51 protein-coding genes and 1 tRNA gene (1 of these 52 running past the window's edge) are annotated in these 57671 nt (G+C 64.3%); 29 read left to right on the forward strand and 23 right to left on the reverse strand.

Annotated features, from left to right (window positions below):
- From OUZ30_RS17605 to OUZ30_RS17620, 4 genes are all read left to right on the forward strand, one after another.
- Positions 1-505, forward strand: partial view of an alkaline phosphatase family protein gene (locus OUZ30_RS17605; RefSeq protein WP_266183742.1) — the 3' portion only. It extends 812 nt beyond the left edge of the window; the window shows 505 of its 1317 coding nt (coding positions 813-1317); its start codon lies off the left edge, out of view; its stop codon occupies positions 503-505.
- A 152-nt stretch (positions 506-657) separates the two neighbouring features.
- Positions 658-1386, forward strand: coding sequence for a lysoplasmalogenase (locus OUZ30_RS17610; protein ID WP_266183743.1), 729 nt, complete (start codon positions 658-660; stop codon positions 1384-1386).
- Between the two features lie 2 nt (positions 1387-1388).
- On the forward strand, positions 1389-2651 hold the full coding sequence (locus tag OUZ30_RS17615) for a sterol desaturase family protein (protein WP_283256138.1): 1263 nt from the start codon (positions 1389-1391) through the stop codon (positions 2649-2651).
- An 85-nt stretch (positions 2652-2736) separates the two neighbouring features.
- Entirely contained in the window at positions 2737-4176 is a 1440-nt protein-coding gene (locus OUZ30_RS17620; RefSeq protein WP_266183745.1) for an amino acid permease, read from the forward strand.
- A gap of 71 nt (positions 4177-4247) precedes the next feature.
- Here the strand turns inward: OUZ30_RS17620 and OUZ30_RS17625 are convergent, their stop codons facing one another.
- The gene (locus OUZ30_RS17625; protein ID WP_266183746.1) at positions 4248-4832 is read right to left on the reverse strand and encodes an outer membrane protein; all 585 of its coding nucleotides are present in this window, start codon (positions 4830-4832) and stop codon (positions 4248-4250) included.
- A 259-nt stretch (positions 4833-5091) separates the two neighbouring features.
- Here OUZ30_RS17625 and OUZ30_RS17630 point away from each other — a divergent pair, with 259 nt between their 5' ends.
- From OUZ30_RS17630 to OUZ30_RS17640, 3 genes are all read left to right on the forward strand, one after another.
- Positions 5092-6990, forward strand: coding sequence for a M61 family metallopeptidase (locus OUZ30_RS17630; protein WP_266183747.1), 1899 nt, complete (start codon positions 5092-5094; stop codon positions 6988-6990).
- A 248-nt stretch (positions 6991-7238) separates the two neighbouring features.
- Positions 7239-7315 (forward strand) — tRNA-Arg (locus OUZ30_RS17635).
- A gap of 349 nt (positions 7316-7664) precedes the next feature.
- On the forward strand, positions 7665-9704 hold the full coding sequence (locus OUZ30_RS17640) for an MGH1-like glycoside hydrolase domain-containing protein (RefSeq protein ID WP_266183748.1): 2040 nt from the start codon (positions 7665-7667) through the stop codon (positions 9702-9704).
- Positions 9705-9760: 56 nt separating this feature from the next.
- Here the strand turns inward: OUZ30_RS17640 and OUZ30_RS17645 are convergent, their stop codons facing one another.
- Entirely contained in the window at positions 9761-10384 is a 624-nt protein-coding gene (locus OUZ30_RS17645) for a TetR/AcrR family transcriptional regulator (RefSeq protein WP_266183749.1), read from the reverse strand.
- Between the two features lie 147 nt (positions 10385-10531).
- Here OUZ30_RS17645 and OUZ30_RS17650 point away from each other — a divergent pair, with 147 nt between their 5' ends.
- From OUZ30_RS17650 to OUZ30_RS17670, 5 genes are all read left to right on the forward strand, one after another.
- Entirely contained in the window at positions 10532-12160 is a 1629-nt protein-coding gene (locus OUZ30_RS17650; RefSeq protein WP_266183750.1) for a xylulokinase, read from the forward strand.
- Complete coding sequence (locus OUZ30_RS17655) at positions 12157-12819, forward strand: class II aldolase/adducin family protein (RefSeq protein WP_266183751.1); 663 nt, start codon at positions 12157-12159, stop codon at positions 12817-12819. Before OUZ30_RS17650 ends, OUZ30_RS17655 begins: the two co-directional genes overlap by 4 nt.
- Entirely contained in the window at positions 12816-14288 is a 1473-nt protein-coding gene (locus OUZ30_RS17660; protein ID WP_283256128.1) for an aspartate aminotransferase family protein, read from the forward strand. The genes OUZ30_RS17655 and OUZ30_RS17660 overlap by 4 nt, the downstream gene beginning before the upstream one ends.
- Complete coding sequence (locus tag OUZ30_RS17665) at positions 14285-14914, forward strand: hypothetical protein (RefSeq protein ID WP_266183752.1); 630 nt, start codon at positions 14285-14287, stop codon at positions 14912-14914. The genes OUZ30_RS17660 and OUZ30_RS17665 overlap by 4 nt, the downstream gene beginning before the upstream one ends.
- Before the next feature lie 67 nt (positions 14915-14981).
- Positions 14982-16172: an MFS transporter gene (locus tag OUZ30_RS17670; protein ID WP_266183753.1), complete on the forward strand. Its 1191-nt coding sequence runs from the start codon at positions 14982-14984 to the stop codon at positions 16170-16172.
- Between the two features lie 287 nt (positions 16173-16459).
- Here OUZ30_RS17670 and OUZ30_RS17675 read toward each other — a convergent pair whose 3' ends face one another.
- From OUZ30_RS17675 to OUZ30_RS17705, 7 genes are read right to left on the reverse strand one after another with little or no spacing between them, the layout of a single operon-like run.
- Positions 16460-17851: a sugar porter family MFS transporter gene (locus OUZ30_RS17675; RefSeq protein WP_266183754.1), complete on the reverse strand. Its 1392-nt coding sequence runs from the start codon at positions 17849-17851 to the stop codon at positions 16460-16462.
- Positions 17852-17910: 59 nt separating this feature from the next.
- Complete coding sequence (locus OUZ30_RS17680) at positions 17911-18825, reverse strand: SMP-30/gluconolactonase/LRE family protein (protein ID WP_266183755.1); 915 nt, start codon at positions 18823-18825, stop codon at positions 17911-17913.
- Positions 18822-19586 carry an SDR family NAD(P)-dependent oxidoreductase gene (locus tag OUZ30_RS17685; RefSeq protein WP_266183756.1) on the reverse strand — a complete coding sequence of 255 codons (765 nt, stop codon included), beginning with the start codon at positions 19584-19586 and terminating at the stop codon, positions 18822-18824. Before OUZ30_RS17685 ends, OUZ30_RS17680 begins: the two co-directional genes overlap by 4 nt.
- A 2-nt stretch (positions 19587-19588) precedes the next feature.
- Positions 19589-20737 carry a galactonate dehydratase gene (dgoD, locus tag OUZ30_RS17690; protein ID WP_266183757.1) on the reverse strand — a complete coding sequence of 383 codons (1149 nt, stop codon included), beginning with the start codon at positions 20735-20737 and terminating at the stop codon, positions 19589-19591.
- Complete coding sequence (locus OUZ30_RS17695; RefSeq protein WP_266183758.1) at positions 20734-21372, reverse strand: 2-dehydro-3-deoxy-6-phosphogalactonate aldolase; 639 nt, start codon at positions 21370-21372, stop codon at positions 20734-20736. The genes dgoD and OUZ30_RS17695 overlap by 4 nt, the downstream gene beginning before the upstream one ends.
- Positions 21372-22295, reverse strand: coding sequence for a 2-dehydro-3-deoxygalactonokinase (locus OUZ30_RS17700; RefSeq protein WP_266183759.1), 924 nt, complete (start codon positions 22293-22295; stop codon positions 21372-21374). The genes OUZ30_RS17695 and OUZ30_RS17700 overlap by 1 nt, the downstream gene beginning before the upstream one ends.
- 2 nt (positions 22296-22297) lie before the next feature.
- Positions 22298-23017 (reverse strand): FadR/GntR family transcriptional regulator, encoded by a 720-nt coding sequence (locus OUZ30_RS17705; RefSeq protein ID WP_266183760.1) that lies wholly within the window; start codon positions 23015-23017, stop codon positions 22298-22300.
- A gap of 28 nt (positions 23018-23045) precedes the next feature.
- On the opposite strand from OUZ30_RS17705, the gene OUZ30_RS17710 reads away from it, so the two are divergent.
- The 6 genes from OUZ30_RS17710 to OUZ30_RS17735 all read left to right on the forward strand — a co-directional run bounded on the left by OUZ30_RS17710 (position 23046) and on the right by OUZ30_RS17735 (position 33890).
- Positions 23046-23192 carry a hypothetical protein gene (locus OUZ30_RS17710; protein WP_266183761.1) on the forward strand — a complete coding sequence of 49 codons (147 nt, stop codon included), beginning with the start codon at positions 23046-23048 and terminating at the stop codon, positions 23190-23192.
- 569 nt (positions 23193-23761) lie between these two features.
- On the forward strand, positions 23762-26236 hold the full coding sequence (locus OUZ30_RS17715) for a TonB-dependent receptor (RefSeq protein ID WP_266183762.1): 2475 nt from the start codon (positions 23762-23764) through the stop codon (positions 26234-26236).
- 85 nt (positions 26237-26321) lie between these two features.
- Positions 26322-27977 (forward strand): GH35 family beta-galactosidase, encoded by a 1656-nt coding sequence (locus OUZ30_RS17720; RefSeq protein ID WP_266183763.1) that lies wholly within the window; start codon positions 26322-26324, stop codon positions 27975-27977.
- 130 nt (positions 27978-28107) lie between these two features.
- Positions 28108-29316 carry a glycoside hydrolase family 27 protein gene (locus OUZ30_RS17725; protein WP_266183764.1) on the forward strand — a complete coding sequence of 403 codons (1209 nt, stop codon included), beginning with the start codon at positions 28108-28110 and terminating at the stop codon, positions 29314-29316.
- A gap of 172 nt (positions 29317-29488) precedes the next feature.
- The gene (locus OUZ30_RS17730) at positions 29489-31342 is read left to right on the forward strand and encodes a glycoside hydrolase family 35 protein (RefSeq protein ID WP_425601538.1); all 1854 of its coding nucleotides are present in this window, start codon (positions 29489-29491) and stop codon (positions 31340-31342) included.
- Positions 31343-31430: 88 nt separating this feature from the next.
- A complete protein-coding gene (locus OUZ30_RS17735; RefSeq protein ID WP_266183766.1) occupies positions 31431-33890 on the forward strand; it encodes a GH92 family glycosyl hydrolase in 2460 nt (819 codons plus the stop codon).
- Positions 33891-33965: 75 nt separating this feature from the next.
- Here the strand turns inward: OUZ30_RS17735 and OUZ30_RS17740 are convergent, their stop codons facing one another.
- From OUZ30_RS17740 to OUZ30_RS17760, 5 genes are read right to left on the reverse strand one after another with little or no spacing between them, the layout of a single operon-like run.
- Positions 33966-34385, reverse strand: a complete 420-nt coding sequence (locus OUZ30_RS17740; RefSeq protein ID WP_266183767.1) for a potassium channel family protein — start codon at positions 34383-34385, stop codon at positions 33966-33968.
- A 60-nt stretch (positions 34386-34445) separates the two neighbouring features.
- Complete coding sequence (locus tag OUZ30_RS17745; protein ID WP_266183768.1) at positions 34446-35468, reverse strand: DUF2955 domain-containing protein; 1023 nt, start codon at positions 35466-35468, stop codon at positions 34446-34448.
- Positions 35468-36592: an HlyD family secretion protein gene (locus OUZ30_RS17750; protein ID WP_266183769.1), complete on the reverse strand. Its 1125-nt coding sequence runs from the start codon at positions 36590-36592 to the stop codon at positions 35468-35470. The genes OUZ30_RS17745 and OUZ30_RS17750 overlap by 1 nt, the downstream gene beginning before the upstream one ends.
- On the reverse strand, positions 36589-38172 hold the full coding sequence (locus OUZ30_RS17755) for a TolC family protein (RefSeq protein WP_266183770.1): 1584 nt from the start codon (positions 38170-38172) through the stop codon (positions 36589-36591). Before OUZ30_RS17755 ends, OUZ30_RS17750 begins: the two co-directional genes overlap by 4 nt.
- Before the next feature lie 18 nt (positions 38173-38190).
- Positions 38191-39318: an AI-2E family transporter gene (locus OUZ30_RS17760; protein ID WP_266183771.1), complete on the reverse strand. Its 1128-nt coding sequence runs from the start codon at positions 39316-39318 to the stop codon at positions 38191-38193.
- Positions 39319-39669: 351 nt separating this feature from the next.
- Here OUZ30_RS17760 and OUZ30_RS17765 point away from each other — a divergent pair, with 351 nt between their 5' ends.
- The 5 genes from OUZ30_RS17765 to OUZ30_RS17785 all read left to right on the forward strand — a co-directional run bounded on the left by OUZ30_RS17765 (position 39670) and on the right by OUZ30_RS17785 (position 42806).
- Positions 39670-40608, forward strand: coding sequence for a transporter (locus OUZ30_RS17765; RefSeq protein ID WP_266183772.1), 939 nt, complete (start codon positions 39670-39672; stop codon positions 40606-40608).
- Between the two features lie 62 nt (positions 40609-40670).
- Positions 40671-41096, forward strand: a complete 426-nt coding sequence (locus tag OUZ30_RS17770; protein ID WP_266183773.1) for a YeeE/YedE family protein — start codon at positions 40671-40673, stop codon at positions 41094-41096.
- A complete protein-coding gene (locus OUZ30_RS17775) occupies positions 41093-41524 on the forward strand; it encodes a DUF6691 family protein (RefSeq protein ID WP_266183774.1) in 432 nt (143 codons plus the stop codon). The genes OUZ30_RS17770 and OUZ30_RS17775 overlap by 4 nt, the downstream gene beginning before the upstream one ends.
- A gap of 10 nt (positions 41525-41534) precedes the next feature.
- On the forward strand, positions 41535-42401 hold the full coding sequence (locus OUZ30_RS17780) for an MBL fold metallo-hydrolase (protein WP_266183775.1): 867 nt from the start codon (positions 41535-41537) through the stop codon (positions 42399-42401).
- A gap of 51 nt (positions 42402-42452) precedes the next feature.
- A complete protein-coding gene (locus OUZ30_RS17785; RefSeq protein ID WP_266183776.1) occupies positions 42453-42806 on the forward strand; it encodes an ArsR/SmtB family transcription factor in 354 nt (117 codons plus the stop codon).
- A gap of 66 nt (positions 42807-42872) precedes the next feature.
- Here the strand turns inward: OUZ30_RS17785 and OUZ30_RS17790 are convergent, their stop codons facing one another.
- Entirely contained in the window at positions 42873-43079 is a 207-nt protein-coding gene (locus OUZ30_RS17790) for a CsbD family protein (RefSeq protein ID WP_266183777.1), read from the reverse strand.
- Between the two features lie 290 nt (positions 43080-43369).
- Between OUZ30_RS17790 and OUZ30_RS17795 the strand changes: the two genes are divergently transcribed.
- Positions 43370-43921, forward strand: a complete 552-nt coding sequence (locus OUZ30_RS17795) for an HdeD family acid-resistance protein (protein WP_266183778.1) — start codon at positions 43370-43372, stop codon at positions 43919-43921.
- 82 nt (positions 43922-44003) lie between these two features.
- On the opposite strand, the gene OUZ30_RS17800 is transcribed toward OUZ30_RS17795, so the two are convergent.
- Positions 44004-44597, reverse strand: coding sequence for a hypothetical protein (locus OUZ30_RS17800; RefSeq protein WP_266183779.1), 594 nt, complete (start codon positions 44595-44597; stop codon positions 44004-44006).
- Between the two features lie 123 nt (positions 44598-44720).
- On the reverse strand, positions 44721-45545 hold the full coding sequence (queF, locus tag OUZ30_RS17805; RefSeq protein WP_266183780.1) for an NADPH-dependent 7-cyano-7-deazaguanine reductase QueF: 825 nt from the start codon (positions 45543-45545) through the stop codon (positions 44721-44723).
- A 149-nt stretch (positions 45546-45694) separates the two neighbouring features.
- Here queF and OUZ30_RS17810 point away from each other — a divergent pair, with 149 nt between their 5' ends.
- The gene (locus tag OUZ30_RS17810) at positions 45695-47662 is read left to right on the forward strand and encodes a M1 family metallopeptidase (RefSeq protein WP_266183781.1); all 1968 of its coding nucleotides are present in this window, start codon (positions 45695-45697) and stop codon (positions 47660-47662) included.
- Positions 47663-47818: 156 nt separating this feature from the next.
- Positions 47819-50029 (forward strand): penicillin acylase family protein, encoded by a 2211-nt coding sequence (locus OUZ30_RS17815; RefSeq protein ID WP_266183782.1) that lies wholly within the window; start codon positions 47819-47821, stop codon positions 50027-50029.
- A 51-nt stretch (positions 50030-50080) separates the two neighbouring features.
- Here the strand turns inward: OUZ30_RS17815 and OUZ30_RS17820 are convergent, their stop codons facing one another.
- Both OUZ30_RS17820 and OUZ30_RS17825 read right to left on the reverse strand, forming a co-directional pair.
- A complete protein-coding gene (locus OUZ30_RS17820) occupies positions 50081-51652 on the reverse strand; it encodes a hypothetical protein (RefSeq protein WP_266183783.1) in 1572 nt (523 codons plus the stop codon).
- A gap of 155 nt (positions 51653-51807) precedes the next feature.
- On the reverse strand, positions 51808-53010 hold the full coding sequence (locus tag OUZ30_RS17825) for an FAD-dependent oxidoreductase (protein ID WP_266183784.1): 1203 nt from the start codon (positions 53008-53010) through the stop codon (positions 51808-51810).
- Positions 53011-53254: 244 nt separating this feature from the next.
- Here OUZ30_RS17825 and OUZ30_RS17830 point away from each other — a divergent pair, with 244 nt between their 5' ends.
- From OUZ30_RS17830 to OUZ30_RS17840, 3 genes are all read left to right on the forward strand, one after another.
- Positions 53255-53794, forward strand: a complete 540-nt coding sequence (locus tag OUZ30_RS17830; RefSeq protein WP_266183785.1) for a DUF6630 family protein — start codon at positions 53255-53257, stop codon at positions 53792-53794.
- An 85-nt stretch (positions 53795-53879) separates the two neighbouring features.
- Complete coding sequence (locus OUZ30_RS17835) at positions 53880-54263, forward strand: YidH family protein (protein ID WP_266183786.1); 384 nt, start codon at positions 53880-53882, stop codon at positions 54261-54263.
- Positions 54264-54381: 118 nt separating this feature from the next.
- Positions 54382-54912: a DUF2501 domain-containing protein gene (locus OUZ30_RS17840; RefSeq protein ID WP_266183787.1), complete on the forward strand. Its 531-nt coding sequence runs from the start codon at positions 54382-54384 to the stop codon at positions 54910-54912.
- A 97-nt stretch (positions 54913-55009) separates the two neighbouring features.
- Here OUZ30_RS17840 and OUZ30_RS17845 read toward each other — a convergent pair whose 3' ends face one another.
- The 4 genes from OUZ30_RS17845 to OUZ30_RS17860 form a co-directional block, all read right to left on the reverse strand.
- Positions 55010-55891 (reverse strand): patatin-like phospholipase family protein, encoded by an 882-nt coding sequence (locus tag OUZ30_RS17845; RefSeq protein ID WP_266183788.1) that lies wholly within the window; start codon positions 55889-55891, stop codon positions 55010-55012.
- 42 nt (positions 55892-55933) lie between these two features.
- Positions 55934-56662 (reverse strand): cytochrome c biogenesis CcdA family protein, encoded by a 729-nt coding sequence (locus tag OUZ30_RS17850; protein ID WP_266183789.1) that lies wholly within the window; start codon positions 56660-56662, stop codon positions 55934-55936.
- Positions 56662-57048 carry a thioredoxin family protein gene (locus OUZ30_RS17855; protein WP_266183790.1) on the reverse strand — a complete coding sequence of 129 codons (387 nt, stop codon included), beginning with the start codon at positions 57046-57048 and terminating at the stop codon, positions 56662-56664. Before OUZ30_RS17855 ends, OUZ30_RS17850 begins: the two co-directional genes overlap by 1 nt.
- A 108-nt stretch (positions 57049-57156) precedes the next feature.
- Entirely contained in the window at positions 57157-57618 is a 462-nt protein-coding gene (locus OUZ30_RS17860) for a DoxX family protein (RefSeq protein WP_266183791.1), read from the reverse strand.
- Positions 57619-57671 lie beyond the last annotated feature (53 nt).

The following is a 57671-nucleotide window of genomic DNA, read 5'->3' on the forward strand; positions in this document are numbered from 1 at the left end:
TCTGTACACGCCCTTCGTGCAGGCCGGGCTGATCACGCTAAAGAATGGCGCCATCGCCGACTGGCAGGTCATGCCATGGAACGATGGTGGCAGTGCGGCGATTGTGTTGCGTGATCCCGCCAATGCCACGGTGCACGGAAAGGTTGCCACGCTGCTTGCCCAGCTTGGCAGTGACCCGGCCTTCGGCATCGATCACGTGATCGACAAGGCTGACGTGGTCAAGCAGGGCGGCACGCCGCAGGCCGAGTGGTTTGTGCTGTTCAAGCCGGGCTACGAGATGGCATCGAAGCTCGACGCACCGGTATTGTCGCCAGCCCCCTACCGCGGCGAGCATGGTTACGATCCTGCCCTTCCTCAGATGCGCGCCACCTTCCTGATCGAAGGCAAAGGCATCAAGGCGGGCAAGGATCTCGGGGAGATCGATATGCGCGATGTCGCCCCGACGATTGCCCACGTGCTTGGTGTGAAACTGCCGCAGGCGGAAGGCAAGTCGCTGCTGCCCTAAAGTTCGTTCAGAACCTCGATAACGGCTCATGCGCATGCTTCATTCCGGCGAACGCAGGGATGAGGCGTTGGAAGGCGTGCGGAAACGTGTCTGTCACGGAGATCTTCAACAGGCTCTAAGATCGCGGCTCCACCCAGGCACAGGGGCCGTGCATGTCCTATCCGTCCATCGCCGACAAGGCGACTTCGTTCCGCCTGACTGGTCTTGCCGTGGTGTTGCTGGCGCTCGGAGCCATTCTCGGCGCTGTGCAGACTGGACCACCTCCTACCGACGGCTGGCAATGGCTGCACTGGATCTGCAAGCCGTTGACCACGGTGCTGATCGTGTGGACGGCGTGGCGCATCGCACCGCCGTTGTCGGCGCGCTACCGGCGCTGGATCGCCATCGGCATGGTGTGCTCTTTGGCGGGCGATATTTTCCTCATGCTGCCGCAGGACGCCTTCGTCCCCGGCCTGGTGGCGTTTCTTATCGCGCATGTCTGCTTTATCCGGGCCATGCTGGACGATGCGCGCTTTGCGGCGCGGCCGTTGGCCCTGTTGGCCTGCCTGGCTTATGCGGCGCTCAACCTGTGGCTGCTGTGGCCGTCGCTGCCGGCGGCGCTGTACGCCCCGGTGGTCGTCTATGTGGTGGTGCTGGCTTGCATGGCCGGCCAGGCAGCGTCTCGCGCCTGGTGGCACGCCGGGGATGCGCTGGCCAACCCGGCCCGGTGGGCGGCGGCCGGCGCGCTGCTGTTCATGCTCAGCGATACACTGATCGCCTGGAACCGGTTCCGCGTTGCCCTGCCGTGGGCAGCATTGTGGATACTGGCCACTTACTATGCGGCGCTGTGGTGTCTGGCGCGTTCGATTCAACGGGTGAGCGGGACGGGTAAGCACGCGTGAACATGCAGGAAATCATCATTACCTGGGCCACCCCCGTGTTCTTCGCGCTGATCGCGCTGGAGCTGCTGGTGGCTAAGCTGCGTGGGCGCGTGGTCTATCACAGCAGTGATGCCATCAACAGCCTCGGCCTGGGCGTGATCTCGCAGATCGTGGCGGTCTTCAGCAAGCTGCTGACGCTGGGCATCTATGCGTGGTGCGTGCAGCGCTTTGCGCTGTTCGCGTTGCCGGCCAACAGCCTCTGGGTATGGATCAGTGCGCTGCTGCTCTACGACCTTTGTTACTACTGGCTGCATCGGTGCGGCCATGAGGTGAACATCCTCTGGGCCGCACACGTGGTGCATCACCAGAGCGAGGACTACAACCTGAGCACGGCGCTGCGCCAGACCGGCAGCGGGGTCTTGCTGGGTTGGCTGTTCTACCTGCCGATGGCGGTCATTGGTTACCCGCTGGAAGTGTTCGTGGTGGTGGCGCTGATCGACCTGCTGTACCAGTTCTGGGTGCACACCGAACTGGTGGGGCGGCTGGGCTGGTTCGATCGCGTGTTCTGCTCGCCATCCAACCATCGCGCGCATCATGCGGTGAACGATCGCTACCTCGATCGCAACTACGGCGGCATCCTCATCATCTGGGATCGCCTGTTCGGCACCTTTGTCGAAGAAGACGACACCGATCCGCCGATCTATGGCACGCGCTCGCCGCTGCGCAGCTGGAATCCGCTGTGGGCCAACGCCGAGGTGTACTGGGCCACCTTGAAGGACGCCTGGCATGCACTTCGCTGGCGCGACAAGCTGTTGATCTGGCTCAAGCCACCAGGCTGGCGACCGGCCGATGTGGCCGAGCGATTCCCCAAACCAGTGTTCGACCTTGAACGTGAACGCTATGCGCCGCGGCTATCGCGCGGGCTGGTCAACTACAGCCTGGTGCAGTTCGCGCTGCTGCTGGGAATGGGTGTGCAGTTTCTTGATCTGGCCAAGCACTTGCCGGCCGTGTCGCTGATCGGCTACGCCGTATTCCTGCTGCTGAGCCTGTACGCACTGGGGGCGCTGACCGAGGGGCATCGCGGCGGCGTGGGGCTGGAGCTGGTGCGTTTGCTCGCCACGGCGGCCATCCCGTTGTTGACCGGCGGCTGGTTTGGCGTCGCACATCTGGACATCCGCATCGTCGGTGCGCTCGTGGCCATTCCCGCGGTGAGCGCGCTGGTCCTGGGCTGGCTGAGCCTGGGCATGCGCGGGCAGGCAGGCAGCGGCAAGACCATCCCTGGGTGAGCTTTGGCGGGGCCTCGCGCAGCTGCAGCATGGCAGCGGGTGGGGCATTCGCTATGATCGCGGCTCGCTTCCCGGGGATGACTAGATGAGTTTCTTGAGCAAGTTGATACGCCACAAGCCTGTGGAGATGTTGCAGGCGGAGGCGGGCAAGCGCGGCGACTTCAGGCGCGTGCTGGGTCTTTGGCAACTTACCGCGATCGGCATCGGCGGCATCATCGGCGTAGGCGTGTTTGTACTGGCGGGCCAGCAGGCGGCGATCAACGCCGGTCCGGCGGTGGCCTTGTCGTTCCTTATCGCAGGCATCGCCAGCGCGGCGGCAGCACTGTGTTACGCCGAGTTCGCCGGCATGATTCCGGTCACCGGTAGCGCCTATACCTATGGTTATGCCGTGCTCGGCGAGCTGGCGGCGTGGCTGATCGGCTGGGATCTTCTGCTCGAATACGCGCTGATCGTGGCGGTGGTGGCGATCGGCTGGTCCGGCTATGTGCAATCGGCACTGACCAGCATGGGCTTCCATCTGCCGATCTGGGCGCAAGGCGCCATCGGCACCGGCGAAGGGCACGTGTTCAACCTCGTCGCCGCCCTGGTGACCCTGGGTGTGTCGGCGCTGCTGATCTTCCGCACTGAATGGGGTGCGCGCTTCAACACGCTGGTCGTGGCGATCAAGGTGGCAGCCGTAGCGCTGGTGATCGGCGTCGGCGCGTTCTACGTCAATCCGGCCAATTGGGTGCCCTTCATTCCCGAGCGCGTGATCGGTCCCGATGGCGTGGGTCATTTCGGTTTCCAGGGCGTGGCCTCTGCGGCTGCGGTGGTGTTCTTTGCGGTATTCGGCTACGACACGCTCACCACGGCCGCCGAGGAATCGAAGAATCCCCAGCGTGATTTGCCGCGCGCGGTGCTGCTGTCGCTGGGCATCTCGATGACGATGTACCTGGCGGTGTCGATGGTGCTTACCGGCATTGCCCACTACACGACGCTCAAGACCGACGCGCCGGTGGCCGACGCGTTCAAGGGATTGGGTCTGCACTGGGTGGCGCTGACCGTTTCGATCTCGGCGGTGTTTGGCCTGATCAGCGTGCTGTTCGCCTTCATGCTCGGCGCCACGCGCATCTGGTTCGCACTCGCCCGCGATGGCCTGCTTCCCGGTTGGTTTGCCAAGGTGCATCCGCGCTATGGCACGCCGCACCGGCCAACCATCGTGCTGGGCGTATTCACCGCGCTGGTGGCAGGCTTGCTGCCCATCGAGGAGGTGGCCAAGCTGGTGAACATCGGCGTACTGTCGGCCTTCATCGTGATCTGTTCCTCGGTGATCCTTCTGCGCATACGCAAGCCGGACCTGCACCGAAGCTTCCGCACGCCGCTGGTGCCACTGATTCCGCTGATCGGTATCGCCTTCTCGATCTGGCTGCTGTCGGAGCTGCCGGCGATCACCTGGAAGGTCTTTCTGATCTGGGTGAGCCTGGGCCTGGTGGTCTATTTCACCTATGGCATTCGTCACAGCAAGCTGGAAAAGCTCTCGAACTGACGCGCTCTCGATCATCCATAAAAAAACGGCCGCGAAAGCGGCCGTTTTTCTTTCTGCGATGTCAGCAAGACTCAGAAGCGATATTCGACCGATGCCGAGTAGGCAGCTACGTTGGTGTTGACCTGCGCCTGGCTGGCGCCAGCGCGGCCGTACTTCACGTGGTAGTTGTCGTAGTTCAGGGCGAGGCTGACGTTCCTGGTCACGTCGTAGCCCACGCCTGCACCGGCGTACCAGCCGTTGTTCCAGCTGCGCTGCGAAGCGGACACGTCGCCTACGGTGAGGCCGGCGGTGGTGCGCGAGCGCAGGTAGCCGCCATGACCGGTGACGTACCAGTTGTTGTAGAAGTTGTACTTGGCGGTCACGCCGAGCTGACCCACGCGCGGCTTGGCGTAGGCCGTGGCGTTGTCAACGGTGTTCTTGGCCTGGCCGAGGTAGGCGTAGCCGATTTCGGCGCCGACGAGGCCGTTCCAGCGCCAGCCGAAGCGCACGTTCTGGAACACGTCGGACTTATCGGAAATACCACCGATGCGGTAGTTGCTCTGGCCCAGGTTGCCGGCCACGAAGAAGTTGTCGAGCTGGTTGCTTTCGTCGGCCTTGGCGGCAAACGGCGACACAGCGGCGACGGCCAAGACGGCCGCAAGAAGAGGCTTGTTCATGGAATGCTCCATTCTTTTTGTGATGCCGCCACGACGGCTAAGGGGGAGCGTCGTGACGGTCCGCGTGGGGATCGCGGTGTGAAAAGCATACGGGTTTTTAACGCGCGGGTAGCGTCTTTGACGCCTGGCGGGATGGGCATGGTTCAGGCATCGCCATGACCTCTGGCAGGGGTTGTGATGCGCCATCGCCCACTAGCATCGATTGTTTATGTCCCGTGCGGCTGCAGCCGCGGGGCACGGATTAGGTCAGGAGAAAACTTTGAAAGCCTCGCGTCTCGCTTCCGCCATCCTTGCTTCAGCCCTTGGCCTGGGCAGCTTTGTCGCTCTCGCCGATGTGGCTGCGCCGCAGGACGTTCCGTTCAATGGCACGCTCAAGATCAACGTCGATGCCACGGACATCGTGCATCGCGTATTCCGCGTGCACGAATCCGTACCGGCGCAGCCGGGTCCGCTGACCCTGCTGTATCCGCAGTGGTTGCCGGGCAATCATTCGCCGACGGGTCCGATCGACAAGCTCGCGGGCCTGGTGGTGACAGCGAACGGCAAGACGCTGCCGTGGAAGCGCGATCCGCTCAATGTGTATGCGTTCCATGTCGACGTGCCGGAAGGTGCGAGCAGCGTGGACGTCGAGTTCCAGTTCCTCTCGCCGCAGGAGACGCGCCAGGGCCGCGTGGTGATGACACCGGAAATGCTCAACGTGCAGTGGAACGTGGTGTCGCTGTATCCGGCGGGCTACTACGCCAACCGCATCAAGGCCGAGACCAGCGTGAAGTTTCCCACCGGCTGGCAGTATGGCAGCGCGCTGGAGCTGGCCTCGCGCGATGGCGACACGGTGCATTTCAAGCCGATCGACTATGCCAACCTGGTCGATTCGCCGATCTACGCAGGCAAGTATTTCAAGCGCGTGGACCTGGATCCGGGTTCAAAGACGCCGGTGTTCCTCAACATCGTTGCCGACGATGCGAAATTCCTGGAGATCAAGCCCGAGCAGCTGAAGGTGCACCAGAACCTGGTGCAGCAGATGTACAAGCTGTACGGCGCGCATCACTACGATCATTACGACTTCCTGTTCTCGCTCAGCGACAAGATGTCGGGCAATGGCCTGGAGCATCACCGCTCCAGTGAGAATGGCGTCGGCACCGGCTACTTCACCGAGTGGGACAAGAGCGCCGTCATGCGCGACCTGCTCTCGCACGAGTTCAACCACTCGTGGGATGGCAAGTATCGCCGCGGCGCCGATCTGGCCACGCCGAGTTTCAACGTGCCAATGCAGGACAGCCTGCTGTGGGTGTACGAAGGCCAGACGCAGTTCTGGGGTTATGTGATGGCAGCTCGTTCGGGCCTGTGGAAGGAAGACGAGGCACGCGACATGCTCGCCCTGGTTGCCGCCACCTACGACAAGGGCCGCCCGGGCCTGCAGCAGTGGCGCACTATCCAGGACACCACCAACGATCCGATCATTGCAATGCGTCGTCCGCTGCCTTACCGCAACTACCAGATGAGCGAGGACTACTACTCTGGTGGTCAGATGATCTGGCTGGACGTGGACGGCAAGTTGCGTGACCTCACCGGCGACAAGCGCTCCATCGACGATTTCGCGAAGGCATTCTTCGGCATGGACAACGGCAAGTGGGAGGTCAACACCTACACCTTCGAAAACGTGGTGAAGACGCTCAACGACATCGCGCCGTATGACTGGACCAGCTACCTGCGTGAGCGCCTGGATGGTCACGGCCCGCTGATCGGCGGCTTCGAAGCGAACGGCTGGAAGCTGGTCTACAACGACAAGCCATCGGCTTCGGCAAAGGCCGTGGAGACGCGCTTCGGTGGCGCCAACCTCACCTATTCGCTGGGCGTGTCGTTCGGCAAAGGCGGTGACACTCTCGACGTGCTGTGGGACGGCCCCGCCTTCAAGGCTGGCTTGTCGCCGGGCATGAAGGTGATCGCGGTGAACGGCAAGGAGTTCTCCAACGACGCCATCAAGGACGCGGTCGACGCGTCGGCGAAGGACAAGAGCCAGCCGATCGAACTGCTGGTGAAGAACTTCGACGAGTACAAGACGCTGCGCATCGACTACCACGATGGCCAGAAGTATCCGCACCTCGAGCGTATCGAGGGCAAGACGGATCGGTTGAGCGAATTGCTCAAGGCACGTTGATCCACCGCGCCTTTCCCTCTCCCCTTTGGGGAGAGGGCAGGGTGAGGGGTCAATCTAGCGAGAGACTGGATGAGAGCGGTCTTTGTAGCGAGCTTTTCGCGAGCACCCGCCCTTTACCCCCTTTTCGGGGCTCATCCCGGCCTTCTCCCCAGAGGGGAGAAGGAGAAGTGCGAGCCAGCCCCCAACTCCGCTATACTGCGCCTCCGCCGTGCTACGTGGGTCTATCCCCTGCACGTGCCGACGCTTATGCGCCCGTAGCTCAGCCGGATAGAGTAGTGGCTTCCGAAGCCATTGGTCGGGGGTTCGAATCCCTCCGGGCGCGCCACTTTCCACGCCTCAAGACGCCACCCGCGACGGTCGCCGGCGTTTTGCTTCAACGACGGTGGAAAACGCTGAGTACCAGAACCTCAAAGCTTCATCGGGACAGCCGGTGGAGCTTTTTTGTTGCGGCATGCCTGGCTACGGGTATGTCGCGCGGGCCAGCTTCGGTCACAAGAGCCTTCCGCGACGGCGAGGTTGGCACGGTGGACCGATCTGCATAATCTCCATGGCAGGCACCCGGAGATAGGGACGAGAGGCGTGAGGACGCTGCTCACGCTCGACACGCGGTCACGCCTTGCGCTACTTGTCGTACCAAGCCACTGCCGCGCGCCGATGCCGAGGAGCTCTACCCCATGCACCCAGCCGTAAGGTTCGTGATCCTTGCCTTGAGCATCGGTGCATTGGCATGGGGCAGCGATCGAGCATGCGCCGAGCCGGCGACAGCTCCCCAGGACACGGATACACGCTACTTCGACTTGCTCGATCTCCATGGCACACCCCGGTCCGCTGCGGATCGAAGCTTCAATATCTTTTTCGATGCCGGATCCTGGCACGGTTACAGCCTGCCTCCCGTCGACGATCCGGCCACGGGCTTCACTGGGCCGTTCGTGCACAGCTTGCGCGCCGGCCAGTGGGTCGGGCTGCGCATGGCCGAACTACAACTACAGGATGCGGCGACTCATCGGAGCATCGCGCTCGTGCCGCTGGAAAGTCATGCCGCACCCGGCTATCTGGTGCGCAGCTTTCATGCCCCGGCATTGGCGGTGAACCAGACCCTATTCTTTGCCGATTCCTGGCATGCGCTGGTGCGTATCGAACTCACCTCGTCGACGGTGCAAGACGTCGACCTGGGTATCGCAGGGCATGTGATGCCATCACTGGCAGCAGGGCTTGCCAGGGAAGGCAATAGCGTGGTGCAGACTTTTCCCGGCTCCCGATCAAAATTGACGACAAGACTTCATCTCGACGACGTGGCTGCCCAGCGCGTCATGCTTTCTGGCGCCAGTTACCGCATCGACGCGAATCAAGCGATGCATCTGCAGCCGAACCAGACCGTCGTCGTATTCGTCGATCAAACCCTGGTCTACGACTCGCAGGCCGAAACACCGCTGCCCGTCGATTACGCTAATGCCTGGTCGCGGAACCGCACACGCTGGACGGATTACCTCAAGTCCCTCGCAGCCAGCGAACGTCCCGACCTTGCCGAAGACGTGACTCGACGTGTCGCCGTCAAGGCGGCGATGACGCTGTTGGGCAACTGGCGAGCCGCGCGGGGCGATCTGCACCATGACGGCGTCATACCGTCCTATGCCAACCCCGACTTCAACGGGTTCTGGGCCTGGGATTCATGGAAGCATGCCGCCGCGCTGGCGCAGTTCGCACCCGAGCTTGCGCGCGACCAGATGCGCGCCATGTTCGACTACCAGGCGGCCGACGGCATGGTTCCCGACTGCGTCTTTCTCGAACAGGCCGGCAACAACTGGCGCGATAGCAAGCCACCACTGGCCGCGTGGGCAACCCTGGAAATCTTTCGCGCTACCGGCGACACGGCGTTTCTGGCCGAGATGTACGACAAGCTGGTGCGCTATCACCGATGGTGGTTCCAAGCGCGCGACCACGATCACAACGGCCTGGCCGAATATGGATCGACCGACGGCACGCGCAAGGCGGCGGCCTGGGAAAGCGGCATGGACAATGCCGTTCGCTTTGATGGCATCCACATGTTGCAGAACGTCAAGAACGCCTGGTCGATCGACCAGGAGTCAGTCGATCTCAATGCCTATCTGTACGAGGAAAAGCGCGATCTCGCGCAGATGGCGGAGCAGCTCGGTCGTAGCCAGGATCAAAAGCAATGGCTGGAGGAAGCCGCGGCCATGCGGCGCGCCATCCAGGCGCGCATGTTTGACCCGACGAGCGGTTACTTCTTCGATGCGAAGCTCGGGCGCGATGAACGCGTGCGTGTCTATGGTTCGGAAGGCTGGGCGCCGCTCTGGGCCGGCGTGGCCGATACCGCGCAGGCCGCGGCCGTGGTGCGGGTGATGCTCGACCCGGGCAAGTTCGCCACCTTCCTGCCGTTCCCCACGTTGGCGAAGGACGATCCGAAATTCTCACCGATCAAGGGTTACTGGCGCGGGCCGGTATGGCTGGATCAGGCTTATTTCGCGGTCGAGGCGCTTCGGCGTTATGGCTACGAGCAGCAGGCAAACGAGATGACTCGCCGGTTGGTGCTCAATGCAAGAGGCCTGACCGAACAGGCGCCGTTGTATGAAAACTACGATCCACTGACCGGTCAGGGCTACCAGTCACGCAATTTCAGCTGGGCCGCCGCAAGCTATCTGTTGTTACTGCGCCAGAGTGCGAGTGGCGCGCACGACCATGGTCAGATCGAGTAGCGAAGCGCTTCGCTCGGTGGATGCGCCGCCAGTCGGCAAAGACCAGAGAAACCCGATCAACGCCGGGTCTTCTTCTTCGACGACGAGGCCAAGCGTTCGACCTGGCTTGCCATGCTCGCGGCTACCACTTGCATGACGGCCGTGGGATCAAGCGTCGGATCGTCGAACAGCATTTCCAGGGCGGCATAGGCCATGCTGTCGGCCACCCGGCTAAACAGTTTCACCTGGTCCGGATCGGCGCCAGGGAACGCTTCGGTCAGTTGTGCCGCTACTTGTGCGACCACCTCGCGTGCCGAGGCAAGGCGCACTTCCTGCAGCACGGGTATGGCGCGTAGCGCGCGCATGATCCAGATACCGCCCGTGGTCTCGCCCGTGACCTGGAAGGTTGCCAGCAGCAGCGTCGTCAGCGCCTCGTTCAGTTGCTCGGCCGTGCCGCGAAAGGCGTCGGGCGTAAGCGACTCCGCTATCAGCGCATTCTGCCGCTCCATCAAGCGTCGGCCCAGTTCGTGGAGCAGGGCGTACTTGTTCGGAAAGTAGCGATACAGCGCTGGTGGCGACAGCTTGGCCCGCTCGCACACCAGGTTGGTGGTGAGCTTCTCGAAGCCCACCTCCGCGAGGACCTGGGCCGCCACGTGCAGCAGGTGTTCGTAGGTTTCCGACGAACGCGCCTGCGCCGGCATCAGCTTCGGCGCTAGTTTGACTTTGGGGCGCTTGACGGCCCCGGAGCGGGACGAAGGCACGGGGTGTGGGTCTTTGAAAGGGGATTGCGCAAATTATAGCAAAAACTATATCGTAGCTAAAACTACCATTTAGACATCGGATCGATCATGGCAAGCCGGCCGCCAGCAGACGCGCCTTCAGAGAACGAACGCCTGGTGCTGGCGGTCGACCTGGGCACGTCCGGGTGCAAGTGCGCCCTGGTCGGGCTGAGTGGCCGCGTGCACGCCTGGGCGTTTCGGCCGGTGCCGCTGTACCTGGTCGGTGAATTTGGCGTGGAGCAGGACGCCGACGACTGGTGGCGCGCGTTTCTTGGCGCCGCCCAGGAAGTGCTCGAAGGTGATGCGGAGCGTCGCCGGCGCGTGGTGGCGGTTTGCTGTTCCGCCTTCGGCGAATGCACGGTACCGGTGGATCAGGCTGGGCGTGCGCTGGCGCGCGCGATGCTGTGGCTGGACATGCGCGGTGCCGAATCGATCCGTCGGCGCGCGCGCAGCGGCAAGCTCAATGTGCAGGGCTACGGACCGCTGAAGCTGGCGCGCTGGCTGCGGCTCACCGGTGGCGCGCCGTCGCTGTCGGGCAAGGACCCTGCCGGCCACATCGCCTGGCTGCACGACCATCACCAGCCGCTGGTCGAACGCACGCACAAGTTTCTCAACGCGCTGGATTTCATGAATCTGCGCCTCACCGGGCGCTACTGCGCGACGCACGATTCGGCGCTTACCACCTGGGCCACCGACAATCGGGATCTGTCCCGCGTGCGCTATGACGGCAAGCTGTTGCGCTTGCTGGAAATGGATCAGCAGCAGCTGCCGGAACTGGTGTCGTCGACCGAGGTCATCGGCCACCTGATGCCGGCAGTGGCCAGTGCACTCGGCCTGGCACCGACGACCAAGGTGGTGGCCGGTGCGGTGGACAATTCCGCGGCGGCCATCGGTGCGGGAACTGTGCGCGACGGCGATTTGCATCTATACCTAGGTACATCCTCATGGCTCGGCGCGCACATACCCAGGAAGCGCACGCACCTGAGCGCGTTCATTGCGTCGGTGCCGTGCGCGCAGAAGGATCGCTACCTGGCCATGGCGATGCAGTCGGCCGCCTGCAGCAACCTGACCATGCTGCGCGACCGCATCCTGTTCCATGCGGATGAACTTTCTGGCAACGACGAGCGGCCGGACGACTATGCGCTACTCGATCGCATTGCCGACCGTGTCCAACCCGGCGCGCGTGGACTGATCTATCTGCCCTGGCTGCAGGGTGAGCGTACGCCGGTGGATGATCGGCACCTGCGTGCCGGCTTGCTGAACCTGTCGCTCGAGCACACGCGGGAAGACATCATTCGTGCGTTCCTCGAAGGCGTGGCGTTGAATACCCGCTGGATGCTGGAGCCCATGCTGCGTTTCGTCGGCAGCGAGAAGGGCAGCGCAATGACCATCGTCGGCGGTGGCGCCCAGTCGCAGGTGTGGTGCCAGATCATGGCCGACGTCACCGGCATGGTGATCCGGCAACCGCACATGCCGATCCAGGCCAATGCGATGGGTGCTGCCTTCATTGCCGGCGTCGGCCTGGGCGAATTGTCGTTCTCCGACGTGCCGTCGCTGTGCGGCATCGCCCGTACGTTCGAACCGCGCGACACCGTACGCGGTCTTTACGATGATCGCTTCGGCACCTTCAAGGAGCTTCACCGAAGACTCGCGCCTGTCTATCGCAAAATCCGCCGGCAACTGGAGGCGACCGCATGAAGTTTCCGGAGATCCGCGAACAGGTGGTCAGGATGAGCGTGATGCTCGCCGACCACGGTTTCTTCGCCGCGACGGGCGGCAACCTCGCCCTGAAGGTCGACGCCGAGCATATCGCCGTCACGCCTTCGGCCGTGGACTATTACCAGATGGGTCCCGAAGACGTGTGCATCCTGCGCTTGCGGGATCTGGCCAAGGTGGACGGCGAGCGCAAGCCGTCGGTGGAAACCGGCATGCATGCCAAGGTCTTGCAGGCACGCCCGGACTGCGCCGCCAGCATCCACACGCATCAACCGATTGCAAGCGCCTGCACGCTGATTGGCAAGCCGCTGCGCGTGACAGGAGCCGGACCGCGGGAGCTGCTTGGCGACAACGTGCCGATCGTGGGATACGCGCCGTCCGGCACGTCCTGGTTGTCGAAGAAGCTGGCCAAGGCACTGCGGCCGGATGCGAACGCCTACCTGCTGCGTACGCACGGCGCAATCTGTTGTGGCACCAGTGCCGAACGCGCCTTGCAGGCGATCGTCGCGCTCGAGGCGGTGGCCCTGGATTACCTGCGTGGCCGTATTGCCGCGCGTGCCGCCCTGCTGCCGCAAGAGGCCGCCTTGCAGCGCCTGCTGACAACGCTCAACACCGAACTCGTCCGGGATATGGTCCTATGAATTTCCACGATACCTCCAGCGTGCCGACTCAAAGCGGCATCTCCCAGTGGCCCGACACGGATGCGCTGTACCCGCGCTTTGAAGCGTTGGTGAAACAGCCGCTGCGGCCGATCCGGCGCGCCGCCATGACGGATGTGTTGAACTACTTTGAGCAGCGCTGCCAAGGGTCCGCGCGCCTGGCGGAGCAGGCCAAGGCGGTGATTCCCGGTGGCGTGCAGCACAACCTCGCGTTCAATTATCCGTTCCCGCTGGCCATCAAGGAGGCGCGCGGGGCGCATATGACGGATGTGGACGGCAATCGCTACATCGACTTCCTGCAAGCCGGTGGGCCGACCTTGCTAGGGTCCAACCATCCCGTGGTGCTGGAACGGGTCAAGGGCCTGCTCGACGAATGCGGCCCCACCACCGGCCTCTTGCACGAGTACGAGGTCAAGCTGGCCGAGCTGGTTTGCCAGGTCATGCCTGGCGTGGACATGCTGCGCATGATGGGCTCCGGCACCGAGGCGGTGATGGGCGCCATCCGCCTTGCGCGCGCCTACTCGGGCAAGAAGCGCGTGATCAAGATCGGCGGTGGCTATCACGGCTGGAGCGACCAGATGGTCTACGGCATGCGCTTGCCCAAGACCGGGCGCATGGAGGCGATCGGCATCCCGCGCGGCGCCACCGCGGCCACGCAGGAGAGCCTGCCGAATGACCTTGAGGCGATCCGCCGCAAGCTGAAGTGGAACCGCCTGCGCGGCGGTACCGCGGCGGTGATCGTCGAGCCGTTCGGGCCGGAAAGCGGCACGCGGCCGGTCACGCGGCACTTCAATGCGGCATTGCGCAAGCTGTGCGACGAGTTCGACACCTTGCTCATCTTCGACGAAGTCGTCACCGGATTTCGCGCGGGTATGGGCGGCGCGCAGGGGTACTTCGGCGTCACGCCGGACCTCACCGTGCTTGGCAAGTGCCTCACCGGCGGCTACCCGATGGCCGGCGCCATCGGCGGCCGACGCGACATCATGATGATGCTGGTGGGCGGTATCGGCACCACCACCAAGCGCGCGTTCGTCGGCGGCACGCTGACAGCGAATCCGCTTTCGTGTGCGGCCGGCTATTTCGCCCTGCAGGAAATGCAGCGCACCGATGCGGCCTTCAAGGCCGGCCAGGCGGGCGATCGCATGCGCAAAGGCCTCGAGCAAATCATCGAGCGCCTGGGGCTGCCCTATGTCGCCTACAACATGGGTTCCATCGTGCACCTGCAGACCTCGGGCGTGATGCTGCTGGACACCAGCAGCCTGCTGAAACTCGCGCGCGTGAAGAACGAGGCCAAGGAGCGCAAGCACATGATGGAGGAGATGGGCGCCGCCTACACCGCGCATGGCGTGATCACCCTCGCCGGCAGTCGCATCTACACCAGCCTGGCCGACCCCGACGAGGTTATCGACGATGCGCTCAACCGCTTTGAAGATGTGCTGAAGCTGGTATGACGACCATGCCGATCGCCGCTGAGCTGCAGGACGCGATACGTCGATTGGACGGCAAGCATCTGCTTGGCGATGGCGCCAGCGTTTCCGTGCGCCTGCCCGGCAGCGGGGCCATGCTGCTTGGCGTGCCAAGAGGCGAGCCGCTGCGCATGTCGCTCGCGGACGATACGGATGCTGCGCATCGACGGCACGCCGAGGTCTATCGCGCGCGTCCCGATGTCGGGGCCATCGCGCTGGGGGCTGGCACCTATGGGCATCTGCTCCCCGACGTCGCCGGGGTGCTGCCACAAGTGTTCGATGAACAAGCCAGGCATCTCGGGCGCACCGCACGCACGGCTGGCGGCCAGCCGGTCGACATCAAGCGGAGCCTGGTCGACGGTGGCAACGCCTGGGTGGATGGATCGAACCTGCTGGTATTCGGCACGACCCTGCATCGTCTGGTGTTGAATGCCGAACTGCTGGAGAAATGCGCGAAGGCCTATGTGCTGGCCGCCGGCACCGCCGAGCCCTTGCACACCTTGCCGTGGTGGGTATGCCGCATTGCCAATGGGCGCTTGAAGAAGGACCAGAAGCGCGCGGCGGAGCGATTTGCACAAGGCTTGTTGCCGGAAGAAGTGAAGGGCTACTGACACTCTGCCGCAACTGGGTGCCGGTGTTCGCCGGCTCGACGATCAACAGCGCTGAACCGGAGTGCCCGTGACGACATCCGCTTCGATCGATTTTCGACTCTCGGAAATAACTGCCGCGCTGGTGGTGGGCTGCGTCGCGCTGATGGTGCTTGGACTGCAGCCGGCGCTGCTCGGCGATTTGATCGAGCAGCAGCGGATTTCCCTGGAGGGCGTGGGCCTGGTGGCGATGGGCGAAATCTTCGCCCTAGGCGTGGGCGTCGTGCTGGCCGAGAAGTGGCTGCCCTTGCACAGGATTCGCCTGGTAGCCGTGTTGAGCAGCCTTTACCTGGTGGCCGTCAACCTACTGACCTTGCGCGTGCACGGGGATCTCGCGTGCACGGCGATGCGCGTGGCCGCCGGGCTGGGCGAGGCCAGCCTGTTCTGGATCACCACCGTCGTCCTCGTCCGCTCCCGCCAACCCGATCGTCTCTCGGGCATCTTCCTGACCATGCAGACGATGGCACAGGCGCTGGTTGCCCTAATGCTGGCGAGGCTGACGATGCCGTTCCTTGGCGGACAGAAGGGCTTTGTGGCGCTCGCCGTCATATCGGCGCTGCCGCTGCTGCTGGCAACGCGCCTGCCGGCCAAGGTGCCACCGCACGAGGAGGCAACCAAGCCGGCGGTCGCCACCCTTCGAGGCTTTTTCAGCCTGCTGGTGCCCTTCGCGCATCTGTCGGCCGTGGGCACCATCTGGGCCTATTTCGAGCCGCTGGAAAAAGCGGCCGGCGTGGCCGCCAGCCAGGCGAACCTGCTGGTGGCGCTGGTGTTGGTGATGCAGATTGCCGGCGGCGGCATGGCAGCGGTGGCGGTGCGCCATTGGCGCGCGCCACGCGTGGTCGCCGCAAGCGCGGTCGCCTTTGCGGCGATTGGCGTGCTGATGCATCTGCTTGCCGGACACAGTGTGCTGGCCTTCACCGCCCTGTGCGTGGCGTTCGGCTTTCTGTGGCTGTTCCAGATGCCGTTCCACTACCGCCTGGCCTTCGATGTCGATCCCCAGGGGCGCATCGCGATGCTGGTGCCGGCCGCGCAGCTGCTCGGCTCGGGCTTCGGGCCGCTGGCGGCTTCGTTCTTCGTGCGTGGCGAAAACGTGCAAGTTATTCCGCTGATTGCGTCCGGGTTTGCTTCCTGCGCGCTGATTGCCGTGATCCTGGTGGCATCCCGTGTGTTTCAGGGGACAGGGCGGGGCAGGACTTCGCCTTGCGAACAGAGCTCGCCCTGAGCGAGCGCCCCGGGCTGCACCCGCGATGGCGCCTGACGCAGGCGACATAGCCGCGCCGATGTCCGCGGTGCGCTTGAAGTCGATGTCACGCTCTCGGCGCGCGCGCGATGGGCGCAAGTCCGCTTCGATGGTCTGGCATGGCGGGTCGGCTACAAGCGCGACCCCGCCATGATCGGTTCGGGCAGCCACCTGACGCTACCGTGGGCAAGCGCGTGGCGAAGTGTGGTCCGCACCCGATCAGCGATGCGGTCCACTCGACTCACGCTTACGGCGAACCTGGCGCCGCATCAGCCGCCAATATCGCGCAGACGCTTGCCGTGCATCAGGTTGCGTTCGATCTGTTCCAGCGTCGCCCCCTTGGTTTCCGGCACCAGCCAGAACGTCACCACGATGAAGAGCAGGTTGAGCCCGGCGTAGATCAGGAAGGTGGACGAGTTGCCGATGCCGTTGAGCAGGCTCAGGAAGGTCGCGCCTACGACCATGTTCGCGATCCAGTTGGTGAAAGTGGAGCAGCCGATGCCGAAGTCGCGGCCCTTGAGCGGCTGGATCTCCGAGCACAAGGTCCACACCAGCGGTCCCGCGGACATGGCAAAGCCCACGATGAACACCAGCAGCATGGTGACGGTGAAGATCTGCGCGGCATGGCCGGCGATGCCGCCGTGCATCATCACGCCGACGACGCCAAGTCCCGTGGCCATGACCGCGAAGCCGGTGTAGAGAATGGGCTTGCGGCCCCAGCGATCGATCAGCGCAATGGCGATGAAGGTGGCCAGCATGTTGGTGATGCCGACCAGGGCGGTAAACCACATTTGCGCGCTGGTGTCGTAGCCCATCTCCTGGAAGATGCGCGGGGCGTAGTACATCACCACGTTCATGCCGGTGAACTGCTGCATCAGCTGCAGCAGCACGCCCAGGCCCACGGAGCGGCGAAAGTTCGCGTTCTCGAGAAACAGATGCCAGCCACGCTGCGGCGTCTTGAGCTGCTCTTCGATGTCGGCCGCTTCGCGCGCGACGACGGCGGGATCGTTGCGCAGGCGATGCAGGATGCGCATGGCCTCGTCGCGCCGGCCGCGCATGAACAGCCAGCGCGGGCTGTCCGGCAGCACCAGCACGCCAAGCAGGAACAGCACGCCGGGCACCGCAATGATGCCGAGCATCCAGCGCCATGCGCCGGAATAGCTGAGCACGGTATCGGACAGAAACGCCACCAGGATGCCGACGGTGATCATCAGCTGGTAGGTGGAGATCATCGCGCCGCGGATGCGCTCCGGCGCCACTTCCGCCAGATACAGCGGGGCGGCGAAGGTGGCCACGCCAATGGCCAGGCCCAGCACGACGCGCGCCGCGATCAGCGAGGCGGGCGACCAGGCATAGCCGGAGAGCAGTGAGCCGAGCACGAACAGCGTGGCGCCCAGCACGAGCGAGCGCTTGCGCCCCAGGGCTGCCGACAGCCACCCCGCCGCGAGGGCGCCGACTGCGGCGCCGAGCATCATGGCGCTGACGATCCATTCGATGGTGTGATCGCTGACCTTGAACTCGGCCTGGATGAACTGGGTGGCCCCGGAGATGACGCCGATGTCGAGGCCGAACATCAGGCCTGCGAGAGCGGCAAGCAGACAGGTGAAGACTACGGTGGCCCTGGTTTGGAACGTAGGTGACGCGATGACTTCGGCGTTCATGAACGATGCTCCCCCGCTTGCAATGAAGATTGTTCTTTCGAGTGGTGCGTCCGCGTCCGTCAACTGGATGCGGTGGCGATGACGTGCTCGGGTGGTCCCGCAAAGCGCGGCTCGGGCAGGCCGGCGACGTCGACCTGCGCCGCAAACAACGAGCCGGCCAGCGGCTGGGCCGCGAGCGACCTGGCGTCGAGGCCAAGGCGCGCACTGGTGATATAGAGCGTGGAGCGATCGACGCCACCGAGGGCCATGCGGGTGGGTTGCGATGCCGGCACGTCGATGCAGCGATCGAGGCGGCCCTCCGGCGTGTAGCGAGCGACACGTCCAAGCCCCCACTGCGCATTCCACAGTCCACCTTCGCTATCGACGATGGAGCCATCCGGTTCGCCATGCGGATCGTCGATCCGGGCAAAGTCTCGTGGCGCACCGCAGTCGTCGCCGTAGTCGCAGACCCGGATCACCGGCGTGGTGGAATCGCAGAAATACATGCGCTCGCCGCCGGGACTGAAGGCGATGCTGTTGCTGATCGCCACCCCGGGCAGGGACAGGCGCTCGAGCGAGAGATTGCGGTTGAGGCGATAAAACGACCCGACCGGCAGCCTGGGGCCACCATCGGCCGGCTCATGGAACGTACCGAACACGAAGCGACCGCTGCGATCGCAGGCACCATCGTTGATCCGCGTCGGCTGTTGCGCTTCCACCTCGGTGATGGGCGTCAGGGTCTGGCTGGCCGGATGGAAGAACGCCAGCCGGGATGCCAGGCCCAGCAGCAGCCAGCCGTCCTCCTCGCATAGCGCAAAGCAGCCCAGCTGTTCCGGCAGCAGCCAGTGGTCGAGCGCGCCTTCGTCGATGCGATAGCGCCATAGCGTCGACGCGTGGATGTCGGTCCAGTACAGCGCCTGCTCACGCTCGCACCAGACGATGCCTTCGCCCAACTCGTTCTGCAGCAGGACAGCGACGCCAGCGACGCCGTTCATGCCCAACCGCCGTCCACGATGAACTGTTGGCCGGTACACATGCGGCTATCGTCGGCGGCCAGGAACAGCGCGGCGCGCGCGATGTCATCCGCCATCAGGTGGCCCGGCAGGCATTGCAGCCGGGCGATGTCCGCCTCGCCTGCGGCATCGAGCCATAGTTCGCGCTGCTTCGGGGTGATCACCCAGCCGGGCACCAGGGCGTTGATGCGGATGCGCTCTTTGCCAAGCTCGCGGGCGAGTCCGTTGACGAGGCCGAGCACGGCGGCCTTGGCCGCGGCATAGATCGGGTAGCCGGCGTTCTTCTTCATCCACCCGGTGGAGCCCAGGCAGATCACCGAGCCGGCGCCAAGTTCGCGCATGTCGTCGCGCACCGCCTTCGTGGCGAAGTAGTGGTGCCGCAGGTTGACGGCGATACTGCGATCGAAATCCTGTGGCGTGGTCGCGTCGAACGCATGGCGTACATCATTGGCGGCGTTGTTGATCAGCACGCCGATGGGGCCGTGCACGGCGCGGGCGGCGTCGATGGCGGCCTTGAGGGCGTCAAGATCGGTGACGTCGCCGGTGAGGAATCGTGGTCGATGGCGCACATGGCCGAGCGCATCGACGAGGACCTTGCCGTTTGCCTCGTCGATATCGACAAAGCTCACCCGGCTGCCCTGGTCGGCGAAATGTTCCACGAGTGCAGCGCCGATTCCGCTGGCGCCGCCCGAGATGAAGACGTGCCGGTCGACGAGGCTGGGGTAAGTCGCAAAGTGGCTCATGCTCACCACTCCGCCACGCTGCCGTCGGCATGACGCCAGACGGGGTTGCGCCAGCGATGTCCCACGGCGGCGCGCTCGGCGACGTAGGCCTCATTCACCGTGATGCCAAGTCCCGGCCCGCCCGGAATCGCCACGCAACCGTCCTGGTAGGCGAACACGCTGCGGTCCTCGACGTAGTCAAGCAAATCGTTCGCCGCGTTGTAATGGATGCCCAGGCTCTGCTCCTGGATGAAAGCGTTGTGGCACAAGGCATCGAGCTGCAGATTGGCCGCCAGCGCGATCGGGCCGAGCGGGCAGTGAAACGCGACGGCCACGTCATAGGCTTCGGCCATCGCGGCGATCTTGCGCGTTTCGGTGATGCCGCCGGCGTGTGACGGATCGGGCTGCAGGATGTCGACGCCGCCCATGGCCAGCACGCGCTTGAAGTCGGCGCGGTGGTACAGGCGCTCGCCCAGCGCGATCGGCGCCGGCGAGAGCGCTGCCAGTTCAGGCAATGCCTCCAGATGTTCGGACAGCACCGGCTCTTCGATGAACATGAGCTTGAATGGTGCCAGTTCGCGCATCAGCACCTTGGCCATCGGTTTGTGCACGCGACCGTGGAAGTCCAGCCCGATGCCTACCTGCGGTCCCACCGCATCGCGAACCGCCTGCACGTTGGCCAGCACCTGTTCGACCTTGGCGTAGGTGTCGACATACTGCAGTTCTTCCGTGGCATTCATCTTCACCGCGGTGAAGCCACCGGCGACGGCCTGCTGCGCGGCGCGCGCCGTGTCGGCCGGGCGGTCCCCGCCGATCCAGGAATACACGCGGATGCGCTCGCGCACCGGACCACCAAGCAGGGCGTGCACGGGCTGGCCCAGGTCCTTGCCCTTGATGTCCCACAACGCCTGGTCGATGCCGGCGATGGCGCTCATCAGCACCGGGCCGCCGCGGTAGAAGCCGGAGCGATACATCACGCTCCACAGGTCCTCGATATGGCGGGGGTCCTTGCCGATCAGGTAATCCGACAATTCGTCCACCGCGGCAGCGACGGTGTGGGCGCGTCCTTCGACGATGGGTTCGCCCCATCCGCATAGGCCTTGGTCGGTATCGATGCGCAGGAACAGCCAGCGCGGCGGGACGACGAAGGTGGTGAGGCCTGTGATCTTCATGCGGCATCGCCCTTGGCAGCGAGGTGGGACTGCCAGGCATCGGCGAAGGCGCGCGCGCGCAAGGCGACGTCGCTGGCTTGGCGGCCTGGCGCGTAGAGTGAGGACCCGATGCCGAAGCCGGCGGCGCCCGCGGCCAGCCATGGCGCCATGGCTTCGGGGGTCACGCCTCCGACGGGCAATACCGCTGTTCCAGGCGGCAGTACGGCTAACCATGCCTTGAGCGCGGCGGGGCCGATCTGTTCGGCGGGAAACAATTTGAGTGCATCGGCACCCGCGGCCAGCGCGGCGAACGCTTCGGTAGGTGTCGCCACGCCGGGCACGCAGTACAGGCCGGCCCGCTTGCTTGCGCGGATCACCTCGCCATCGGCGTGCGGCATCACGATCAGGCGCCCACCCACGGCGGCGACGTCATCCACCCGGACAGGATCGATCACCGTGCCCGCGCCGATCAGCGCGCGATCACCGAAGGCGTCGACCAGGCGGCGAATGCTTTCCACCGGCTCCGGCGAGTTGAGCGGCACTTCAAGCACGCGAAAGCAGGCTTCGATCAGCACGGCGCCGATGTCCACGGCTTCCGCGGGACGAAGTCCGCGCAGGATGGCGACCAGGGGAAAGGATGTCAGCCAGGCGTTCATCAGGTCATCGCGTGATTTGGAAGCAGTGAGGCCACGCTGGCAAGGCGCCACAGGCCTGCCGCCGCCGTGTCCCCGGCGGCCTTGAGCAGATGCAGGTCGAACGATTCCGCAGCGCGCTGGTAACGCGTGACGAGCGCTTCGTCGCCCACGATGTGCAAGGTGGCCTGCGGTTTCGTCCAGCCGGCAGCCAGCGCAGCGCGGAACTCTTCGCCAATCAACAGGCCGGAGAGATAGTCGGCGACGGAGGTGGGGGCGAGTTCGCCATCGAGCATCAGCGTGCGGGCAAGAAAAATGCGCGACAACACGCCCGCCGCACCACTCTCCCGCGCCGTCAGCACGCCTTGCCGAAATGCCTGCTCATCGATCGTGGGCGCCGGCAGCGACGCACCAAGTACCGAGTGCTGATACAACAAGTGAAACAATTCGCCGGTCATCGCGGTGGCCAGGCGCGCGACCTTGCCATGGCGCACGCGCACCCATTTGCTGTGCGTGCCGGGAAGCAGGATGTCCGACTCGCGCGCAGCGCCCGGCTCGCGCACGAGTAGCCCGGCGACCTGGGTTTCCTCGCCGCGCATCACGTCGGGGCGCGAAGGGTCGCGCAGGCCTGGGACGATGTAAAACAGGCGTCCTTGCGCGGTAGACAGTCGCAGCAGTGACGCTGCCAGCGCGTCGGTGCTGGCCGGCGCGTCCAGGTACGGTGCTTCGCGCCAGCCGTTGCGACTACCGACCATGCCGCAGGCGATCACCGGCGTTGGCGGCCAGCCATCCACCGCCTCGGCGAAGGCACCTTCGAAACCGGTGTCGGGCAAGTGAGCGACGCCCCAGGGCAGGGCGCGCGCCTCCAGCACCTCGCCGCGCACACCGAGCCGATACGCTCGCAAATGCGTGCTGCCCCAGTCGAGCGCGATGAGCGCGGTGGTCACGGCTAGGCCTTTTTGCGCTTGCGCTTGCGGTCGCGCTGCAGGCTCGCGTGCGAGTCGGCAATCATGGTCAGCATGGCCTTGCGCGCGGCTTCGGGCTGTTTGCGGCGGATGGCGTCCAGGACTTTCTGGTGGTGCGGCAGCGAATACTTGAAGTCGCTCACGTTGCGGGCCGACAGCGTGAAGAACGTGCCGAGCGAAGACTCCACCACGGAGAACAGCGATTGCAGCAATTCGTTGCAGGTCGCGCGCAGCACGGCATCGTGGAACTGCAGGTCGGCCTCGGTCCATGCCTCGAGTGTCTGCGCCGCCGCCATGGCCCGAAACGACTGCTCGATCTGGGCCAGCTGGGCGCTGGTGCGCCGACGCGCAGCCGCGGCGGCCGCCGCCGGTTCGATGATTTCGCGCATCTCGACCAGCTTGTCGACGAAATCGTCGGTGGGCATGGAAGCGCAACGCCAGGCGAGCACGTCGGCGTCAAGCTGGTTCCAGTGCTGCTCTTCGAGCACGCGGGCACCCACCCCCGTGCGCGATTCGATCAGGCCCTTGGCGGACAGCACCTTGAGCGCTTCACGCAAGGCCGTGCGGCTCACATCGAGGCTTTCAGCCAGCGTCTCTTCGCGCGGCAGCACGTCACCCGGCTTTACCTTGCCACTGACGATGCGCTGGCCGAGCTCGTGCATCACGTGTCCGTAAAGGCTGCGGACGGCGTTCGACTTCCTCATGAGATACCCCGGCTCCCCTGTTCCGACCATGCTCGATGTGCTGCGCAGCGCACCGCTCGAAGCAATTGTCATACAAATTGACTATAAGCATCTGCAGGCGATCTGCCAAGCAATGTTGCGCGATGCCTTCCATGACGCGATCGGCCCGCTGCAAGTGCGACGCGATCCCCGATGACGCGCTGCGGTAAGCGACATCCATTTCATGGATCCCTCGCGCCGCCACCACACTGCTCACAGCATGCCCTGCGGCGCCGGATCGCTCCGCGCGAGCGCCGTGTCATGCCCGTGCCGCATCGCACAAGCCGGCTCGATCCTGTCGAAAGTTGCTTGCATGATAATCATACAATGTGATTGCATGCCCCCGTCAGTCATGCGTCAGGGGGCTCATGATGGATGCGCTGCGCAGGGTCGCAGCGTGCGATGCCAGCCTGGTTGCGTCGTCATGCGGGCGCTCGACTGGCGGGCAGCTAGGTCTCCACGACGGAGGCCTGCTGCAGAACGTGAGTGCGGACAACGCCAGCCCGGGGAGGGGCACGCTGGCGATGTTCGGGGAGGCGTCCCTCGTATCAGAACAGGGACCTGTCAACCCCGCTTTTTGAGGGGGGCGAACAAGCCGTGGGTAGTGGAAGGTGCGCCGTTGGATGGGGGCGAGGGGGACGTATGCGCCAAACATCGCTTCATCCGCAACAAGCCGCCGTCGTTCCAATCATGCGAACTGGCAAGTCAAAGGGGAGATTCTTGCTCATGCGTCAACGACTACTACCGGGATATCTGCGCAGCGTGCTGTATGGCGGCGTGGCGATCGCGCTTTGCGCACCGTTCACCGCCAGGGCGGACGACACGGGGCAGCAGGCCAAGGGCGACGCCGCCACCAGCGCCGCGCCGTCCTCCACGGCGCCTGATGCGAGCAAGGCCAAGCAGCTTGGCAAGATTGTCGTGACGGCGCAGACGCGCAGCCAGGAAATGCAGGAGGTGCCGATTCCGCTGCAGATCATCACCGCGCAGCAGATCCAGACGCTGGCTGCCACCGACCTGAGCAAGATTGCGATCTTCGTGCCCGGCCTCGGCGTGGACGGCAGCCAGCCGACCCAGCCTTCGTATTCCTTGCGCGGCATCAGCACCAGCAACTTCGGCGTGGGCACCGAATCGGCCGTCGGCGTGTACGTCGATGGCGTCTATGCCGCCCGCTCCGGCGGCGCCTTGCTGGCCTTCAACGATATCCAGCGCATCGAAGTGCTGAAGGGGCCGCAGGGCACCTTGTTCGGCCGCAACGCCGCCGGCGGCGCGATCTCGATCGTCACCAACGAGCCGTCCGACAAGTGGGAAGGCAATGCCGTGGTACGCGTGGGCAACGAAGGCCAGCGCTACGGCAGTGCGCTGCTCAACATCCCGCTCAACAACGACATGGCGCTGCGCGTCAGCGTGGTGGACAACCAGAGCGACGGCTGGATCAAGAACCAGGCCAACGGCCAGCGTTACGGCGGCAATGACGATTGGGGTAGCCGCATCGTCTATCGATGGAACATCACGCCGGATACGCGCGTGCTGCTGTCGTGGGACCACGAGCGGCTCGACCAGCTGCCGCGTCCGCAGATCGGCATCGTGCCGCTGTCGAATAACGTCTACCAGCGACCGCCGTTTCCAGCCGATCCGTCGACGTTTCTCAACCCGCTGCATGCGCCGCTTTACAACGACGCGATCAACGCCGCCGAGACGCGCACGTTCAACGGCGCCAACCTGGTCGTCGACCACTCGTTCTCGTGGGGCAGCCTGACCTCGACCACCGCGTGGCGCGGGTTCGACACCTACAACGACATGGATAACGACGGTACCAACCACGTCGTCAGCTATCTCGACACGGCGAACATCGAACACAACAACAGCTGGTACCAGGAATTCAAGCTGGCCGGAAACAACGACCTGATGGACTGGGTCAGCGGCGTGAGCTTCTATTCCGAGCAGGCGCGCCAGGGCAGCCAGGTCAATACCAACACCGACAGCCTGGATACGCTCGCACAAAACGTGCAGGGGGTCGGCCTGCCGCTGACCGAGATCACCCAGGGTCTGCAGGCCATGGGCCTGCCGTTCTCCTTCCTCGGTGACTCCTGGCGGGAGCAGATCAACAACGACGGCAGGTTCAAGGCCTACGCCGCGTTCGGCGACGTGATCTGGCACCTCAATGACAAGTGGGACCTCACTACCGGTCTTCGTTACACGCAGGACCAGAAGTCCTTCACCTGGTACAACGTGCCGCGCCAGGCGCCCGCCTACGACCAGACCCTGGCCGCATTGCAGGCCAGCGGCATCTACGACCTGCTGCCGCCGAGCGCGCAGCAGGCGCTGGGGGTGTTCAGCAGCAATATCGTGTTCCCGAATGCCGTTGGCCAATGGGTGCAGAGCAACCGTACCTGGCATGACCTGAGCCCGCGCGTGGTGCTCAGCTACAAGTTCACGCCTGACGTCATGGGCTACGCCTCGGTCACCAAGGGCTACAAGGCAGGCGGCTACAACAGCCTCGAGATCGGCTCGGTCTACCAGCCGGAAAAGGTCTGGAACTACGAAATCGGCCTGAAGACGGTGCTGCCCGACTACAACCTGCTGTTGAACGCGTCTGCGTACTACTACCGCTACTCGAACCTGCAGTCGAACGTGCTCAATCCGAACTACAACGGGTCGGGCGTGCCGTTCTACATGGTCAACACGAGTGACCAGCACGCGCACGGCCTGGAGTTCGACGCGCAGTGGGTGCCGATCGATGCCTTGCGCTTCAACCTCACCGGCGCGTACATCAATGCCACCTACCTGAAGGGTCTGTCGAGCTCGGGCGTGGACCTGTCCGGCCAGCCCACGGGCGAGCCGTACTTCTCCGCCACCACGGGCTTCGATTACACCGTGCATGGCGTCGCCCATGGCGACCTGGAACTCAGCATGCAGTACGCCTACCGCGGACCCACGCGCTGCAACGCGGACTCGGGTATTCAAGGCAACTGCTATTCGACCCCGGCCTTCACCATCGGGCAGTCGACTCAGCGCACCGATGCGCGCCTGGACTGGCATACGCCGGACCAGCGCTGGGGTGTGGGCCTGTACGGCAACAACATCTTCAACAAGCGCTATGTGCTCGGCGTGGGCAACGAAACGACCAGCGTATTTGGCACGCCCTACGCCACGGTCACGCCACCGCGCACTTACGGCATCGAGTTCCGTGCGCGCTTCTGAGCGGATGTGCCTGGCCAGAGCGGAAGCCGCTGCGGCGGCTTCCACCTTTACAACATCTACCAGCCCTCGATAGGGAACGGCTCCCATGACTTCTGATCTGCGCTCACCGAGCGTTCCCCCGCGACTGCCCAAGGTGGCCGCTATCGCGTCAGCCTTGCTTGCCCTGTTCGTACTGACGACGGCCTGCGTGGCCAAGGTCGGCTCGCCACCCATGCCCAGCATGGAGAAGAAGGGCGACCAGGCGCGTCTCATCGTGGATGGCGCGCCGTATCTGATCCTCGGCGGTCAGGTGCACAACTCCGATACGTCCAATCCCGAGGACCTCAACAAGGCCATGGACGTGCTGGCGAGCTGGCAAGCCAATACCGTCGAGGTGCCGATTTATTGGGAAGCGCTCGAGCCGACGCGGGGAAACTATGACTTCAGTTCCGTCGACCTGGCAGTCAATGCGGCGCGCAAGCACGGCCTGCGCCTGGTCGTGCTGTGGTTCGGCACCTGGAAAAACGGCGAGAGCCAGTATGTGCCGGACTGGATGAAGGAAGACCAGGCCACCTATCCCCATGCCAAGGGACCGCGCGGTGAGGTGACGACGACCATCTCGCCGTTCAGCCAGGCCGCCATGGACGCGGATGCGCGCGCGTTCGCGGCGCTGATGCGGCATATCAAGAGCATCGACGAGTCCCAGCGCACCGTGCTGATGATGCAGGTGGAGAACGAGGCGGGCATCGTCAACACCGACCGCGACTATTCGGAAGCGGGCAACCAGCAATTCGCGGCAGCGGTGCCCACGGCGCTGCTGGGATACCTGGACCGTCATCGCCAGCAGCTCTCCGCGCCGCTGGCACAGGCCTTGAGCCACGCGCCGAAGTCCGGCAACTGGACCCACGTATTCGGCGAGAAGGCACCGGAGGCCATCAGCGCCTGGGCCATCTCCAACTACGTCAACACGGTGGCCGCGGCCGGCAAGCGCGAATATGCGCTGCCCATGTACGTCAACGTCTGGCTGATCGAGGGCGTGGAGCGTCCGGGTCGCTGGCCGAGCGGCGGCGCCACGGTGAACATGCTCGATGTGTGGAAGGCGGGTGCGCCGGCCATCGACATGCTGTCGCCGGATATCTATTACCCGAAGTTCTATGACGTCGCGGCGCAGTACACCCGGCCGGACAACCCGCTGTATGTGCCGGAAACGAACTTCAACCCGTACTTCGCCGCCTTTGCCTACACCACGTTCGGCTACTTCAACGGCATGGGCTTCAACCCGTTCGGCATCGACGACGTCGTGACCAAGGGCGACATCGGCACGGCCATCGGCATGCGCTTTCAGGATACCTATAGCGTGCTGCGCCCCTTGCTGCCGCTGATTGCCAGCAAGCAGTACACCGGCAAGCTGCATCCGGTGCTGCAGGGCCTGGCCAACGGCGAGGACTGGAAGCAGTCGATCCGTCTCACCGATCGGCTCGCCGCGAACATCGAGTTCACCGCGACCTTCGATCCGGTCAAGGGCCGCGCGGCGGGCATGATCATCGAGCTGGCCCCGAACGATTTCATCGTCGTGGGTTCGGGCTTTGACGTGGCGTTCCGCGAAATGCAGGGTCCGCTGCGCGACGCCGAGCTGATCTCGATCGAGGAAGGGACGTTCCAGGGCGACCAGTGGGTTCGCGCACGACGCCTGAACGGCGACGAGCGCCATGTGTCGCTGCCCGACCATTCAACCATCCTGCGCGTGCACATCGCGAAGTGAGTTGGCCGCCCGTTTCGATGCACTCGAAACGGGCGTTGCCGCCGTGGGGCCGACACCGCCATCCAGCAAGTCCATCAACCGACTATCGGCGCGTGAACAGGTTCGCCTGCCGATGAAGAGAGGAATAGCCATGCGTCTTTCGTATACCGCCTTGTTCGCAGCTACCCTTTGCCTGGCCCAGGGCGTCGCGCAGGCGACGGCGCCGATCGCGGCGACGCCACCCATGGGCTGGAACAGCTGGAACTACTTCGCCGACAAGGTGACCGACGCGGACGTGCGTGCGGCCGCCGACGCCATGGTGAGCAGCGGCATGCGCGATGCCGGCTATGTCTACGTGAACATCGACGACGCCTGGCAGGGGCAGCGCGATGCGAGCGGGGAGATCCATGCCAATGCGCGCTTCCCCGATATGAAGGCGCTGGCTGACTACGTGCATGCACGCGGGCTCAAGCTGGGCATCTACAGCTCGCCGGGCGAGAAAACCTGCGCCGGCTATGCCGGCTCGCTGGGGCACGAGCAGCAGGACGCCAGGACCTACGCCGCCTGGGGCGTCGATTACCTCAAGTACGACCTGTGCAGTTTTGGCGAGCTGATGAAGCAGCGCGCGCCGAACGATTCCGCGCAGCAGATGCGCATGATGCACGAGGCCTACGCCACCATGCGTACGGCGCTCAACCAGGCGGGGCGTCCGATCGTCTACTCGCTGTGCCAGTACGGCATGGATGCGGTGTGGGAATGGGCCGCCGACCCGAAGGTGGGCGCCAACCTGTGGCGCACCACGGGCGATATCGCGCCGCATGGTGAGTTCGTGTACGCGATTGCCACCATGCAGGCGGGCCTGGCCCACTACGCCGGTCCGGGCCACTGGAACGACCCGGACATGCTGGAAGTAGGTAATGGCGACCTCACCGAGGCCGAGAACCGCACGCACTTCAGCTGGTGGGCCATGCTGGCGGCGCCGCTGCTGGCGGGCAACGACCTGTCGCATATGAAGCCGGAGGTGAGGGACATCCTCACTCGCCGCGAGGTGATTGCGATCGACCAGGATCCCCTCGGCAAGCAGGGCACGCGCGCCTATACCGATGGTGAGGTCGAGGTGTGGACCAGGCCCCTGAGCCATGGCGCACTGGCCGTCGCGGTGTTCAACGTGGGTGACACGCGCGTCGCCGGCACGCATCCCTTCCACCTCGATCTCACGCGCCTTGGCCTGCACGGCAAGCAGCAGGGGACGGATCTGTGGAGCGGCAAGACGGTGAGCATCGATGACCACCAGGCGATCGGGCTGGCGTCGCACGATGTGTGGCTGGTGCGCATCGACGCACCGCAGGCTTCGCGCTGACGCGCGGCGCGATCAGCGGATGGGCCGGCCGAAAGAGGCCGGGCCCTGCACGGACGGCGCGCACGACGCGTGCCGTCAAGGCCACCATGAGGCGAGGTATAACCAAGTGACATATGCCTTACTGAAGTCGATCATGCTGGCGCGGCCTCGCTTGGGTGCGGGCATCGAGCGGATGTCCCTCGGTCTCTGCGGCACCCTGGCCCTCTGCCTGGTAGCAGCGTTCGCTTGCCCAGCAGAGCCCATGCATGCGGCGACGTCGGCCACCATCACCATCGACGGTGACCACTTCGTCCGCGCGGGCCGGCCGCACCAGATCATCTCCGGCTCGATGGACTTCCAGCGCATTCCACGCGGGTACTGGCAGGACCGGCTACGCAAGGCGCGCGCCATGGGTCTGAACACGATCACCACCTACGTCTACTGGAACGCGCTCGAAGCACAACGCGGCAGCTTCGATTTCAGCGGTGACAACGATGTGGCCACGTTCGTGCGCATGGCGCAGCGCGAGGGTCTCGACGTCATCGTTCGCCCTGGCCCCTATGTATGTGCCGAGTGGGAGGCGGGTGGTCTGCCGGCCTGGCTGTACGCCGATCCGCATCTGCGCGTGCGCACGCGGGATCCGAAATTCCTGCAGCGCGTCGAGCAATATTTCGGGCGCCTTGGCCAGGAACTCGCGCCGCTGATGGCCGCGCATGGCGGGCCGATCATCGCGGTGCAGGTGGAGAACGAGTACGGCTCCTACGGCGATGACCGCGGCTACATGGAAGATATCCACCAGGCGCTGATTCGCGCCGGCCTCGGCACCAATCTGATGTTCACCTCCGACGGCGCCGACGGCTTGCAACACGACGCCTTGCCGGGCGTGCTCGCCGTGGTCAACTTCGGTACCGGCGACGCCAGCAAGGCGTTCGCCAAGCTCAAGGACTTCCGCCCAGGCCAGCCGATGATGGCCGGCGAGTACTGGGACGGCTGGTTCGACCAATGGGGCGTGCCGCATGTGCACACCGACGCCGACGCGCAAGCCAGGGAGTTGGCATGGATGCTTGCCCAGGGCTACTCGGTGAACATCTACATGTTCGAAGGGGGCACCACGTTCGGATTCATGAACGGCGCGAACTTCCACGATGATGCGACCGATCACTACGCACCCGAGACCACCAGTTACGACTACGACGCGGTGCTCGACGAGGCAGGTCGGCCAACGCCGAAGTTCGCCCAGTTCCGCGAGGTGATTACCAAGGCGACCGGCGCCACCCCGCCGCCCCTGCCAGCGCCTACGCCGTTCATGGCACCGCCCGCATTCGCGCTGACCGAGCACGCATCGCTGTGGGACAACCTGCCTGCCCCGATTGTCGTCGATGCGCCGCAGTCGATGGAGCAGTTTGGCCAGAATTACGGCTACATCCTTTATCGCACGGAGCTGGACGGGCCGGCCGCCGGGAAACTCTACCTGGGCGAGGTGCGCGATTACGCCGCCGTCTACGTCGACCAGAAGTTGATCGGCACGGTGGATCGCCGCCTGAAGCAGGTCGACGTGCCCATCGCTCTTGATGCCGGCCGACACCGCATCGACGTGCTGGTGGAGAACACCGGCCGCATCAACTATGGGCCACGCCTCGCCGATGGCCGTGCAGGCCTGGTCGATCCCGTGCTGCTCAACGGCAGCGAGCTGCACGGCTGGCAGGTCTATCCCCTGCCGATGTCATCGGTGGCGGCGATTCGTGGCTGGACCACGCAGCCGGTGAACGGTCCCGCCTTCCATCGGGGCAGCTTTCATGAGGCGAAGCCGGCCGACACGTTCCTGGACGTCAGCGGACTGGGCAAGGGCTTGCTATGGGTCAACGGCCACCATCTTGGACGCGTCTGGGACATCGGTCCGCAGCAATCGCTCTATCTGCCGGGGACTTGGGTGAAGCAGGGCGACAACGCGGTGGTGGCTTTCGACCTGCAGACCCCGAACCAGGCTTCGTTGCGCGGACTTACTCACGCGCTGTGGTCCAACCCGGCGGCGCAAACCTCCGAATAACGGCGGATACCGCGCCGATGAGCGTCCGCTAAAGGCGCGCCAGCATCCTTGCGACACAACGAAAGCAACCGCTTGGGGAGAATGCAGCATGGTGTCTCGTCGTCAGTTTCTGCAAGGCCTGGGGGCACTCGGCGTGCTCGGCACGCCGCTGTCCGCGCTGGCCGAGGGCGTGCGGCTGGGCGCAACGCAGACGCCGCGAGTCGGTGCGCCGTCGCAGGCCGCAGGCCTGTCGCAGTACGTCGACGTCTTTGTGGGCACGGCGGGCCACGGCCATACCTTCCCGGGCGCATCGATGCCCTTTGGCATGGTGCAGCTCAGCCCGGACACCAACGACGCCAACTGGGATGCGTGCTCGGGATACCACCAGCTCGATGGTTCCATCATGGGCTTTTCCCATACGCATCTCAGCGGTACCGGTGATGGCGACCTGCTCGACGTGCTGGTGATGCCGGCGCAAGGCGCCGTCATGCTGCAGCCGGGCAGTCGCGGCCTGCCTGACACGAACCATCATTCGCGCTACGACGGCACGGTGGGTCCCACGGCCTTGCTGCCGCCGGATGCAACGCCGCATCCCGGCCCGGGCTATCGCTCGCGTTACGACCGCGCCTCGGAGCATGGGCGTCCGGGCTATTACTGCGTTCAACTGACCGATCACGCCATACGCGCCGAATTGACCGCCACGCTGCGCGCCGGCATGCATCGGTATACGTTCAAGCACAAGGGCGACGGCCACTTGCTGATCGACCTGGCGCACGGCTTCCACGATCATGCCGAGGTGCCGGCCGTCGTCAGCGACGCGCAGTTGCGCCTGATCGGCAATGACACCCTGGTCGGTGCGCGGCGCGTGCATCAATGGGCCAAGGGCCGTTACCTCTACTTCGCCATGAAGATCTCGAGGCCGCTGTCCCATGCCACGCTCTATGCGGGTGACGTCGCCTTGCCGGCGGGTAGCACCGAAGCGAACGGCGCGCACCTGAAGGCCGCGCTGCATGTCAATAACATCGCCAGTGCGCCCTTGCTGGTGAAGGTCGGTATTTCGGCTGTCGATATCGAGGGCGCGCTGCGCAACCTGGACAGCGAAATGCCTGACTGGGATTTCGAACGCATCCAGCAGGCCGCAGCGGACGCATGGGAGCGCGAGCTTGGCCGCATCCGCGTGCAGTCGCCGTCGGCGTCCATCATGCGCAATTTCTACAGCTCGCTTTATCACACCATGCTGGCGCCGACGCTGTTCAGCGATGTCGACGGCCGCTACCGCGGCATGGATGCCGTGGTGCATCAGCTTCCCACGGGGCAGCACAACTACAGCACGTATTCCTTGTGGGATACCTACCGCGCCTTGCATCCACTGTTCACGCTGTACCAGCCCGAGCGCATGCCCGACCTGGTCAATTGCCTCGTGCGCATGGCGGTGGAAAGCCCCGATGGCCCACCGATCTGGCCACTTCAGGGCGTGGAGACCGGCTGCATGATCGGCTATCACTCCGCCGTGGTGATCGCGGAAGCGCTGGCCAAGGACTTCAAGGGCATCGACTTCGCGAGCGCGTGGCCGGTGTTCCGCCGGCGCGCGATGGAGGACGACTATCGCGGCCTCTACCACTACCGCAAGCTTGGCTACCTGCCCAGCGACAAGGAAGTGGAGGGCGTCAGCAAGACCCTGGAATACGCCTACGACGACTGGGCGATGGCGCAGCTGGCCGACGCCGTCGGCGCGAAGGATGACGCGACGCAGCTCAGGCAGCGCTCGCGCAACTATCGGCAGCTGTTCGACAAGAGCCTTCAGTTCATGCGCCCGCGGGCCGAGGACGGTCGCTGGCTGGAGCCGTTCGATCCACGCGCGATGGGGCATGCATCATCGTGGCGCGACTTTTGCGAATCCAACGCATGGCAGGCCACCTTCCTCAATCAGCACGATCTGTACGCCTACATGGCTCTGTTTGGCGGACCACAGGCGTTCGAAAACAAGCTGGATGGCTTGTTCACCGCCAGCTCCGACTTGCCGGCGGACGCGCCGCCGGATATTGCCGGCATGGTGGGGCAGTACGCGCATGGCAATGAACCCAGCCATCACATGGCCTATCTCTACGCCTATACCGGCGCGCACCACAAAACCCAGCAGCGCGCGCGCATGCTGATGGAAACGATGTACGCGCCCGAGCCTGATGGTCTTGCCGGCGACGAAGACTGCGGCCAGATGAGCGCCTGGTATGTCATGAGCGCGCTCGGCCTCTACGCCGTGGACCCGGTCAGCACGCATTACGTCTTCGGCAGTCCGCTGCTCGATGAGGCCGAGGTCGAGCTCGCTGGCGGGCGCAAGCTGGTGATTCGGGCCACCGGCAATGGGCCTGGCCGGCCCTATATCCAGTCGGTGAGCTGGAATGGCAAGCCGTGGACGCGCAGCTGGATCGGCCATGCCGAGCTGGCACTAGGCGGCGTGCTCGCATTCCAGATGTCGGCCACGCCGAACCAGGCGTTTGGCTCCTCGTTGGCCGACCGGCCACCGTCCTTTGGCGCACCGGCCAGTGAGCAGTTGGCTCTCAATCGTTGATTGAGCGACCTGGCCGCCGCGGCAGGCTGGTTGGGCCTGCACGATGTCGACCTCCGACCCGGCGCGGAGGCAAGGTCATCGGCGCGGTCGCCGATGCTTGTCCGCCGCGTCGTGGCTTGCCCGGATATCGGCCTTGCGCGCCGCTTCCTGCACACCGCGCACGGCGGCGGCAATCACCAGTCCGGTCATCAACATGCCGAGCAGGCCGAGCAGTGTCGCGTCGAGGCGGCCAAACATCGTCGTGGGTACCACATCGCCATAGCCGATGGTGAGCGCGGTGATGGTGCAGAAGTACACCGTCTCGCCGAACGGCGAAGGCGACCGGTCCGATGTTTCGACCGGACCGCCGAAGTAGTACATCCCGGCGGTCAGCAGGACGTACAGCAGCAGTAGCCCGGCCAGGATCGATTGCAGGTACCACAACGTTGCCGAGAACTCCGCGAGCACGTCGCGGGCCTTCAGCTGGGCGCTTCGCGATTTCCACCTCTTGAACATGCGGGACCTCACGATGTTGCATGGCTGGCCATGCGGCGTTGTCGCCAACGACTATGCGCTTCAGCGCAGGCGGCGGCGTGTATCGAGCAACTCGACCATCAGGCAGGCATACAAGGTGACGGCGACAAACAGCCCCATGCGCACGGCGAATGCCGTATAGACGTCCTTGCCAGCCACGCTGTCCTGCACCGACTGGCCCAGCAGGATGATCAGCGTGACCAGGGTGTTGAGCCAGAAGCTGGGTGTGTAGCGGGTTGGGCTGAGCGAATACAGCTTGCGTGCCACCAACAAGGCGAACAGCAGCATCCACAGGAAGAACATCCACAGGTGTACAAACCACTTGAGCGCAAACCAGAACAGGATCGCCAGCACGCCGCCGAGCAGGGTGGACCCCAGCAGCTCGCGGGCAGCGCCGCGCGCCGAGGTGGTGCAGCTCTGCCTGCCCAGGCTGACCGACTTCATGATCACCGGCATGTAGCTGGCCGGGTCGGCCAGCGCGAGCAGGAAGGCCGGCAACACCACCAGGGCGGCACGCAGCGCCAGACGCATGATGTCGTCGTTCGACAAAGCCGGCGTGGCAGGACGCGCGGGCGCGCGGGCGGACTCCGGCAACAGCCGGTGGCAGAGCGCCAGCACCAGCACCGCGAGCAGCAGGCCCTTGACCAGCGCGCCGACGACCGTCATGGCGAGATCGATACTCGCCGTGCCGGCGGCGGAAATCATGGTGAGGCCGACCACCAGGAAGGTGGCGAGCAGGTTGTTGCCCCCGCGCAGGCCATAGCGAAAGGCCAGGAACAGACACAGGCCGATCAGCAACACGCCGGTGCTCGGGTAATAGCGCAGCAAGGGCACCAGCAGCAGGCCGCTGCCCGTGGCCAGCGCAACCACCATGACCAGGCGCAAGCCGTCCTTCAACGAAAGCGGCCGGTTGACCGTCACCAGCAGAAAGGCGGCGAATACCGGCGCCACGATGGGAATCGGCAGATCCACGGCGAAACTGATGGCGAGGCACAGCGCCGTGCCCGTGGCCAGGCGTAGCGCGCGCTGACCTCGTAGCCATCGTTGGTCGGCTGCCGTCGTCATCAGTAGAGATAGGAAAGCCAGCTCATCACACGGAGAAAAAGGCGGCCCAGCGGATTGAGTGGGTTGCCCTGGGTGGGAAACGCCATCACTTCGGCCTGCCCGCCGACGCGAATGTCGCGAGGCGGCACGGCATCTCCCGGTGTGAACTCCACCACCACCGGAAAGCGCTGCGCCGGGCGCAGCCAGTCGCGACTGTTCTGTATGGTGGGCAGGCTGCCGGGCGGCGTGCCCTGGCCCACGCTGACGCCGTAGCCGATGCTGCGGATGCGGCCGTGGAACAGCTCTCCCGGGCGGGCGTCCAGTGCAATGGAAACCGGTGTGCCGGGCACGAGATGGCCCAGGTTGTTTTCGGTCATGTCCGCGCTCACCCAGACATCGTGGATCGCGATCAAGGTCATCACCGGGTTGCCCGCCGCGGCGAACTGGCCGACCTCGGTGCGCAGATCGGTGATCAGTCCGCCCGTGCGCGCACGCACGCGGGTATTGGCGAGGTCCAACTGCGCCTTCTCCACCGCGGCGGCGGCGCTGCGCAACTGCGCGTTCTCCGCTTCGTTGCCGCCTTGCGTCTCCTTCGCGCGCTCCACCTCGGCACGCGCGCCGTTGACCTGGCTGACTGCCTGGTCGTGCGTGGCGCGCGCCACCTCCAGGCGACGCAGCGAAACGGTGCCCTGGTCCTCGCGATAAAGTCGTTCCAGGCGATCGCTGTCCTGGCGCGCCTTGATCTCGTTCGCGATGGCGGCACTCACGGCCGCCTGGGCCGAATCGATGCCGGCGGTGCTCGCGCCAATCTGTCGGCGTGTCGATTCAAGGTCGGCGCGCGCACGCACGAGGGCAATCCGATAGGGCTCCGCGTCCACTTCGAACAGGATGTCACCGGCCTTGACCTCCTGGTTGTTGTGCACGAACACCCCGGTCACACGCGCCGAAACCTCGGCAGCCACCGGGATCACGTAGGCCTGCACCCGCGCCTGCTGCGTATAAGGCGTGAAGCGGTCGGCCAACAGATACCATGCGAAGCTCACGCCGATCAGCACGAGCACCCAGCGCACGCCCTTGCTCGAAGGCTCGGCAGCTGGCGGCTGTGCTGGCGGCGCGGTGGGAGCGGGCGACGGCGTATCACTCATCGCGGCGGGCCTCCGGTCGGCGGCGCGGCGGCGGGCGTATTCGTCTCGTCGATCAGGTGGCCCCAATGGGTGCGCTGTTGCATCTGCTCGCGGGTGGCGGGATCAACCAGCGGTTGCTCGGTGTGCCAGCCACCGCCGACGGCCTTGTAGAGCGCGATCAGGCTGCCGACCGCATTGCTGCGGTTGACGATGTAGGCATCCTGCTGGGCTGCCAGCGCGCGCTGCGCATCGAGCACGCGCTGGAAGTCCGAGTAGCCTTCGCGATAAATCGTGTTGGCCAGCGTCAGTGAGCGACCCGCCGCCTGCTCCGCATCGTGCAGGATGTCATCGCGCTGTAGCGCTGCCAGAAACGCGGTGGCGGCATCGTCGGCTTCGCGCGCCGCCTGGCGCACGGTGTCCTGGTAGGCCACCACCAGCTGCTGCAGGCGCGCATCCTGCACGCGCACGTTGTTGACGATGCGGCCATGGTCGAACACGTTCCAGGTGACGCTGGGGCCGACGGCAAGGGCAAGCTTGCTCGGTGATCCGGCCACCTCGCTGGCACTCAGCAGCGAGCTGGGCGTTCCCGACGATGAACTCGCGCTCCAGGCAAGCGTGCCCAATAGCGTCACCGTCGGGTAGAGGTCGGCCTTCGCCACGCCGATCAGCGCAGACTGCGAGGCCATGTGCAGCTCGGCGGCGCGCACATCGGGGCGACGCAGCAGCAGGTTCGCCGGCACATCCTGCAGCAAGGCGCGATCGACGATCGGGATCACTCCTTCCTTGCCCGGCTGTTGATCCAGCTCGGGCAGTGGACCGGGAGGGCGCCCGATCAGCGTGGACAATGCATGCTGCGCCAGCGTGATCTGGCTTTCGAAGCTGGGGATGCTGCTCAAGGTGCTGAGGTATTGGGTCTTGGCCTGCTGCAGATCCAGTTCATCGGTTTCGCCGCTTTTGAACAGCTTCTCGGTGATCTCGTAGCTGCGCTTCTGCAACGCGGCGTTCTCACGTGCGATGCGCAGGCGTGCCTCGGCCGTGCGCATGGTGTAGTAGGTATCGGCCACCTGGGCGTGCAGCAGCACCAGCACGGTTTCCCGGTTCGCCTGCGAGGCAAAGTACGCGGCATCCGCCGCCTCGATGGCGCGCCTGAAGCGGCCCCAGAAGTCCAGCTCCCAGCCGATGTCGAAGCCAAGGCCGTATTGCCACGAGCCACTCGAATTGCCCTCACTGCTCCCGGAACGCCGGCTCTTGGTGTAAAGCGCATCGCCGCCGATCTGCTGCACTTGCGGGTAACGTCCGCTCTGCGCAATGCCCAGCTGGGCGCGTGCCTCGAGCACACGCAGCCCGGCGATCTTCAAGTCGGCGTTATGCGCATCGGCTTCCGCCATCAGGCGCTCGAGATTCTGGTCGGCGAACACTTGCCACCACTGGCCTGCATCCGGTTGCGCTTGCTGCGCGGTGGCCTGCTCGACGGCCGGGCTGCTCCAGTGTTCGGCCCATGCTTCGTGTTGTGGATGAAAGTCAGGGCCCACGGTCACGCAGCCACCGAGGCAGGCGGCGCAGGCCAGCCACAGTCGGATGGGACCAGTGCGGCGCGACACGGCAGGATTCCGGCAGCATCAAGGCTGCTTCGGCTCGACCGGAGTTGCGGCCGGTACTGCCACCGGCACTTCGGGGTCGTGCTGGTCATCGACCCAACGCCAGAACAGTTGATAGCCGACGGCGAGCACTACCGGGCCGATAAACAGGCCGATCACGCCACCGGTCACCATGCCACCGAGTGCGCCAATCAGCACCACCGGCATCGGCACGTCGACGCCGCGCCCCAGCAGCAGGGGCTTGAGTACGTTGTCCGCCAGTCCCGCGACGAAGACATAGATGGCGAACACGATCCCGGCCACGCTGAAGCCTTCGGTGGCGAAGACGTAGATGATCACCGGGATGGTGATCAGCGTGGCGGGTAGCTGCATGATGCCGAGCAGCAGGATCGCCAGCGCGAGCAGGCCAGCGCCAGGGATGCCCTTCACCAGGAAGCCGACCCCGACCAGCAGCATCTGGATAAAGGCGATGCCGACGACGCCCTGGGCTACGGCGCGGATGGTGGCGGCACACAGTTCGGTGATCTTCGGGCCGGCCTCGGCGCCGAAGATGCGCGATGCAATGCGTACGGCGGCGTGCCTGGATTCCTCGCCGAAGGCCATGAAGATGCCCGAGATGATCAGCGCGAAGATGAAGACCAGCAGCCCCGTGCCGACGCCGGCGGCGGCCTCCAGCAAGGCAGCACCCGCGCCCTTGAGTTGCGGTGTCACCCTCTGGATCAGGCCTGTCAGGTCGGTGGACGCTTGCAGCCAGAACGCATAGACACGCCCACCCACCAGCGGCCAGCCAGCCACCGATTCGGCGGGTCGCGGAATACGGACGCCGCCGCTCTTGGCCATCTCCATGGCGCGGTCGACCGAGTCGACCAAGGCGACACCCAGCAGATACATAGGTATCGCGAGGATGACGAGTGCGAACAGCACGATCAGCGTCGCCGTCAAACCGTCCTTGTTGGACAGGCGCTTGCGTAGCCGCAAGTGGAGTGGGTAGAGCGTGACGGCAAGAATCAGGGACCACACCAGCAGACTGCCGAACGGATAGAAGATCCGAAAACAGACTACGGCGAGGATGGCGATCAGGCCCGCCCGAATCAGCACATCGAGCATGCCCCGGGAAAGCGTCCTCTCGGAAATCGGTGTCGTCAGCATCGTTAATCTCCTTGCAAGTTGCAGCAGGGATATCCGAGCAGTTGGCCAGGCTTTCGAAGTGCTCGGGAGGCCGGCCCCCGCAGCACGGCGCTCCGATGGTCGGTTACTTGGCGTGTTTGCCGTGAGAAGGTCGGGATCGCCAGTGGCTTCGGATCGCCGCCAGCGTGCGGCGCGTAAGTAGATTTACTTAGCGCCATGCGCAGGCGCCCACCATCCTTCAACAGACGGAGGCGTTAAAGTAAGGCTGCTCCCGAAGATGCGCCTGTCCGCTCACGTGGAACGTGCGCATGACCTGAAGCGTTACTGCCACGCAACGCCTTTTGCTGCGCAAGTCGTCCGTTCGAGCCGACAATGAGCCGATACCTGACATACCCGGCCATGCTGCTGGCCGGCGTCTTCGGATTCCTGCTTCATGCGGGCATGGCGTCTGCGCAGGAACTGGAGCCGCGAACCTATTCGGCGTCGCCGATCGGCACGAACTTCATCGACGTCGGCTATACCCGCCTGACCGGCGACGTGCTGACTGACCCGTCGCTGCCCATTACCAACGTCGAGGCGACGATCAACACCTATGCGCTCAGCTATGTGCGCAGCTTCGGGCTGGCCGGCCACTCCGCATCGCTGGCCGTCGGGCTGCCCTATGTCGACGGCAACCTGCGCGGCAGCGTGATCGACGCCCCGACCGAACTGCATCGCTCCGGCATGGGCGACCTGAGGATGCGCTTCGGCTTCAATATCATTGGCAGTCCCGCCTTGACGCCGGAGGAGTTTGCACGCCGGACACCCACCGCCTCGCTTGGCGTGAGCCTGACCATAGCGGCGCCGACGGGCCAGTACTCGCCGGACCGACTCGTCAACATCAGCACCCATCGATGGGCGTTCAAGCCGGAGATCGGCATCTCCAAGCCGATGGGAAAGTGGTTCCTCGAGGCGTCTGCCGGCGTGTACTTCTTTACCACCAACCACGACTTCTACGGCGGCAACGCGCGCAGCCAGGACCCCCTGGCGACGGTGCAACTGCATGGCGGCTACACCTTCCATCCCGGGTTCTGGATCGCTGGCGACGTCGGCTACGTGGACGGCGGCGGCTCCAGCGTCAATGGCGTGTCCAAGGCGGACCGGCAGTCGAACGCGCGTTATGGCCTCACGCTCTCGGCGCCGCTCGGTCGTGGCTGGCAGGCCAAGCTTGCGTTGTCGAACGGACTGGTGACGCGCATTGGCGGCGACTACAAGTCGATCACGTTTGCGGTGCAATACCGCTGGTTCGATCGCCGCAGTAACGGCATTTGATTTCCTGGTGGTTCGGTCATATATTAGAAATAGCGAATATATGAATATACGTGGGTGAGCCTATGCATCCCTGGATTCTCTCGGCGCTTGGTGGCGTGTTGATCGGCTTGTCGGCGGTGATGCTGATGGTCACGCTCGGCCGTATCGCCGGCATCAGCGGTATCGCCAGCGGCTTGTTGACCGGGGCCAGTGATCGCGGCTGGCGCGTGGCTTTCGTGCTGGGGCTGGTCGCAGCGCCGCTATTGTTGCTGCTGTTGCGAGGCGATGCCGGTATCGGCGCGCCGCAAGTCGGCTGGCCTCTGATGGCCGTGGCGGGCTTGCTGGTCGGCTTCGGCACGCGCCTGGGCAGCGGTTGTACCAGCGGCCATGGCGTATGCGGCATGGCCCGGCTGTCGCCGCGCTCCTTGCTGGCGACCCTCGTTTTCGTCCTGTCTGGCGTGGTCACGGTCTTCGTGATGCGTCACCTGCTGGGGAGTGGCGGCGCATGAAACTCGCGATGGCATGGCTGGCAGGACTATTGTTCGGGCTCGGCCTGAGCCTGGGGGGCATGACACAACCCGCCGTGGTGCTGGGCTTCCTGGATCTGTTCGGCGCGTGGAATCCGCGCCTGCTCTTTGTGATGGGCGGTGCCGTGCTGACCACTGCCATCGGTTATCGATGGGTGCTGCGTCGTAACAAGCCGCTGCTGGAAGCCACCTTCAAACTGCCGACGGCGCGCCAGATCGACCGTCGCCTGGTCACCGGCGCGGCCTTGTTTGGCATCGGCTGGGGCCTGGCAGGCTATTGTCCGGGCCCTGCCTTGGCCTCGATCGGCGGTGGCGTCGCATCGATGTTGTTGCTGGTGGCGACCATGGCCCTGGGTTGGTGGCTGGCGGCGAAATGGCCGGCGCAAGCCCGCTCCACAGATACAAAATGAGATCGATAACATGAAGCGTCCCGAGGTGAAGGCTTTCTTTGACGAGCCGACCAACACGTTCAGCTATGTGACCTGGGATCCCGTCACGCGCGTGGCGGCCGTGATCGACAGCGTGCTCGATTACGACGCGGCATCGGGCCGAACGCGCCACGATTCGGCTGACGCGATCGTCGATTTCGTGAAGGCGCAGGACCTCAGCGTGGCATGGGTCATTGATACCCACGTACATGCTGACCACCTTTCGGCCTCGCCTTACGTGCAGTCCTGTCTCGGCGGCAGGCTGGGCATCGGTGAACATGTCCGCACGGTGCAGGACACGTTTGGACGACTGTTCAACGCAGGGTCCGGGTTCCCGCGTGACGGCAGCCAGTTCGATCACCTGTTCAAGGACGGTGAAACGTATCGGCTGGGCGATATCGAGGCGGTGGCGCTGCATACGCCGGGCCATACATCAGCCTGCATGACCCATGTGATCGGCGATGCGGCCTTTGTCGGCGACACGCTGTTCATGCCCGACTTCGGCACCGCGCGCTGCGACTTCCCCGGTGGTGATGCACGCATGCTCTACCGCTCGATTCAACGCATCTTCGCCTTGCCGCACGAGACGCGCATCTTCCTTTGCCATGATTACAAGGCGCCGGGGCGCGATGCCTTTGTCCACGAGACGACCGTTGGTGACGAACGGCGCGCGAATATCCATGTGCACGACGGTATCGGCGAGGATGACTTCGTCAGCATGCGTACTGCGCGCGACGCGACGCTGGCCGTGCCCAAGCTGCTGCTCCCGTCGGTGCAGGTGAATATGTGCGCCGGCAAGCTGCCGCCCGCCGAGGACAACGGCATCAGCTATCTGAAGATTCCGCTCAATGCGTTTTGACCTCACCAGCGCGCGCTTGCCGCCGGCCCATTGCATGGCAGGCCTTTGGTCATGAGTCGCTCAAGCAAGTCGATGCCTGCGCCGGCGCGTCGCCGCAAGCCCGTGATGGGCATGGACGCGATGGCGCGGCATGCCGACGAGGCCGTGGCCGTGCTGAAGGCGATGGGCAGCCAGCATCGCTTGATGCTGCTGTGCCAGCTGTTGGAGGGTGAGCGCTCGGTCAACCAACTGGCCGATGCGCTGGAGCTGGCGCAAAGCGTGGTGTCGCAGCATCTATCGCTGCTTCGACGCGATGGACTCGTGCTGGGCCGTCGTGAAGGGCAGTCCATCTACTACGACATCCGCGACGAGCGCGTACGGACCCTGATGGCGACCCTGTTCGAACTGTTTTGCGTAGATGATTGACGCCCATGAATGCGCTTGCCCCGGACCCTCTCCCCAAGGGGGAGAGGGTAGAGGGACGTGCAAGCGTCAGTGATGGCGCAACTTTTTCTCGAATTCCTTGACCTGCTTTTCGGCTTCGTCGCGCGCCATGCCATAGCGCTCTTGCAGCCGGCCCGATAGATATTCCGAGTTGCCTTCGGCCACTTTCAGGTCGTCGTCAGTGAGCTTGCCCCAGTGCTGCTTGATCTGGCCGCTGAGTTGCTTCCACTGGCCCTGAATGGTGTCTTGATTCATGACAATACCTCGTTGGGTTTCGTAGGGATGCAATGCGCATTGCGGGGCCGATTCGAACAGCGCCGAGGTTAAGGATGCGTGCCATTTCCGTAGCCTGGGGTCGGGGCGATTCATCGGCGTATGATCCCAACTGATACGACATTCGCATTACGTCGACATCGATGATGCGTGGATGAACAGGCGGAAGGGGGAACTGGGGTCCTGCGGGAGCGTGGCAACCCCAAAGCCGATGCTGTCTACTGCAGCGGGCCGACACCGGCTCGCCTCTCAACGTCACGGAGGGTCGCGATATGGCTTCAGTACTGCAGCAAGGGGTCGGCCGCGCGGGCTGGCTGTTGGTGATCTACGGCATCATCTCGGTGCTGTTTGGACTCAGCACCCTGGTCTGGCCAGGCAAGACGGTCATCGCGTTGGCGTGGGCGTTCGGCATCATGGCCCTGGCCGAGGGCATTGCCAGCCTGTTTCAGTTGTTCAAGCGCAGTACGACGATTTCACGTGGCTGGGTCGCGCTATACGCGCTGGCTTCGATCGTGTTCGGCTTGCTTGCCATCGTGCATCCGCTCGCCGTGGTCAGTGTCTTGCTGTTGTTCCTGGCCGCCTGGCTGATCGTGGCCGGCATCTATCGCATCATCTTCGCCATCCGCGTGCGCAAGGAGATCAAGGGCGAATGGTTGATCGCCTTGAGCGGCGTGTTCGCGATCGTGCTTGGCTTCATGTTCATGGCGTATCCGGCGGCCGCCTTGCTGACGGTGGCGGTGTGGATTGGCGCTGCAGCGCTGGTCTACGGTGTCTTGCAGATCATGGCCGGATGGCGCATGCGTCGCTGGAAGTCGCCGATGTGAGTGGGTCCCGCAGAACAGGGCGGGCATGAAAAAGGCGCCCTTGGGCGCCTTTTTCTCATGCTTGGCAGTGGGCGTGGCAGCGTCAGCTGCGCACTTCGAAATTCTCGCTGGCGACGGCTTTGCCGTTGAGCGAGATCACCACCTTGTACTGGCCTACCGGCCACGCATTCGGGTTCTGTACCTTGAACGTGGTCGTCGCCGGCCCATCGGTTGCAACCGATTCGGTGGTGCTGCTGAACGGCTGGTCCTTGCCATCCACATAGCTCCAGTTGGCGCTGAGCGATGCGCGGTCGGTGCTACCCAGGGTTGTCACGCTGGCGTAGATCGCCTTGTCGGTCGGCGCAAAGCGGCGCTGCACCTTGCTGATGATGTGCGAGGCATCGACCGCACTACCGAGGGTAACCGCGGCGACCTTGATGTCATTGGCAGGTTGGATGCTCGCCGATTTGCCGCTGGTGCTGGCGGGAGCCGGCGTCGTGTTGGCCGGAGCTGGCGTGGTGGCCGCTGGTGTTGGCGTGGTGGCGGCCGGCGTCGGTGCGGCCGGTGCAGGAGCCGTGGCCGCCGGTGCGGCTGGCGTTGGGCTGGCTGCTTGCTCGTTCTTGCCGCACGCGCTGAGCATCAGCAGGCCGGCAAGGGTCGTGCAGTACAAGGCAGTGGTGCGTGACTGAACGTTCATGACTGACCCCGTGGCTGGTGGGCGGAACAGGGTTCGAGGCTAGTCCCGCGGAACTGAAGCGTTGATTACTGCACGCGGCCGCCTCGACGTAATTTTCACGTGTTGAAGCGGGGCGCCCAGCCTTTATTGGCGTGCGCCGCGCGGATTGCCGGGCATCTGTGCGGTGGTGCTGCGGTAGGGGTTGATGTCCAGCCCGCCGCGACGCGTGTAGCGTGCGTAGACGCTCAGCTGTTCGGGGCGGCAACGCGCCATCACGTCGACGAAGATGCGCTCCACGCATTGCTCGTGAAACTCATTGTGATTGCGGAAAGACACCAGATAGCGCAGCAGGCCAGCCGGGTCGATGGCGGCGCCGCGATAACGGATCTGCACGCTGCCCCAGTCCGGCTGGCCGGTCACCGGACAGTTGGAGCGCAGCAGGTTTGATACCAGTGCTTCCTCGACGATGGTTCCGCTGGGGTCGGCGTGCAGGTAGTCGGCACGCGGCGGGCCATAGTCGTCGATGTCCAGCGCCTGCTCGTCGATCAATTGGCCTTCCAGGTCGATGACCGCATGGCCACGTGCGCGCGCGTCGCTGAGTATGACTTCGACGGGCGCACCCGCTGCTGCGGAAAGGTCACGCGCCAGCGTCGCTATCAAGCTGTCGACGTCGGCCACGCGTTCCTGCGAAAAGCCATTGAGGTAGAGCTTGAACGACTTCGATTCGATGATGTTGGGCGAGTCGGCCGGCACGCGGAATTCCGCCAGCGCCACCACGGGCTTGCCGCGGGCATCCAGCCAGGACAGCTCATAGGCGTTCCAGATATCCACGCCATGGAACGGCAGCGGCATGGACACGCCGATTTCCTCGCGCTTGGCCGTGCGCGGTATCGGAAACAGCTGGCTCGGGTCGTAACGGTCGGGGTAAGCCGTGCTTTTGCCCAGGGGGGAGTGTTCGGGAGTGCTCATGCGGCCATTCTACCGGCCCCGCGTCTCGGCCACCGCATGAAACTGCGGGCGGCGGGGGTCAACCATGACGACTTACCTAGGTCGCACGGGCCCGGCCATCCCTATAGTGTCGATTGAGCCTCACACGTGGTCCCAAGGAATACTCCCGCATGAAGAACCCCGCCCTGGCCTGCCGTTTCGCGGCCGGCCTGCTCGTGGCCGGCACGCTCAGCGCGCCGGTCTTTGCCGACAGTCCGTCCGGTGGCTTCGACCCGCAGGCGCTGTTCGCGCCGCTCTCGCTGCCAGATGCGGCCAATGCATTCCGCGGCGGTGCCGGCAAGCAGGGTCCATTGTTCTGGCAGAACCGCGCTGACTACGCGATCCAGGCCGAGATCGACCCGGCCACGCATGCGCTGCGCGGCGAGGAGACCATTACCTATACGAATCGCAGCCCCGACGCGCTCGACGTGCTGTGGTTGCAGCTGGACCAGAATATCTATCGGCGTGATTCGCGTGCCGCGTTGGGTTCGCCCCGCCCGCGCACGGAGGCCACCGACGGTTACCAGATCGATGCGGTGGAACTGGATGGCAAGCCCGTCCACTTCCTGGTCGACGACACGCGCATGCGCGTGGATCTGCCGCAGGCGCTGGCGAGTGGTGGTAAACAGCTGAAGCTGCATGTTCGCTACCACTACACCGTGCCGGGACCGTGGGGCGGCCGTACCGCCGTCACGCCGACCAAGAACGGCGACATCTACGAGATTGCGCAGTGGTTCCCGCGCATGGCGGTGTACGACGATCTGCGCGGGTGGGACACGCTGCCTTACCTGGGTTCGGAGTTCTATCTCGAATACGGTGACATCGATTACGCGATCACGGTGCCGTGGAACTACCTGGTGGCCGGCTCCGGCGAGCTGACCAATCCCAACGAGGTGCTTACGGCCACGCAGCGCCAGCGGCTGGCGCAGGCCGCGCAGAGTGACCACACGGTGCTGATCCGCACGCCGCAGGAAGTGATCGACCCGGCCAGCCGTCCCAAGCAGAGCGGCACGCAGACCTGGCGCTTCCATATGGAGCACACGCGTGACGTAGCGTTCGCGGCGTCACCTGCCTTCGTGTGGGATGCCGCGCGCATCAACCTGCCGGAAGGCAAGCATGCGCTGGCCATGTCGGTGTATCCGGTGGAGGCCGTCGGCAAGGACAAGTGGGATCGTTCCACTGAATACCTCAAGGGCGCGGTCGAGCACTTCTCCGCCAAGTGGTATCCGTATCCCTGGCCGGTGGCGGTGAACCTGGCCGGCCATGGCGCGGGCATGGAGTATCCCGGCATCGTCTTTGACGGCATCGAGGACAGCGGCCCGATGCTGTTCTGGATCAGCGCGCACGAAATCGGCCACACCTGGTTCCCGATGATCGTGGGCTCCAACGAGCGCCGCAACGCGTTCATGGATGAAGGATTCAATACCTTCATCGACATCTATGCCTCCGACGCGTTCAACCACGGCGAATACGCACCAAAGCGCGACAGCGAATACGCGCCCAAGGGCGGCAATCCGGTGGACGAGATCCTGCCGCTGCTGGCCGACGCGCAGGCGCCCACGCTGATGGCGCCGGCCGATTCGGTTTCCGAGAAGTACCGCCACTCGCTGAGCTACTTCAAGGGCGCGCTGGGCCTGGTCCTGCTGCGCGAGCAGATCCTCGGCCCCGAGCGCTTCGATCCGGCGTTCCGCAAGTACATCGCCACCTGGGCCTACCATCACCCGACGCCGTCGGATTTCTTCCGCTTCATGAGCAGCGAGACGGGTGAGGACCTGGCCTGGTGGTGGCGTGGCTGGTACCTCAACAACTGGCAGCTCGACATGGGCGTGAGTAGTGCCTCTTACGTCGACAAGGATCCGGCGAAGGGCGTGACCATCACGTTTGCCAGCAAGCAGAAGCTGGTGATGCCGGCGACCTTGCGCATCGATTTTGCCGACGGCACTCACCGCGACGTGCGCGTGCCGGTGGAAATCTGGCGACAGAGCGCTACGCCGAGCCTGACCTTGAACACCAGTGCGCGCATCAAGCAGCTGACGCTGGATCCGGACCACAAACTGCCGGATGCGGATCGCAGCAACAACGGTTTTGTGATGCCGTGAGGATGCCTCGTTCATTGCAGGGGATGCACCAAACACATCCCTCACCCTGACACTCACCCTCACCGTCATCCCAGCTTTCGCTGGGATGACGGGTACTTTGAAGGGTAGGCAGCCCCCCAACGCCGGCTCCGCACCAACTCGATAAAGAACAACGTGATGACCAACACCTCCAACCTCCGCCCCCGCCTCCGCGCGCTGTCAGTCGCCACCCTGCTTGCCTTGGGCCTGGTCTCCACGGCACAGGCCAGCACACCCGACGAATCGCGCTGGCAGACCCAGGCGAAGGCCATCACGATCACCCGCGACGACTGGGGCATCGCCCACGTGCACGGCAAGACCGATGCCGACGCGGTGTTCGGCATGGCCTATGCGCAGGCCGAGGATGACTTCAATCGCATCGAGACCAACTATCTCAACGCACTGGGCTGGCTCGCCCAGGCCCAGGGCGAGGGTGAGTCGGCGATCTGGTCCGACCTGCGCCAACGGCTGTTCGTAGACCAGGCGGAACTCAAGCAGCTCTACGCCAAGAGTCCCGCCTGGCTGCAGAGCTTGATGACCGCCTGGGCCGATGGCCTCAACTATTACCTGGCCACGCACCCCGACGTGCATCCGCGCGTGATCAAGCATTTCGAACCGTGGATGGCGCTGAGCTTCAGCGAAGGCAGCATCGGCGGTGATATCGAACGCGTATCGCTGAAGGAGCTGCAGGCGTTCTATGGCCAGACTGGCGAGCCGGTGGCGAGCATCGACACGCCGTCGAGCTGGGTGGAACCCACCGGTTCGAACGGCATCGCCATTGCGCCCAAGCTCAGTGCCAGCGGCCACGCGTTGCTATGGATCAATCCGCACACCTCGTTCTTCTTCCGCTCCGAGCTGCAGATGACCAGCGATGCAGGCCTCGACGTGTATGGCGCGGCGACCTGGGGGCAGTTCTTCATCTACCAGGGCTTCAACCATCACATCGGCTGGATGCATACCTCGACCACGGCCGACGTAGTCGACGAATTCGCCGAGACGATCGCGCACAAGGATGGCCAGCTGTTCTATCAGTACGGCAAGGAACAGCGTCCACTAGCCACGCGCAAGATCAGCGTGCCTTTCCGCAAGCCGGATGGTTCGATGGCCGAGCGGACGTTCACCACGTATGCCACGCATCACGGTCCGGTCGTGCGCGAACAGGACGGCAAGTGGATCGCCACGGCCTTGATGAACAAGCCCCTGGAAGCGCTGGAGCAGAGTTGGCTGCGCACCAAGGCCAGCGACTTCGCCAGCTTCATGAAGGTGGCCGAGCTGAAGGCGAACTCGTCGAACAACACGATCTTTGCCGACGACAAGGGCGAGATCGCTTATCTACATCCGCAATTCATCCCGAAGCGCGACAACCGCTTCGATTACACCAAGCCGGTGGATGGCAGTGATCCGGCCACCGACTGGCAGGGGCTGCATGCGCTCAACGAGGCGCCGCACCTGCTCAACCCGGCGAACGGCTGGATCATGAATACGAACAACTGGCCGTATTCCGCGGCGGGTCTCGATAGCCCGAAACGCGAGAACTATCCGCGCTATATGGACAGCGTGGGCGAGAATCCGCGCGGCATCCACGCCACCATGGTGCTGAGCGACCGCAAGGATTTCACCATGGCCTCGCTGACCAGCGCGGCGTTCGATTCGTATCTGCCGGCGTTCGCACGACAGATTCCGATCCTGGTGGCCGATTACGATGCGCTACCGGCCAGCGATCCGCTGAAGCAGAAGCTGGCAGGCCAGATCGCCTTGCTGCGCCACTGGGACTACCGCTGGGGCATCACCTCGATGCCGACCACGCTGGCCGTGTTCTGGGGCGACGTCCTGTGGGACAAGGTCGACAAGTCCGATGTTTCCGAAGGCCTTTCCGTCTACGACATCATGGCGCAGCGGGCCGGCGCGAAAGCGCGCCTGGAAGCCCTGGTCGAAGCCTCCGATCGCCTGGAGAAGGACTTCGGCAGCTGGGGCGTGCCGTGGGGTGAAGTGAACCGTTACCAGCGCATCAACGGCGATATCGTGCAAGCCTTCAACGACGGCAAGCCCAGCATCCCGGTGCCGTTCACCTCGTCGCGTTGGGGCTCGCTGGCGTCCTTTGGCGCGCATCGCTGGCCCGGCACCAAGCGCTATTACGGCACCAGCGGCAACAGCTTTGTGGCCGTGGTCGAGTTTGGCGACAAGGTGCACGCCCGCGCGATTTCCGTCGGCGGTGAAAGCGGCCATCCGGACTCGCCGCATTTCGACGACCAGGCCGAACGCTATACCACCGGCAACCTGCGCGCGGTCTACTTCTGGCCGGAGGATCTCAAGGGACATACCGAGCGCGTTTATCACCCGGGCTCGTAGCGCATCGCTCGTGCGCGTGGCCGCTCGCCTGGCGAGCGGCTACGCGAGCGATCAGTTGGCGGCCGTGCGCACCAGCTTGAGCACATCGCTCCACGGCGTCGGGCCTTCGTGCATCGCGTAGACGGTGTCGACCTGGAGATGTTCGCGTTCGACGGCTTGTACGACTTCATGCATGAGTTGCGGGTCGTACAGGCTGTGATCGGCGTTGAGCGCAAGGGTGTCACTGGCGTAGAGCAAATGATGCTGCGGGAAATAGACCATGTACTGGCGCTCGGTCGAAGCGCCGCGCAGGGGATACAGTACGACGCGATTGGCACCGTGGCCGATCTCCGTCTTGTTCGCCACGTCCATCCAACGTGGCGCTTTGGGCTGGGTCTGCAGGGCGTCGGGACGGAGACTATGCGGTGAAGACACAAGCCGCTCCAGCAGCGGCCGGTTCAGGTCGAGCGCATACACCGGCAGGCCCTCGGCGACCGCTTCGCGAATGCCGGCCATATGCGGCCAGGAATCGGAAGAGGTGAGGACGCCCTTGATGGGTGTATCCGGATACTCGCTGCGGGCTTTGGCAAAGATTCCTTGCGCAAACGTGGATGAGATCGGCGCCTCTAGGACGAGCACGCCGTCGTCCTGTTTAATCAGGGTCGTGCTCCACGAGCCCCGGTAGAGCTCGATGCCCGGTGCAAGTTCGATGCGGGCCTTGTCGCTGAACGATCTGTCCCAGCCCTTGGATTGCGCGCTCTTCGAGGCAACGGCCGCATCCATGGCAAGCGTCTTGTCGTCGAGCTTGTCGTTGAAGCGCGCATCGAGAATCTGGGTCGACTGCCACGGCACGTCGTTACGCACCTCAACCAGGTTGGTCGGAAGCACGAGGCCCTGGAAAAGATGCCAGTTGTCAAAATAGACGCGCTGCCTGACATCGCCCCAGGCGTACCAGAAGTCGTGGAAGGTGCGCGTGCTTTCCATCGCATCGGGCAGATGGTTGCTGGCATTGAGCAACACGCGAATCGGCGCACCTTCCCAGGTGAACTCGACCACGCTGTGCGCTGTGCCACGCAACCATTGCGACGGCGCATAGTGCAGGTCCGATACCGCGGAAGCATTGAGCAGAAGGCGTTCAGGGCCCAGCGCCAAGGCGTCGCGGGTGGTATCGAGGTCGGCCAGCGAGCAGGGGCTGTCGGCCTTTTCGCCGCGATAAACACCCGAATGTGGCGTGGCGACCAGCGTCTGGGTAACTTCGGACTGATGCGGGTCCGATTCCGGCCAGGTGACATGCGCGACCCGAACGAGTCGGCCTTTGTCGAAATCCAGCGTAAGGTCGTCGCGCTCATACGCGGTGATGAAAGGCTGCTGGCGGTAGGACTGCTCGGTGAGCGCAGCGTGGCCTGTGGTCTGGTAATGCACGTTGCCGATGGCGCTGAGCTTTTGTCGTCCGCCCATGGCCGTCATGGCCTGGTCGACGCAGGCGCGGGCATCCACGCCATCGCAACCCTTGTGCGCTTTACCGGGCACGGCGTCACCGTCATGCGGAACCTCGGTGGCGTTCGCCGGTGCGGCGAGCGCCAGGGCCACGGCGCTGGCCAGGTAAAGAGGAGCGTTGCTGCGACTGCGTTTGCGACAATCCATGACACATCACCCGATCGCACCCGGGAGTGGGTGACGCGCAGCCTACGAGCTTCACCCGTGGGCGCCGCCTGCGGGAAGTCATGGCTGACTTTCGACCTAGACCAGCGTCTTGGCGGTAACTGGCTTGCCCGCGAACGCTACGAGATGGCTCGTCTTCAGCCGCGACGCATGCTCGCCACCAGGTCGGCCAGCTGTTTCACCGCGGCTTCCGACGCCGCGCGATTCGGCGTGACGTCGCTATTGTTGAAGTTGCCGGTTTCGCCAAAGGACTGAACCATCAGGCCATCGCTACGGGGCACCATGCTGAGGTTCTTGGTGGACAGGCCGTAGGTGACTTCGGGTTGGGGAATCAGTCGCGCGGTCTGGCCGCGCACGGGTATCACCGAGTCGTCATTGAACAAAGCGCGGGCACCATAACCGGTCGCATTGATCAGGGTCGTTTCGGGCAGCGCCAGCAGTTCGTGCGGTTGGTGGAATTCGCGTACCTCGATCTTGCCGCCGGCGGCGAGAAAGTCAGCCATCAACATGCGCGCATACGTGCTGATGTTGAACATCATGGTCGTGTAGCGACGCACATAAGGCTGCGGGAAAGGGTGGCTGCCGGGCGGCAAGTCCACCGAGCGCGGCGTCAGGTCCAGCACGCGCTCGTGGAAATCGCCGTACTCGGGCTCGTCGGCAACGTCGGTGTGGGACTGGCCCGCCGGCGTGTCCGACAGCGCGTAACCCTCGATCCACTCGATCGGCTTGCCCGGCACCCCAAGCAGACTCTGGTACATGGCATGCGAGATGCGCGTCATCTCCTCCCAGCGCTCGGCGAACGCCGCTGCATGCTGTGCGTCGCAAATGCGCGAGTCGGGCGTCCACAGCCCGGACGCGCGCATCGAGTACACATCGGGTGGCAGCGCCTTGGCATAGATGCGCACCGACATGCCGGCCCGCTGCGCAACCAGGGCCGATGTGAGGCCCAGCGCGCCACAGCCGATTACACCCAACTCGCGCACGTGGGTGGCCTGCGCCATGCGCACGGCCAAGGTGCTCGAGCCCCAGGACAACGACCAGCCGCTGCCGCCATGCCCATAGTTGTGCACGATGGCCTTGTGGCCGAGCCGTTCCAGCTCGATGCGAGGCCCCGCCGCGCGAAATGGCCGCGTACAGACATAGACGCCAGTGATCCGGTCCACCTTCGCCTTGATGGGCGCAAGCTCCAGGCCATCCGCAAGAAGACGGATGGCGCCCGGTGCGAGACTGCCAGCCGAAGGCGTCGGGGCGACCGCTTGTTTCGCACAGGCCGCCAATCCGGCCGTGGAAGCCACGGCCAGCGTGGCGCTAGCCTGGCGCAGAAATTGACGTCGCTGCACGAAGATTCCCCGACCAAGGATGAGTGGATTGAGCTCCCATCCCGGAGGAATCGGAGGCGCTAGCGGCTACTTCTTATCGGACCCACCTTCCAAAATCAAATGAACACGCGAGACACATCACGAAGTGGACAGAACTCGCCCGGCTCTTCGTCGCGTTTTGGCTTTGACGCGCCGCTTTCGCGTCAAGGCGGATAATCCGCGTGGATTGGATATGATTCGCCGCAGCCAACGCCGAGATCCGCCCATGACCCCCTCCGACCACGACTTCGATGCCGAACATGACTTGGACGAGGGCGAGGAAGACGACAACTCGGTCGAGGCCTGCGTCTGGCAGCTGCTGCAGCTGATCAATCCGGGCGACGAGGAGCTGGCGCTGCAGCAGTTCGCGGACTATCGCGATGCCGTCGCCCACCAGGACGAGGAAGAGGTTGACCCGGTCGAGATCATTTCCCAGGTCATCGACTGGCGCTCGGGCTTTGTCGTCGACGGCCAGGATACGCGGGCGCTGGTACAGGCGATCGATGAGCTGGCCGCGCGCTGGAATCTCTCCATCGACTGGAATGGCGATCCGGACGACGACGACTTTCATGCCGATATCGATGCCGCTTCGCTGTTCGCTACGGCCTACGATCGCCTCAACGAGCATGGTTATACGTTGTGGGCGCGCGAAACCGACAACGACAGCTACGCCGGCTGGATCACCCTGACCCGCGATAACGAACCGTTTCGCGAGCTGGCGACCGTGCTGGGTATCAATATGCGGCTAGGTAGTGAAGTGACCTGACAGCGCAACTGTGGCTGAGCAAGGTCCGAAGGTGTAGATAGCTAGGTCGAAGAGATCGTCCCCCTGCTGACCGGAACGGTGCCTTGTGATACCTCACTTCACTGACCATGCGGCCAACGAGCGTACCTATCTGGCATGGGTGCGCACGGCGATATCGGTGATGGCGTTTGGCTTTCTGCTGGAGCGCTTCGATATCTTCCTGACGTATGCGACGAGGTCGGCCGAGCGCGCGGTGTTCGGCTTGCATACGCGAGCTTCGGAATGGCTGGGCCTGGGGCTGTTGTTCGTCGGTGCACTCATCATCTTGGGCGCCACCCAGCGCTTCTACCGCAACCGCCGCACCATCGAGGCCGCCGAGAGCTCACCCTATGGCGACTACTGGATAGCCCGCGTCATGTCCGCGCTGCTGATCGTCATGGCGTTGTTCCTGATGCTCTATGTCGCCAAGCAAATTGCCGCGCTGGGTTAGGCGCAGCAGAGGCAGCTCAGAGGCTTTCGCGAGTCGGCTTGAAGATGATGGCCACACGCGCTGACATGGCCGTAACAAACGTTGGTGTTGAATGCGCGCAACTAATGGAGGGATGCTCATGAAGAAGCGCATTGGCGGCATGACAACGATCGGTGTGGCAATCGCCCTCAGCCTCGCTTGCGGAGCGAGTGGTGCCCAGGACCTGGGCAAGCTCGGCGGCATGATTCCCGGCGGTTCCATGACCTCGGGCAGCATGGGCAATGTGGCGGGCCTGTTGGAGTACTGCGTCAAGAACAACTACCTCGGTGGCAATTCGGGCGCCTCCGGCATCAAGGATCAGTTGCTCGGAAAAATGGGTGGATCGAGCAATGCGGCGGCGAGCAGCGGTCAAAAATCCTCCGGCGCCAGCGACATGCTCGGTCAGCTGACCGGCAGTAAGGAGAAGCAGACTCCCAGCAGTGCGACCGGGGGGAGTCCGACCAGCGACGCGGGCTACCTGAGCGGCGCGAAGGGTCTTCTGCAAGGCAGTGACGGCAAGACCATGGACCTGGCCAGTGTCGGTGGCGGCTCGAGCGATCTGAAGTCGCAGATCACCACCAAGGTCTGCGATACCGTACTCAAACAGGGCAAGTCGTTTCTTGGCCACTGACCGAGGGTAGTGGGACCTTGCCTTCGGCATCCATGCATCCACGCATCGGCGCGTTGCGCGCCGATGCCGTGCGCGAGACCGCGGTGGCTACCGCGCATCAATGATGGTGTTCGTGTAGTGGCCCCGGGATGCCCGCCTGTTCCAGGCCGCCACCCTCCAGCCAGCGCTCGGTGCATGTTTTTGACTTCGCGATGAGCGCGCGAGCCGATGAGTAATCGTAAGGTGACGTATCCAGCGGGCACAGGCTGGGCACGATGCGAAGCTCCACGTGGCTGTTCGCGAAGCGCTCCGCATCATGTACCAGTTGGCGCGACACCAGCAGACTGAGTGCATGCAAGGCCCGCGCGATCGCGCCCGTCGGAATCTGGCCGATGGAGCAGGCAAATCCGGTAGGCAAAACGACAACGCGGGTAGCGCCCAGCTTGATCGCCGTCGAGATCGGCGTGTTGTTGGCAACGCCTCCGTCGACCAGCAGTCGCGTATTGATCCGCACTGGTGGAAAGACGCCCGGGATGGCTGCACTCGCCAACACGGCGTCCACGACCGATCCGGATGACAGCAATACTTCTTCGCCCGTCAGCATGTCCGAGGCGACGATGTGCAGAGGCAATCGTGCGTCTTCCAGGCGTTCATACGCGACATGCTTTTCGAGCAGGGATCGCAACCCGTGCGAATTGACCAGATAATCGCGGCGACGCAACAGGCCGATCACACTGCCCAGGTTGAGCGGGAAGACATCGCGGCGTCGGATCACGCACCACAGCCGCTCCAGCTTGTCGGCGCCATCGCGGGTCGGGTCCGCAGCAAAGTAGGCCGCATTGATGGCGCCCGCCGAGGCGCCCACCATGAACGAAGGCGCCACGCCCCAGTCCAGCAGCGCCTGCAGCATACCTACCTCGACGGCACCAAGACTGCCGCCGCCGGCCAACACGAAGGCGGTCCGCGGTGGTGCGTTGCTGCTGCTGTCGGTCGCGCTCATGTCGGTCACCTGCGTGCTGCCGTGTGCGCTCGAAACGTCAGGTCAAAATGACGTGGTCAACCTGGCCAGCCAATCCGGGCTGATGGACAAGATGGCGGCTTCGAGTTTTCGATCCAGTCCGGTCAGGATAAGCGCGCCGACCAGCACGAAGCAGCCACCCAGCACCGACTTGGCAATGCCGCCAACCGACGCCAGTGAACCGCGCATGCGCGTCATCGTTGCGCCAGACACCAAGCTCAGAGCCAGCAGCGGAAGCCCTGCACCCAGGCCGAACAGCATCATCAGGAGCGCGATGTGGCCCAGGTTTTTACCCTGCGCCGCCAGCGTGGTCGCGGCACCGAGCGTGGGGCCTACGCACGGGCTCCACACCACGCCAAGCAACAGCCCAATCAGGAACTGGCTCAACAAACCCTCGCCCTTGATCAAGCCAAGCGCACGCTGACCGCTTGAACCGACGCCCGAGCTGACCCTGGAGAAGACCACCTGCAAGCGCGACGACAGCATCACGATGCCAAACAGCACCATGAGCGCCGCCGCCACTTGACGGAAGGTGCCGGCGCCAAGCCCGATCGATGCACCCAGCGTGGCGATAAAAATACCCACGAGCGCAAACGAGAGGCTGAGCCCGAACGCGAGCATCGTGCTTCCAAACCGGTGCTTGGACAGCGCGGACGCGATGAGGATCGGCAGGATGGGCAACACGCACGGCGACAACAAGGTGGCCGCGCCAGCCAGAAAACCCAACACATAGGTGCCCAGGCCGAAGTCCATCAGAGTGCCTGTTCCAACGTCTCGCGTATCGCCTTTTCCTGGGTTTGCCCGGTCGAGCGAGTGACTTCATGTCCTTGCTTGAACACCACGAAGGTCGACTGCTGGTTCACCTTGAGCGCCTTCTCGAGCGCAGTCTCCTTGTCGAAATCCGCCACGAAGATGGTCACATCCTTTAGATGCGGCTCCTTCGACAGCTTGTCGACGATGGGTTGCTGCGCACGGCAGGTCGGGCACCAGTCCGCATGCAGATAGACCACCACGGGCTTGCCCGCGGCCACGCTCTGTTCGTACTTTGCCTGGTTGAATGGCACTTCGTCCGCCAACGCCGAACCTGCCAGCAGCAGGAACAGGAAGCCTCCTAGATAGCTGCGTTTGTTTGCTTTCATGTGGCGTCTTGCTCCGAGGTGAGGTGGGTGAGGCGCGGCGTGCGTTGTCGCCTCGCACAGCTGTTCTTCGCCACGCGGGGCGCGCGCGTTACGTGCGCCGTGTGCGTCTCAGGCGGCGGTGCGAATGCCGAGCATGCGCGCCACCAGGGTGTCCAGGCTTGCCTTGCCCGGGCCGGCGATCAGCAGCCAGAAGAAGATCAGGCTGTACACCACCTCATCGGCTTCAACGTAGTCGTCCAGCCCCATCAGGTTGGTCGACACGACCAGGGTCACCGCGACGGCCATATTGATCAGCATCGGGATGCACACCAGTCGCGTAAACAAGCCGAGCATCAGCAGCAGGCCACCCAGCAGCTCCGTCCAGGCGGATAGCCCCGCACTGAAAGCCGGGTAGGGTATGCCCCAGTCCATGAAGCGCATGGTGAAACCCTTGAGGTTGTGAACCTTGGCGATGCCTGTCTCAAGCCAGAAATAGCCGAATACCACACGAACCGTGAGTGGCCCTAGCCATTCGATGGTGTGGAGCATCTGAAGCAGGCGCGAAGCCGTGGTGGCGATGAACTGACGCATGGGTGCAGGTCCCGGGGAGGCGAAGTGCAAACATCATGGGTATCTCGATGGCC

The sequence above is a fragment of the Dyella humicola genome, assembly GCF_026283945.1.
In the GTDB taxonomy this organism is placed as follows: Bacteria; Pseudomonadota; Gammaproteobacteria; order Xanthomonadales; family Rhodanobacteraceae; genus Dyella; species Dyella humicola.

Excerpts from the sequence above, each read along its gene's own strand:
- OUZ30_RS17610 (WP_266183743.1), top strand. The coding sequence starts at position 658 with ATGTCCTATCCGTCCATCGCCGACAAGGCGACTTCGTTCCGCCTGACT.
- OUZ30_RS17615 (WP_283256138.1), top strand. The coding sequence starts at position 1,389 with ATGCAGGAAATCATCATTACCTGGGCCACCCCCGTGTTCTTCGCGCTG.
- OUZ30_RS17620 (WP_266183745.1), top strand. The coding sequence starts at position 2,737 with ATGAGTTTCTTGAGCAAGTTGATACGCCACAAGCCTGTGGAGATGTTG.
- OUZ30_RS17625 (WP_266183746.1), bottom strand. The coding sequence starts at position 4,832 with ATGAACAAGCCTCTTCTTGCGGCCGTCTTGGCCGTCGCCGCTGTGTCG.
- OUZ30_RS17640 (WP_266183748.1), top strand. The coding sequence starts at position 7,665 with ATGCACCCAGCCGTAAGGTTCGTGATCCTTGCCTTGAGCATCGGTGCA.
- OUZ30_RS17645 (WP_266183749.1), bottom strand. The coding sequence starts at position 10,384 with ATGCCGGCGCAGGCGCGTTCGTCGGAAACCTACGAACACCTGCTGCAC.
- OUZ30_RS17650 (WP_266183750.1), top strand. The coding sequence starts at position 10,532 with ATGGCAAGCCGGCCGCCAGCAGACGCGCCTTCAGAGAACGAACGCCTG.
- OUZ30_RS17655 (WP_266183751.1), top strand. The coding sequence starts at position 12,157 with ATGAAGTTTCCGGAGATCCGCGAACAGGTGGTCAGGATGAGCGTGATG.
- OUZ30_RS17660 (WP_283256128.1), top strand. The coding sequence starts at position 12,816 with ATGAATTTCCACGATACCTCCAGCGTGCCGACTCAAAGCGGCATCTCC.
- OUZ30_RS17665 (WP_266183752.1), top strand. The coding sequence starts at position 14,285 with ATGACGACCATGCCGATCGCCGCTGAGCTGCAGGACGCGATACGTCGA.
- OUZ30_RS17675 (WP_266183754.1), bottom strand. The coding sequence starts at position 17,851 with ATGAACGCCGAAGTCATCGCGTCACCTACGTTCCAAACCAGGGCCACC.
- OUZ30_RS17680 (WP_266183755.1), bottom strand. The coding sequence starts at position 18,825 with ATGAACGGCGTCGCTGGCGTCGCTGTCCTGCTGCAGAACGAGTTGGGC.
- OUZ30_RS17685 (WP_266183756.1), bottom strand. The coding sequence starts at position 19,586 with ATGAGCCACTTTGCGACTTACCCCAGCCTCGTCGACCGGCACGTCTTC.
- dgoD (WP_266183757.1), bottom strand. The coding sequence starts at position 20,737 with ATGAAGATCACAGGCCTCACCACCTTCGTCGTCCCGCCGCGCTGGCTG.
- OUZ30_RS17695 (WP_266183758.1), bottom strand. The coding sequence starts at position 21,372 with ATGAACGCCTGGCTGACATCCTTTCCCCTGGTCGCCATCCTGCGCGGA.
- OUZ30_RS17705 (WP_266183760.1), bottom strand. The coding sequence starts at position 23,017 with ATGAGGAAGTCGAACGCCGTCCGCAGCCTTTACGGACACGTGATGCAC.
- OUZ30_RS17710 (WP_266183761.1), top strand. The coding sequence starts at position 23,046 with ATGCTCGATGTGCTGCGCAGCGCACCGCTCGAAGCAATTGTCATACAA.
- OUZ30_RS17715 (WP_266183762.1), top strand. The coding sequence starts at position 23,762 with ATGCGTCAACGACTACTACCGGGATATCTGCGCAGCGTGCTGTATGGC.
- OUZ30_RS17720 (WP_266183763.1), top strand. The coding sequence starts at position 26,322 with ATGACTTCTGATCTGCGCTCACCGAGCGTTCCCCCGCGACTGCCCAAG.
- OUZ30_RS17725 (WP_266183764.1), top strand. The coding sequence starts at position 28,108 with ATGCGTCTTTCGTATACCGCCTTGTTCGCAGCTACCCTTTGCCTGGCC.
- OUZ30_RS17730 (WP_425601538.1), top strand. The coding sequence starts at position 29,489 with ATGTCCCTCGGTCTCTGCGGCACCCTGGCCCTCTGCCTGGTAGCAGCG.
- OUZ30_RS17735 (WP_266183766.1), top strand. The coding sequence starts at position 31,431 with ATGGTGTCTCGTCGTCAGTTTCTGCAAGGCCTGGGGGCACTCGGCGTG.
- OUZ30_RS17740 (WP_266183767.1), bottom strand. The coding sequence starts at position 34,385 with ATGTTCAAGAGGTGGAAATCGCGAAGCGCCCAGCTGAAGGCCCGCGAC.
- OUZ30_RS17745 (WP_266183768.1), bottom strand. The coding sequence starts at position 35,468 with ATGACGACGGCAGCCGACCAACGATGGCTACGAGGTCAGCGCGCGCTA.
- OUZ30_RS17750 (WP_266183769.1), bottom strand. The coding sequence starts at position 36,592 with ATGAGTGATACGCCGTCGCCCGCTCCCACCGCGCCGCCAGCACAGCCG.
- OUZ30_RS17760 (WP_266183771.1), bottom strand. The coding sequence starts at position 39,318 with ATGCTGACGACACCGATTTCCGAGAGGACGCTTTCCCGGGGCATGCTC.
- OUZ30_RS17765 (WP_266183772.1), top strand. The coding sequence starts at position 39,670 with ATGAGCCGATACCTGACATACCCGGCCATGCTGCTGGCCGGCGTCTTC.
- OUZ30_RS17770 (WP_266183773.1), top strand. The coding sequence starts at position 40,671 with ATGCATCCCTGGATTCTCTCGGCGCTTGGTGGCGTGTTGATCGGCTTG.
- OUZ30_RS17775 (WP_266183774.1), top strand. The coding sequence starts at position 41,093 with ATGAAACTCGCGATGGCATGGCTGGCAGGACTATTGTTCGGGCTCGGC.
- OUZ30_RS17780 (WP_266183775.1), top strand. The coding sequence starts at position 41,535 with ATGAAGCGTCCCGAGGTGAAGGCTTTCTTTGACGAGCCGACCAACACG.
- OUZ30_RS17785 (WP_266183776.1), top strand. The coding sequence starts at position 42,453 with ATGAGTCGCTCAAGCAAGTCGATGCCTGCGCCGGCGCGTCGCCGCAAG.
- OUZ30_RS17790 (WP_266183777.1), bottom strand. The coding sequence starts at position 43,079 with ATGAATCAAGACACCATTCAGGGCCAGTGGAAGCAACTCAGCGGCCAG.
- OUZ30_RS17795 (WP_266183778.1), top strand. The coding sequence starts at position 43,370 with ATGGCTTCAGTACTGCAGCAAGGGGTCGGCCGCGCGGGCTGGCTGTTG.
- OUZ30_RS17800 (WP_266183779.1), bottom strand. The coding sequence starts at position 44,597 with ATGAACGTTCAGTCACGCACCACTGCCTTGTACTGCACGACCCTTGCC.
- queF (WP_266183780.1), bottom strand. The coding sequence starts at position 45,545 with ATGAGCACTCCCGAACACTCCCCCCTGGGCAAAAGCACGGCTTACCCC.
- OUZ30_RS17810 (WP_266183781.1), top strand. The coding sequence starts at position 45,695 with ATGAAGAACCCCGCCCTGGCCTGCCGTTTCGCGGCCGGCCTGCTCGTG.
- OUZ30_RS17815 (WP_266183782.1), top strand. The coding sequence starts at position 47,819 with ATGACCAACACCTCCAACCTCCGCCCCCGCCTCCGCGCGCTGTCAGTC.
- OUZ30_RS17820 (WP_266183783.1), bottom strand. The coding sequence starts at position 51,652 with ATGGATTGTCGCAAACGCAGTCGCAGCAACGCTCCTCTTTACCTGGCC.
- OUZ30_RS17830 (WP_266183785.1), top strand. The coding sequence starts at position 53,255 with ATGACCCCCTCCGACCACGACTTCGATGCCGAACATGACTTGGACGAG.
- OUZ30_RS17840 (WP_266183787.1), top strand. The coding sequence starts at position 54,382 with ATGAAGAAGCGCATTGGCGGCATGACAACGATCGGTGTGGCAATCGCC.
- OUZ30_RS17845 (WP_266183788.1), bottom strand. The coding sequence starts at position 55,891 with ATGAGCGCGACCGACAGCAGCAGCAACGCACCACCGCGGACCGCCTTC.
- OUZ30_RS17850 (WP_266183789.1), bottom strand. The coding sequence starts at position 56,662 with ATGGACTTCGGCCTGGGCACCTATGTGTTGGGTTTTCTGGCTGGCGCG.
- OUZ30_RS17855 (WP_266183790.1), bottom strand. The coding sequence starts at position 57,048 with ATGAAAGCAAACAAACGCAGCTATCTAGGAGGCTTCCTGTTCCTGCTG.
- OUZ30_RS17860 (WP_266183791.1), bottom strand. The coding sequence starts at position 57,618 with ATGCGTCAGTTCATCGCCACCACGGCTTCGCGCCTGCTTCAGATGCTC.